The sequence below is a fragment of the Enterovibrio makurazakiensis genome (assembly GCF_050336585.1).
Lineage (GTDB): Bacteria > Pseudomonadota > Gammaproteobacteria > Enterobacterales > Vibrionaceae > Enterovibrio > Enterovibrio gelatinilyticus.
Map to the genome: position 1 here is coordinate 1 of NZ_JAKJSE010000035.1, position 57,671 is coordinate 57,671.

51 protein-coding genes and 1 pseudogene (1 of these 52 running past the window's edge) are annotated in these 57,671 nt (G+C 48.2%); 29 read left to right on the plus strand and 23 right to left on the minus strand.

What is annotated here, in order from left to right:
- A partial coding sequence (locus L4D06_RS22545; protein ID WP_429741485.1) for a TRAP transporter large permease occupies positions 1–1,029 on the plus strand: 1,029 nt, incomplete at its 5' end.
- 210 nt (positions 1,030–1,239) lie between these two features.
- Here the strand turns inward: L4D06_RS22545 and L4D06_RS22550 are convergent.
- The 3 genes from L4D06_RS22550 to L4D06_RS22560 form a co-directional block, all read right to left on the minus strand.
- Positions 1,240–2,043 carry an IclR family transcriptional regulator gene (locus tag L4D06_RS22550; RefSeq protein WP_429741583.1) on the minus strand — a complete coding sequence of 268 codons (804 nt, stop codon included), beginning with the start codon at positions 2,041–2,043 and terminating at the stop codon, positions 1,240–1,242.
- A 124-nt stretch (positions 2,044–2,167) separates the two neighbouring features.
- Positions 2,168–3,925 (minus strand): cobaltochelatase CobT-related protein, encoded by a 1,758-nt coding sequence (locus L4D06_RS22555; RefSeq protein ID WP_429741487.1) that lies wholly within the window; start codon positions 3,923–3,925, stop codon positions 2,168–2,170.
- Positions 3,922–4,905 (minus strand): AAA family ATPase, encoded by a 984-nt coding sequence (locus tag L4D06_RS22560; RefSeq protein ID WP_429741489.1) that lies wholly within the window; start codon positions 4,903–4,905, stop codon positions 3,922–3,924. The genes L4D06_RS22555 and L4D06_RS22560 overlap by 4 nt, the downstream gene beginning before the upstream one ends.
- A 209-nt stretch (positions 4,906–5,114) precedes the next feature.
- Between L4D06_RS22560 and xsc the strand changes: the two genes are divergently transcribed.
- From xsc to L4D06_RS22600, 8 genes are all read left to right on the plus strand, one after another.
- On the plus strand, positions 5,115–6,926 hold the full coding sequence (gene xsc / locus L4D06_RS22565) for a sulfoacetaldehyde acetyltransferase (RefSeq protein WP_429741491.1): 1,812 nt from the start codon (positions 5,115–5,117) through the stop codon (positions 6,924–6,926).
- Positions 6,927–7,109: 183 nt separating this feature from the next.
- On the plus strand, positions 7,110–7,511 hold the full coding sequence (locus tag L4D06_RS22570) for a nuclear transport factor 2 family protein (RefSeq protein WP_429741585.1): 402 nt from the start codon (positions 7,110–7,112) through the stop codon (positions 7,509–7,511).
- Positions 7,512–7,552: 41 nt separating this feature from the next.
- Entirely contained in the window at positions 7,553–9,004 is a 1,452-nt protein-coding gene (locus L4D06_RS22575) for an NAD(P)/FAD-dependent oxidoreductase (protein WP_429741493.1), read from the plus strand.
- A gap of 219 nt (positions 9,005–9,223) precedes the next feature.
- On the plus strand, positions 9,224–10,222 hold the full coding sequence (locus L4D06_RS22580) for a TRAP transporter substrate-binding protein (protein WP_274164290.1): 999 nt from the start codon (positions 9,224–9,226) through the stop codon (positions 10,220–10,222).
- A gap of 84 nt (positions 10,223–10,306) precedes the next feature.
- A complete protein-coding gene (locus L4D06_RS22585; RefSeq protein ID WP_429741495.1) occupies positions 10,307–10,852 on the plus strand; it encodes a TRAP transporter small permease in 546 nt (181 codons plus the stop codon).
- Positions 10,853–10,897: 45 nt separating this feature from the next.
- Positions 10,898–12,238 carry a TRAP transporter large permease gene (locus L4D06_RS22590; protein ID WP_429741497.1) on the plus strand — a complete coding sequence of 447 codons (1,341 nt, stop codon included), beginning with the start codon at positions 10,898–10,900 and terminating at the stop codon, positions 12,236–12,238.
- A 91-nt stretch (positions 12,239–12,329) separates the two neighbouring features.
- Positions 12,330–13,361, plus strand: a complete 1,032-nt coding sequence (pta, locus tag L4D06_RS22595) for a phosphate acetyltransferase (protein ID WP_429741499.1) — start codon at positions 12,330–12,332, stop codon at positions 13,359–13,361.
- Positions 13,358–14,155 (plus strand): FRG domain-containing protein, encoded by a 798-nt coding sequence (locus tag L4D06_RS22600; protein ID WP_429741500.1) that lies wholly within the window; start codon positions 13,358–13,360, stop codon positions 14,153–14,155. The genes pta and L4D06_RS22600 overlap by 4 nt, the downstream gene beginning before the upstream one ends.
- Positions 14,156–14,394: 239 nt before the next feature.
- Here the strand turns inward: L4D06_RS22600 and ompV are convergent, their stop codons facing one another.
- The 4 genes from ompV to L4D06_RS22620 all read right to left on the minus strand — a co-directional run bounded on the left by ompV (position 14,395) and on the right by L4D06_RS22620 (position 18,496).
- Positions 14,395–15,171 (minus strand): outer membrane protein OmpV, encoded by a 777-nt coding sequence (ompV, locus tag L4D06_RS22605; RefSeq protein ID WP_274164285.1) that lies wholly within the window; start codon positions 15,169–15,171, stop codon positions 14,395–14,397.
- A 104-nt stretch (positions 15,172–15,275) separates the two neighbouring features.
- The gene (locus tag L4D06_RS22610) at positions 15,276–16,580 is read right to left on the minus strand and encodes an ATP-binding protein (protein ID WP_274164284.1); all 1,305 of its coding nucleotides are present in this window, start codon (positions 16,578–16,580) and stop codon (positions 15,276–15,278) included.
- A gap of 2 nt (positions 16,581–16,582) precedes the next feature.
- On the minus strand, positions 16,583–17,323 hold the full coding sequence (locus tag L4D06_RS22615; RefSeq protein ID WP_429741503.1) for a response regulator: 741 nt from the start codon (positions 17,321–17,323) through the stop codon (positions 16,583–16,585).
- A gap of 201 nt (positions 17,324–17,524) precedes the next feature.
- A complete protein-coding gene (locus L4D06_RS22620; RefSeq protein ID WP_429741505.1) occupies positions 17,525–18,496 on the minus strand; it encodes an AraC-like ligand-binding domain-containing protein in 972 nt (323 codons plus the stop codon).
- 255 nt (positions 18,497–18,751) lie between these two features.
- On the opposite strand from L4D06_RS22620, the gene L4D06_RS22625 reads away from it, so the two are divergent.
- From L4D06_RS22625 to L4D06_RS22635, 3 genes are all read left to right on the plus strand, one after another.
- Entirely contained in the window at positions 18,752–19,816 is a 1,065-nt protein-coding gene (locus tag L4D06_RS22625) for a carbon-nitrogen hydrolase family protein (protein ID WP_429741507.1), read from the plus strand.
- Between the two features lie 165 nt (positions 19,817–19,981).
- Positions 19,982–20,998, plus strand: coding sequence for a phenylacetaldoxime dehydratase family protein (locus L4D06_RS22630; protein ID WP_429741509.1), 1,017 nt, complete (start codon positions 19,982–19,984; stop codon positions 20,996–20,998).
- A gap of 222 nt (positions 20,999–21,220) precedes the next feature.
- The gene (locus tag L4D06_RS22635; protein WP_429741511.1) at positions 21,221–22,549 is read left to right on the plus strand and encodes an outer membrane beta-barrel protein; all 1,329 of its coding nucleotides are present in this window, start codon (positions 21,221–21,223) and stop codon (positions 22,547–22,549) included.
- A 169-nt stretch (positions 22,550–22,718) separates the two neighbouring features.
- On the opposite strand, the gene L4D06_RS22640 is transcribed toward L4D06_RS22635, so the two are convergent.
- From L4D06_RS22640 to paaZ, 10 genes are all read right to left on the minus strand, one after another.
- The gene (locus tag L4D06_RS22640) at positions 22,719–24,803 is read right to left on the minus strand and encodes a 3-hydroxyacyl-CoA dehydrogenase NAD-binding domain-containing protein (protein WP_429741513.1); all 2,085 of its coding nucleotides are present in this window, start codon (positions 24,801–24,803) and stop codon (positions 22,719–22,721) included.
- A gap of 181 nt (positions 24,804–24,984) precedes the next feature.
- The gene (paaE, locus tag L4D06_RS22645; protein WP_429741515.1) at positions 24,985–26,082 is read right to left on the minus strand and encodes a 1,2-phenylacetyl-CoA epoxidase subunit PaaE; all 1,098 of its coding nucleotides are present in this window, start codon (positions 26,080–26,082) and stop codon (positions 24,985–24,987) included.
- 15 nt (positions 26,083–26,097) lie between these two features.
- Positions 26,098–26,637: a 1,2-phenylacetyl-CoA epoxidase subunit PaaD gene (paaD, locus tag L4D06_RS22650; RefSeq protein ID WP_429741517.1), complete on the minus strand. Its 540-nt coding sequence runs from the start codon at positions 26,635–26,637 to the stop codon at positions 26,098–26,100.
- A 3-nt stretch (positions 26,638–26,640) separates the two neighbouring features.
- Positions 26,641–27,402 carry a 1,2-phenylacetyl-CoA epoxidase subunit PaaC gene (gene paaC, locus L4D06_RS22655; protein WP_429741519.1) on the minus strand — a complete coding sequence of 254 codons (762 nt, stop codon included), beginning with the start codon at positions 27,400–27,402 and terminating at the stop codon, positions 26,641–26,643.
- 12 nt (positions 27,403–27,414) lie between these two features.
- Positions 27,415–27,702: a 1,2-phenylacetyl-CoA epoxidase subunit PaaB gene (gene paaB / locus L4D06_RS22660; protein WP_429741521.1), complete on the minus strand. Its 288-nt coding sequence runs from the start codon at positions 27,700–27,702 to the stop codon at positions 27,415–27,417.
- Positions 27,703–27,713: 11 nt separating this feature from the next.
- A complete protein-coding gene (paaA, locus tag L4D06_RS22665; protein ID WP_429741523.1) occupies positions 27,714–28,682 on the minus strand; it encodes a 1,2-phenylacetyl-CoA epoxidase subunit PaaA in 969 nt (322 codons plus the stop codon).
- Between the two features lie 30 nt (positions 28,683–28,712).
- Positions 28,713–29,915 (minus strand): 3-oxoadipyl-CoA thiolase, encoded by a 1,203-nt coding sequence (gene pcaF / locus L4D06_RS22670; protein ID WP_429741525.1) that lies wholly within the window; start codon positions 29,913–29,915, stop codon positions 28,713–28,715.
- A complete protein-coding gene (paaI, locus tag L4D06_RS22675; protein WP_429741527.1) occupies positions 29,912–30,355 on the minus strand; it encodes a hydroxyphenylacetyl-CoA thioesterase PaaI in 444 nt (147 codons plus the stop codon). The genes pcaF and paaI overlap by 4 nt, the downstream gene beginning before the upstream one ends.
- Positions 30,356–30,357: 2 nt before the next feature.
- Complete coding sequence (gene paaG / locus L4D06_RS22680; RefSeq protein WP_429741529.1) at positions 30,358–31,161, minus strand: 2-(1,2-epoxy-1,2-dihydrophenyl)acetyl-CoA isomerase PaaG; 804 nt, start codon at positions 31,159–31,161, stop codon at positions 30,358–30,360.
- 3 nt (positions 31,162–31,164) lie between these two features.
- Complete coding sequence (paaZ, locus tag L4D06_RS22685) at positions 31,165–33,213, minus strand: phenylacetic acid degradation bifunctional protein PaaZ (protein WP_429741531.1); 2,049 nt, start codon at positions 33,211–33,213, stop codon at positions 31,165–31,167.
- Positions 33,214–33,456: 243 nt separating this feature from the next.
- On the opposite strand from paaZ, the gene paaK reads away from it, so the two are divergent.
- The 4 genes from paaK (at position 33,457) to L4D06_RS22705 (ending at position 37,973) form a co-directional block, all read left to right on the plus strand.
- Entirely contained in the window at positions 33,457–34,743 is a 1,287-nt protein-coding gene (paaK, locus tag L4D06_RS22690) for a phenylacetate--CoA ligase PaaK (RefSeq protein WP_429741533.1), read from the plus strand.
- 221 nt (positions 34,744–34,964) lie between these two features.
- Complete coding sequence (gene paaX, locus L4D06_RS22695; RefSeq protein WP_429741535.1) at positions 34,965–35,894, plus strand: phenylacetic acid degradation operon negative regulatory protein PaaX; 930 nt, start codon at positions 34,965–34,967, stop codon at positions 35,892–35,894.
- Positions 35,895–35,917: 23 nt separating this feature from the next.
- Positions 35,918–36,514, plus strand: coding sequence for a phenylacetic acid degradation protein PaaY (locus L4D06_RS22700; RefSeq protein WP_429741537.1), 597 nt, complete (start codon positions 35,918–35,920; stop codon positions 36,512–36,514).
- 337 nt (positions 36,515–36,851) lie between these two features.
- Positions 36,852–37,973 (plus strand): hypothetical protein, encoded by a 1,122-nt coding sequence (locus L4D06_RS22705; RefSeq protein WP_429741539.1) that lies wholly within the window; start codon positions 36,852–36,854, stop codon positions 37,971–37,973.
- A gap of 259 nt (positions 37,974–38,232) precedes the next feature.
- On the opposite strand, the pseudogene L4D06_RS22710 reads toward L4D06_RS22705, so the two are convergent.
- Positions 38,233–38,414 (minus strand): annotated as a pseudogene (locus L4D06_RS22710) (IS110 family transposase); the annotation flags it as partial.
- 115 nt (positions 38,415–38,529) lie between these two features.
- Here L4D06_RS22710 and L4D06_RS22715 point away from each other — a divergent pair.
- The gene (locus L4D06_RS22715; RefSeq protein ID WP_429741541.1) at positions 38,530–39,576 is read left to right on the plus strand and encodes a hypothetical protein; all 1,047 of its coding nucleotides are present in this window, start codon (positions 38,530–38,532) and stop codon (positions 39,574–39,576) included.
- Between the two features lie 226 nt (positions 39,577–39,802).
- Positions 39,803–40,138: a DUF3088 family protein gene (locus tag L4D06_RS22720; RefSeq protein ID WP_429741542.1), complete on the plus strand. Its 336-nt coding sequence runs from the start codon at positions 39,803–39,805 to the stop codon at positions 40,136–40,138.
- A 45-nt stretch (positions 40,139–40,183) separates the two neighbouring features.
- Here the strand turns inward: L4D06_RS22720 and L4D06_RS22725 are convergent, their stop codons facing one another.
- The 3 genes from L4D06_RS22725 to L4D06_RS22735 form a co-directional block, all read right to left on the minus strand.
- Positions 40,184–40,606 (minus strand): hypothetical protein, encoded by a 423-nt coding sequence (locus tag L4D06_RS22725; RefSeq protein WP_429741544.1) that lies wholly within the window; start codon positions 40,604–40,606, stop codon positions 40,184–40,186.
- Positions 40,607–40,937: 331 nt separating this feature from the next.
- The gene (locus L4D06_RS22730; protein ID WP_429741546.1) at positions 40,938–42,371 is read right to left on the minus strand and encodes an aldehyde dehydrogenase family protein; all 1,434 of its coding nucleotides are present in this window, start codon (positions 42,369–42,371) and stop codon (positions 40,938–40,940) included.
- Between the two features lie 87 nt (positions 42,372–42,458).
- Entirely contained in the window at positions 42,459–43,412 is a 954-nt protein-coding gene (locus L4D06_RS22735) for a helix-turn-helix domain-containing protein (RefSeq protein ID WP_429741548.1), read from the minus strand.
- A 388-nt stretch (positions 43,413–43,800) separates the two neighbouring features.
- On the opposite strand from L4D06_RS22735, the gene L4D06_RS22740 reads away from it, so the two are divergent.
- Genes L4D06_RS22740 through L4D06_RS22755 form a run of 4 tightly spaced genes read left to right on the plus strand, consistent with a single transcriptional unit; the run spans position 43,801 to position 47,469 of the window.
- A complete protein-coding gene (locus L4D06_RS22740) occupies positions 43,801–44,823 on the plus strand; it encodes a TRAP transporter substrate-binding protein (RefSeq protein WP_429741550.1) in 1,023 nt (340 codons plus the stop codon).
- The gene (locus L4D06_RS22745; RefSeq protein WP_429741552.1) at positions 44,810–45,364 is read left to right on the plus strand and encodes a TRAP transporter small permease; all 555 of its coding nucleotides are present in this window, start codon (positions 44,810–44,812) and stop codon (positions 45,362–45,364) included. The genes L4D06_RS22740 and L4D06_RS22745 overlap by 14 nt, the downstream gene beginning before the upstream one ends.
- Complete coding sequence (locus L4D06_RS22750; RefSeq protein ID WP_429741554.1) at positions 45,357–46,658, plus strand: TRAP transporter large permease; 1,302 nt, start codon at positions 45,357–45,359, stop codon at positions 46,656–46,658. The genes L4D06_RS22745 and L4D06_RS22750 overlap by 8 nt, the downstream gene beginning before the upstream one ends.
- Before the next feature lie 22 nt (positions 46,659–46,680).
- The gene (locus tag L4D06_RS22755) at positions 46,681–47,469 is read left to right on the plus strand and encodes a response regulator transcription factor (RefSeq protein ID WP_429741556.1); all 789 of its coding nucleotides are present in this window, start codon (positions 46,681–46,683) and stop codon (positions 47,467–47,469) included.
- Positions 47,470–47,496: 27 nt separating this feature from the next.
- On the opposite strand, the gene L4D06_RS22760 is transcribed toward L4D06_RS22755, so the two are convergent.
- Together L4D06_RS22760 and L4D06_RS22765 are read right to left on the minus strand one after the other, a co-directional pair.
- Positions 47,497–47,682 carry a DUF2783 domain-containing protein gene (locus L4D06_RS22760; protein ID WP_429741558.1) on the minus strand — a complete coding sequence of 62 codons (186 nt, stop codon included), beginning with the start codon at positions 47,680–47,682 and terminating at the stop codon, positions 47,497–47,499.
- Positions 47,679–49,367 carry an FAD-dependent oxidoreductase gene (locus L4D06_RS22765; RefSeq protein WP_429741560.1) on the minus strand — a complete coding sequence of 563 codons (1,689 nt, stop codon included), beginning with the start codon at positions 49,365–49,367 and terminating at the stop codon, positions 47,679–47,681. The genes L4D06_RS22760 and L4D06_RS22765 overlap by 4 nt, the downstream gene beginning before the upstream one ends.
- A 299-nt stretch (positions 49,368–49,666) precedes the next feature.
- Here L4D06_RS22765 and L4D06_RS22770 point away from each other — a divergent pair, with 299 nt between their 5' ends.
- From L4D06_RS22770 to L4D06_RS22800, 7 genes are all read left to right on the plus strand, one after another.
- The gene (locus L4D06_RS22770; RefSeq protein ID WP_429741562.1) at positions 49,667–50,629 is read left to right on the plus strand and encodes an MBL fold metallo-hydrolase; all 963 of its coding nucleotides are present in this window, start codon (positions 49,667–49,669) and stop codon (positions 50,627–50,629) included.
- A 2-nt stretch (positions 50,630–50,631) separates the two neighbouring features.
- Entirely contained in the window at positions 50,632–51,090 is a 459-nt protein-coding gene (locus L4D06_RS22775) for a MarR family winged helix-turn-helix transcriptional regulator (RefSeq protein WP_429741564.1), read from the plus strand.
- Between the two features lie 113 nt (positions 51,091–51,203).
- On the plus strand, positions 51,204–52,223 hold the full coding sequence (locus L4D06_RS22780) for a response regulator transcription factor (protein WP_429741566.1): 1,020 nt from the start codon (positions 51,204–51,206) through the stop codon (positions 52,221–52,223).
- Between the two features lie 126 nt (positions 52,224–52,349).
- Positions 52,350–53,456: a class II histone deacetylase gene (locus L4D06_RS22785; RefSeq protein WP_429741567.1), complete on the plus strand. Its 1,107-nt coding sequence runs from the start codon at positions 52,350–52,352 to the stop codon at positions 53,454–53,456.
- A gap of 142 nt (positions 53,457–53,598) precedes the next feature.
- Positions 53,599–55,599 carry a copper amine oxidase gene (locus L4D06_RS22790; RefSeq protein ID WP_429741569.1) on the plus strand — a complete coding sequence of 667 codons (2,001 nt, stop codon included), beginning with the start codon at positions 53,599–53,601 and terminating at the stop codon, positions 55,597–55,599.
- 104 nt (positions 55,600–55,703) lie between these two features.
- Positions 55,704–57,110 carry an indoleacetamide hydrolase gene (gene iaaH, locus L4D06_RS22795; RefSeq protein ID WP_429741571.1) on the plus strand — a complete coding sequence of 469 codons (1,407 nt, stop codon included), beginning with the start codon at positions 55,704–55,706 and terminating at the stop codon, positions 57,108–57,110.
- Between the two features lie 31 nt (positions 57,111–57,141).
- On the plus strand, positions 57,142–57,671 hold the start of the coding sequence (locus L4D06_RS22800; RefSeq protein WP_429741573.1) for a substrate-binding domain-containing protein. Its footprint extends 637 nt past the window's final position; 530 of the gene's 1,167 nt are visible here — the first part of the coding sequence; its start codon is at positions 57,142–57,144; the stop codon falls past the right edge of the window.

Genomic DNA, 57,671 nt, shown 5'->3' on the forward strand with positions numbered 1-57,671 from the left:
ATATTAGGGTGGGTGAGAGGGGGCTTGGGCATGGCAACCATTGGTGCGTGTGGCATGTTCGCGGCCATTTCAGGCTCCAACGCGGGTACAACGGCAACGATCGGCTCCATCATGCAACCCGAAATGGCAAAGAACAATTACGATGAACGCTTCGCAGCTGCTACTGCAGCGGCAGGGGGAACGGTGGGGATCATTATCCCGCCGAGTATCATCTTTATCGTTTATGGCTTCTTATTGGATCTCTCCATCAGTGACTTGTTCGTCGGTGGCATGCTGCCGGGATTACTCATGGTGATCGCCATGCAGTTAGCGTGTTACGTGGTCTGTAAGAAAAACGGTTGGGGGAATTTAATCAAATTTGAACCCAAGCGTATTCTGAAAACTGGCTTGAAAGCCTACCTTGGCATCATTGCTATCGGTATCGTGATATACGGCATTTATTCGGGTGCGTTTTCTCCTACAGAAGCCGCAGGTGTAACTGTCGGGTTTTGTTTGATAGCCGGTGTGCTTATCACGCGCCAAATTAAGCTGCGTGAACTGCCGAACATCTTACTTCGCTCCGGGCAAATCACAGGCATGCTAGCGCCTTTGATTGCGGTGTCGGTGGTGATGCAGCAGTTGCTGTCATTGCTGGGGGCGGGCGAAGTGGTGCGAGGGTGGATGTCAGCGATTGGCGATCCCACTTTTGTGTTGATTGCCTGCATGATGTTGGTGCTGTTGGCGGGAACCGTGTTAGAAAGCCTGCCAAATACCATCATTCTTGCGCCCATCCTTGCGCCAATTGCTTACAGCGTGGGTGTCGATCCTATTCACTTTGCGGTGATCTTCTTGGTCGGTGATGCCATTGGCTTTATCACGCCGCCTTATGGGTTGAACCTGTACGTTGCCAGCGGAATAACAGGAATACCCTATTTCACCATTGTGAAATATGTACTGCCGTATCTGTTTGCACTCATGGTCGCGTGGATGATCATTGCCTTCTGGCCGCCACTTTCTACCTACTTGGTGCAGTTTTCGGCGGTAGGTTAGGTAACTTCGATAGGTGATTTGGCTTCCTGCATCATTGAGTATCACCACAATGAAAAACGGCGCTGTATGACAGCGCCGTTTTAGCTTTGAGGCTTAGCTTTGAGGTTTAGCTTCGAAGTGTTTCTCAAAGCGTTGCTGGAACCCTTGTTCGAAGCGATTTCTGCATTTTGCTTTTTCTTCTTTCTTCTTCTTTCTTCTGTCCCATGAGTGTTACCTGTCATCGCCCCAGCTTTCGTCTTCAATCTTTGCAAATGCGAGAGAAGCCCTTTGCAGTGCTGGCAAGAAATGTAATGCCTGATCGGCCTTGAGGCGCATGATAGGGGCCTGAATAGCAACAGCGAGGTTTGACCTTCCGCGTTTAGACGGCACCAGAACGGCTACACACAATAATCCAGGCAAGAATTCTTCATTGTCGATTCCATAGCCGCACGCTTTGACGTTTTCTAATTCTTTCTCCAGAGATGACATATCAATGATTGTTTTCTCGGTGAAAGCTGTCAGTTCTGCGTTACTAAGCAGTCTACGGCGCTGGGAAGGGGCCATATTTGCTAGAAACAATTTACCTGTTGCCGAACAGTGAACTGGTACCTTAGAGCCTGGATGCAAATGGAAACGCAAAGGTGCTTCTGTTTCTACACGGTCGACGTAAATGACTTCACCACCAGACAAAGAGGTGAGGTTGCAGCTTTCGCCAACCTCATCCCGCAATTGGCTTAACACTTGGTGTCTGGCGCTGTGAGTTGTTGAATTTAACAACACATCTTCAGCCAGATGACGTAATCTCGCGCCGCTTCCATAGTGGCGCTCGTCGCCGTCACGTTGAATGATACCTGCGCTTTCAAGCTGCTGAAGCATTCTATGCAGTGAAGGTTTGGGAATATTGGTTTCTTCGGTGAGATCTTGCAATGAGAAGAATTCGTCTTTTTTTGCAATAATTTCCAGCAAAGAGAATAATCGTAATGTTGGTGTATCACCGTCTAAAACGGCCAAATCGGATTTTTTACTGTTTGTCATGGTTATCCCTTCCTCCATACCCGCCATGTATATCAGAGTTTCGGAAAATGACAATAAATCATCTTGGAAAATGAAATCTGTTGCCATTTTTGCCATGTATTCACGTAGATATTCGCTGGTTAGCTTACTTTTGCGAATTCCGCCGTTTTACTCGTGTCTCCCTAACTGACGCCGTAATGTGCGTGATGACGTCGTTAAACGTTGCACTATCRGGCTCGAAATCAACATTTAAGGTTAAGTTTTTAGAGTAGAAGCGGCTAAGGTCTGTACCAACACCGATTGCAGCAATGATGTCACCCTGTTTTTCCCTTTGTGCGATGACCTGCCTGAGGTGGTTGTCTAAATAGAAATCATCATTGGTCAGGTTAGTCGCCGTATCCATGGGGCTGCCATCAGATATCACCAGCAATACATGTCTTGAGGCATCTATTTGATTCGACCTTGCCGATGCCCATTCAATCGCTTCGCCATCAATTCCTTCACGGAAAATGTCTCTCTTCATCAGTGCGGCAAGGTTTTTAGAGCCCTGACGCCAATGTGTTTTGGCATCTTTAAAGATCAAATGGCAAACTTCGTTCATTCTGCCTGGCATCGCCTGCCTGCTGGTCATTAACCATTGTTTGTAAGGTCGCCCACCATTCCATGCGTGGGTTGTGTATCCAAGAACCTCAGTAGCCACGCCAGCAATGCCAAGCGCCCTGACCAGCCCATCAACGAGATGGATAATATTTTCCATGTGCTGTTTCATGGAGCCTGAGCAGTCAATGAGTATGGTGACAGCGCTATCAGGACGTTCAACGAAGTGTTCTTTAATAAATACGCGCTTTTCCATAGGGGATGAGACAACCTGTGGAAGGCGACTGCCATCGATGTATCCTTCTTCTTCCTCGAATTGCCAACCGTCCCGTGTTTGTTGGTTTAAACAAAGCAGCAGTCTTCTAGCAATTTCCCGAAGGTTAAGTCCCAAATGAGCAAAACGTTTATCAAGGCGTGATCGAAATTCTGCAAGCTGTACTTTTCTCACCAAACTGCATGCTTCAACCTCGGAATCAAACTCGCGGCTAAATATTTGATATTGATGACGATGTGCCACAAAGGACTTGCTGTTTCCTCCTGTGGCTGAAGAGCAGGTGTTTTCAGTATCAATGTCTGCGTTGAGTAATAGCGGAAATGCGCTGAGTATTTGATGTGTTTTATTTTCGTCGTCCTCATCTCGCAGGCATTCGTTCACCATGTCGGACACTTTTTCGGCCAGTGATAATGCATGCCGCCCAAAGTCTCTTTGGTTGTATTTGTTGCGACGAAGACCGGATAATTCTGTACCTAGGCTGGTCACAATACCGGCGCGGGTCGCTTCAATTAAGTCTTCAATCTCTGGGTCGATAGGCATTGAAAAAAGGCGTGACCGAACAATTTGAATCACGGTGAATAGTAAGATACCGAGCTTTGACTCCATGAGGCTTGCATGCAATGCCAGTCTGCTCCATGTATCAAAACGATGGCGAATATTTTGTTGGGTACCCAACTGGCTGCCGTCGCTGAACAAAGCCTCGGTGCGAAATTGCTCCAGTAGGTCGAATAACATTCGCGCCAAAGATTCGGCTGGCATTGTTGATTGATAAAGATCTGCATCACTGAACAAAAGGCGTGATGAAATAGCGTCGGCCCGCCCGCGCTGTGCTTGCGCATCATGGGAAAGATCATCAGCCTGTAAGTGAGCGGCTGAGATCGGCATATACACCGCACCATTGTAAAACTGCTCACCACGAAGCTTGAGCTCCGAGTTGCCCGTTTCTGAGCGGATGGTCGCTAGCGTGAGCTCCCGTCTACGCTGTTGGGCGCGGGTAAAAGGTGCGGGTTCGGAGTGGTGAGCGCGACTCATCTTTCAGTGCCCGTTAAAGCAGAGTCTTCCTCTAAGATTTCCTCATTGAAACAACGTTGATAAAGCTCGTTGATGATTGGCCATTCGGCTTCATCACATTTGTTTAGGAAGGTAAGACGAAAGGCAACTTTCGGGTCTGTGAAGATTTCGCAATTCTCCGCCCATGTAATCACTGTTCGTGGCGACATTAACGTTGATGTATCACCGGTTGAAAACGCTTGGCGCGTGAGGTTCGCAAGTTCAACCATTTGTGCCACCAGCTTTCGTCCGCGCTCAGTATTGTTGGACGGAACACGAGCTAAAACTATTTTGGCTTCTGCTTTCGGTTTGAGGTAATTGAGTGTCACGACGAGGTTCCATCGGTCGATTTGCGCTTGATTTAATACCTGAGTGCCATGATAAAGGCCCTGCAAATTACCTAAACCGACAGTGTTGGCTGTGGCAAAAAGACGAAATGAAGGATGCGGCTCTATCACTCTGTTTTTATCTGTCATGACGAGCTTTCCATCTTTTTCAAGCAAGCGCTGAATGACAAACATCACGTCAGGCCTTCCGGCATCATACTCGTCGAGGATCAGCGCGATAGGTCGGCTCGCTGACCAAGGTAGAATGCCATCTTGGAATTCAGTGACCTGCTTTTCATCTCGAATAACCAAAGTATCTTTTCCTACCAAGTCCAATCGGCTGATATGCCCGTCAAGGTTGATTCTCATGCAAGGCCAGTTAAGCCGGGCTGCAATTTGCTCAATGTGGGTGGATTTACCCGTGCCATGTAGCCCTTGAATCAGTGTTCTTCGGTTGTGAGCGAAGCCCGCGAGAATAGCCGTGGTCACTTCTGGATTGAACACATAGTCAGGGTCAATTTTGGGTACCAATTCACTGGTATTAGAAAACGCGGGTACAAGTAAATGCGTATCGATACCGAATACTTCTTTGGCAGACACCAGAATATCGGGCCCTTGTAACATTGTGGTCTCCATTGCTCCTCCTTCAATAATCCTTTCAGCAAGCGTTTGTGCCTCCTGCTTTACCAACGACACCATTTCTCGGTGGTGAGACTTACGAAATAAAACATTCCGCTATTAAATTTATTTATTGACCAATCCCAAAACATGGCATTAACTGGATGTTAAATTCCGTATAACGAAACATTTAATTCCATTTTATGAAATTTGGCAAGGAGAACATAATGAGTGAATCATCAGGGCGTACTGTTGTTGAAGGTCCAACTAAGATGACGCCATCAGAAGCATTTGTGGAAACACTGGTCGCAAACAACGTCACAACGATGTTTGGCATCATGGGATCTGCGTTCATGGATGCGATGGATATCTTTGCGCCTGCTGGGATTCAGATGATCCCAGTGGTGCATGAGCAAGGTGCAGCACATATGGCAGATGGCTACTCACGTGTGTCTGGAAATCATGGGGTGGTGATTGGTCAGAATGGCCCAGGGATCAGTAACTGTGTTACCGCGATTGCGGCGGCTTACTGGGCGCACAGCCCTGTGGTGGTGATCACACCAGAAACAGGAACCACGACCATGGGGTTGGGAGGATTCCAAGAGTGTAACCAACTCCCGATGTTTCAGGAATTCACTAAATACCAAGGACATGTCACTCACCCAGCAAGAATGGCGGAGTACACAGGGCGTTGTTTTGATAGAGCCATGAGCGAAATGGGCCCTACGCAGTTGAATATTCCACGCGACTACTTTTATGGCGAAATTACCTGTGAAATTCCGAAACCAGCCCGCTTAGATCGGGGCGCTGGTGGCGAGAGTAGTTTGAATGAAGCAGCAGATATCCTTGCTGAAGCCAAGTTCCCTTTGATCATTTCTGGTGGCGGCGTCGTGATGGCAGATGCTGTTGAAGAATGTAAAGCACTGGCTGAGCGTTTGGGTGCACCAGTGGTAAATAGCTACCTGCACAATGATTCATTCCCCGCTTCACATCCGCAGTGGTGTGGCCCGTTGGGTTACCAAGGTTCAAAAGCAGCAATGAAATTGATCGCTCAAGCGGATGTTGTGATTGCGCTGGGCTCACGCCTTGGGCCATTTGGGACCTTGCCACAACACGGCCTTGATTACTGGCCGCAGAACGCCAAAATCATCCAGATTGATGCTGACAACAAAATGCTGGGATTGGTGAAGAAAATTTCAGTCGGTATCTGTGGTGATGCGAAAGCGGCTGCGGTGGCACTGACCGAGCGCTTAAGTAGCCGAGATCTGGCATGTGATAGCAATAAAGAAGAGCGACTTGGCATCATGAAACAGGAAAAAGATGCTTGGGAAAAAGAGCTGGACGAGTGGACGCATGAAAAAGACGCTTTCAGCCTCGACATGATTGAGCATAACGCAAATGAAACGCCATTTTCCGGTGGCGAATATCTCCACCCCCGCCAAGTTCTGCGTGAGCTAGAAAAAGCCATGCCTGAAGATGTCATGGTTTCTACAGATATTGGCAACATTAACTCCATTGCCAATAGCTACTTAAGATTCGAGAAGCCCCGCAGTTTCTTCGCGGCAATGAGTTTCGGTAATTGTGGGTACGCGTTCCCAACCATCATTGGCGCCAAAATGGCGGCGCCAGACAGACCTGCTATTTCTTACGCTGGTGATGGCGCTTGGGGAATGAGTCTGATTGAAACCATGACCTGTGTGCGACACCACATTCCCGTAACGGCAGTGGTTTTCCATAACCGTCAGTGGGGCGCAGAGAAAAAGAACCAAGTTGATTTCTACAACCGTCGCTTTGTTGCGGGTGAGTTGGATAACGAAAGCTTCGCAGAAATTGCACGCGCTATGGGGGCGGAAGGTGTCACTGTAGATCGTTTGGAAGATGTTGGCCCAGCACTTAAAACCGCGATCGACAAACAGATGAACGAAGGGAAAACCACCGTGATTGAGATCATGTGTACACAGGAGTTGGGAGACCCATTCCGTCGCGATGCGCTCTCTACCCCTGTTCGCTTCCTCGAAAAGTATCAGGATTACGTTTAACCGGATGTCGCGAAGTCGACAGCACCGAGAGAGAAAACTCATTAAATAGAGAGTGAATGTTTGGCCGAGTGCGCTCGGCCAGAGCTCTCTTAAAAATTAACCCGAGACAGATTTCAAATATAACAAGGTTCAGCTTAAAGCGCTGACCGCGGATGAAAAAGGAGTTTTAACGTGAACAATTCTATGACTCAGGGAAACCCTGATTCCATCACCACCGACTTTTTGGACGCATTTTCGAAAGCGTGGAATGACCATGATGTTGAAGCACTAATGACATTTATGACGGATGACTGTGTTTTTCTTACGGCCGCCGGTAGTGAACTGCAAGGCACCACTATTTCGGGGTTTGATGCCGTCCGCGATGCATTCGAACAAGTGTGGAAAACCTTTCCTGATGTGTGTTGGAAAGATGCAGAGCACACGATTTTATCCGGGGACAAAGCCATCACTGAGTCTACTTTTTGCGCGACAAAACCAGATGGCAGCCGGATAGAAGCGCGTATGGTGGATGTGTTTACTCTCCATGGCGGCAAGATTGCAGTAAAAAATGCCTTCCGCAAAGACAGACCTGCCTTAGTGGTTTGATTGTTGTTGGGATTCTTTAGCAATTGATATCGGAGCAAGCAATGGAATCAGCCACTCAAGAGATATCTGGTGTCGAAAATGAGCTCTCCCGTTCCCCGACTCCAGCAACTGATGCTTATGACCCAGCCTACGATCCCCTTGTGGATACGACGCCGGGCAAGGGTAGGGATTATTCTCCTTCATATTGGATTGGTACTGCCGGTGCGCCGCCGGAAGACGATGGCCCGCTCCCCGGTGATACTGATGCCGATGTGGTGATCGTCGGTTCGGGGTTTACCGGACTGACCGCAGCTATTTTTCTGGCAGAAAACTATGGCATTAAAGCGACTGTTTTAGAGGCGAACCGCACCAGTTGGGGATGTAGCACCAGAAATGGCGGACAGGCTCAATGCGCTTCTGGCCGGTTAAAGCGCTCACAGTGGATTGAGCGATGGGGGTTAGATACGGCGCTTCGCATGCATCAAGAGTGTGTAGATGGCATGGAAACGTTCAAATCGCTGATCAAAGACATCGATTGTGATCCCCAGCCGGGCGGACATCTCTATATTGCCCACCGTGCGAAGGTGATGCCAAGGCTAGTAAAAGAGGCTCAACTGCTTCGAAAAACGTTTAATTATGATGCTCAAATCTTTGATGCCCAGACGGTCAAAGAGCAATACGTCAACGATGTGGAAGCTGCAGGGGCGTTGCATGAACCTGAGGGGATTGGCATACATGCGGGAAAACTGGCCTTTGGTTATTTGAAAAAGGCACGTGCGTTAGGCGTGAAAGTGCACCCCGCCAGTCCAGTTACCGGGTGGGAGACACGAAAAGGCATCCACTACCTGCAAACACCGCATGGCACGGTAAAAGCGCAAAGCGTAGGGATTGCAACGGGGGGCTATACCTCTCAATCCCTGCACCCTCAGCTGAAAAACCGTCTGTTGCCCATACTGTCGAATTCCATGGTCACCCGGCCTTTAACACCGTCAGAAATAGAGGCGTGCAATTTCAGAACAACGCAGATCATCACAGACACTCGTATCCTTCGGCATTACTACCGGTTACTTCCGGATAACCGACTACAGATTGGCTCGCGTAGCGCCATTACCGGTTTCGAAGCGCCCAAGCAGAAGTACGAGAACAAGTTGTACGCGGATATGGTTCGAAAATTCCCCGCCTTGAAGGGTATCAGTATCGACTACTCATGGTGGGGCTGGGTTGATGTGAGCCATGACATGATGCCAAGAATCTTCCAGCCAAACGAATCCGAGACCCTCTATTACGCATTGGGTTATGGCGGCAATGGCGTGATGTACTCCGCGCAGGCGGGCAAGCGGCTAGCGCAGTGGATTGCGGGTGATACCAAAGATCTCAATCTTCCTATTTTCCAGTCAAAGTTACCTTATCCAAATGTGAGGGAGCTTGTTGAATCAGAACACTTCGCGCCGTTTCGACGGCTTGGGCAGCGATTCTTATACCGTTGGTATCACTTAAAAGACGAAGTGCTTTAGTGACATACGCAAATGCATTCGAATCGCAACTTGATAAGCGCTCGCTGCAGCGCACCTGCTTGATGGAGCCAAGCATGAAGCCAAACCCGCTGTAAACGGAGAATTCAGTTGGTTTGGGACAATAACACCGAAATCTAGCGCAACGTTTTGCCGCCTGCATTGGGTGGCTGGCACCCGAGGAAAGTCAGAACCAATACATTAATTAAAGAGGTTAAGAGCATGAAATTAATTCGTAGTAACGTCCTCGCTATTGTCACAGCTTTCAGCTTGGCGCTGACAGCCCCGCAGTTATACGCTCAAACATTTAAAATGGCGCTGGGTGATGGTGCTGGTGGTACACAGTGGGAATTGGGTAAAACGTTTGCTGAAAAACTTAGTGATAAAACGAATGGTAAAGCGAAGGTTGATCTTTTTCCCAATGGCCAATTAGGTACCGAGCAAGACACAGTTAACAATGCAGCTATCGGCTTGCTTGATTTCTCTGTATTAGCCATCAACAACGTGACGCCTTTTTCTCCAACCGTTGGCTTGTTGACGATGCCTTATGTGATTCAGTCAGCCGAAGAGGCGAGACTGCTGACACAAGGCGATATCGGCAAAGAGCTTGTGGAGAACACAATACGTGATGCAGGCGTCAGAATTATTGGTTGGGCTTATTCGGGTTTCCGCGTTCTCACTAACTCTAAACGGCCTGTCAAAACGCCTGAAGATCTAAAAGGTCTGGTGATCCGTGTTCCCCGCAATGAAATCATGATTGCTTCCTATCAGGCGCTGGGTATTAACCCTACACCCATGGCGTGGTCAGAAACCTTTACCGGCCTTCAACAAGGTGTGGTCGACGGTCAGGATAACCCTTACATCACTATTTCTGCTATGAAATTCAATGAAGTACAGAAGTATGTGACCAATATCCGTTATATCTTCTCGATGGAGCCTCTTATCATCAGTGAGTCGGTCTTCCAGGACCAATCACCTGAAATGCAAAAGGCGATTTTGGAAGCTGGTCAGGAATCCACGGTGCATAGCTTTGAGTTTCTTCAAAATACGGAAGATCGTATCAAGAATGAGTTGGTAGCAAAAGGCATGGAAATCGTCGAGCCGGCTAATAACGAAAAGGAATGGATTGAGAGCGTAACAACCGTTGTTTGGCCTAAGTTCTACAGCAGCATTGGTGGTAAAGAAAAACTGGATAACGCACTGAAACAGCTCGGTCGATAATGGAAATATCCGTCGGGCACGGAATGTGTCCGATGGGTTAACGATTGAACTCACCTTTGAAGCCTGAACGTTGAGAATAAGAGCATGTCGATATTGTTAACAGTGCGTCGTCACCTAAACAGAATTGAAGAATACATCTGCTGCTTGTTTCTAGCGGTGTTTGTCACGCTGTTGTTTACGCAGATTCTAGTACGACAGTTTTTTCAATACTCCATCCCTTGGGGAGATGAAGTCGCGACCTATTTGTTTGTTTGGTTTACCTATTTAGGTGCTGTTGTTGCAGCGAAAATGTCTGCTCATAACCGAGTCTCTTTTCACTTTAGCTACTTTCCACCCATTGTGAAAACCGTCTGCGAGACGATCGCCGATCTGCTCTGGATTGCCTTCAATCTGTATTTTGTTTACCTGAGTTATGACTTTGTTTTCAACAAGATGAACTTATTTTGGAAGTCTCAAACCACCGGTATCCCAATGAAGTATATCTACATGATTCTACCCATCGCGTTTTTACTGATGTCGATACGGATTCTATGGAATGTTATCGATCGTTTGAAAGGTATTGAACATGATGACCCAGAGGCAGAAGAGATCCGCAAGCTCAGCGAAGAAAAGATGGATAGTCCCAAGTAGCCATAGGCTCGGCAGTAACAAGATAGTGATAAGGGATTTGAACTTATGGAAGCTTATTTAACACTCATCTTATTTGGTGGTTTTTTAGTTCTGCTGGTGCTTGGTGCACCCATCACCGTTTCATTAGCCGGCGCGTCGATGGCAGCCTACCTGATTTTGGACAAAAACCCTATCGCACTGGTGCAAATCGCATTCACGTCTGTAGGGAACTTTCCACTGATGGCTCTGCCATCTTTTGTCTTGGCGGGAGCCTTGATGGAAGCGTCCGGTATATCACGCCGATTGGTCGATATTGCAGAAAACATGGCAGGCCCAGTGACTGGCGGGCTGGGAGCAGCAACGGTTTTTGCCTGTCTTTTCTTCGGCGCTATTTCCGGCTCAGGGCCAGCGACCACGGCAGCAGTGGGGATGCTGATGATACCTGCAATGGTAAAACGCGAATATGAAGCGAGCTACGCGTCAGCGGTGACAGCCGCAAGCGGCGGCTTGGGGATAATCATTCCTCCGTCCATTCCTATTGTCATTTTCGGTATCTCCGCGATGGGGCTGATGGCACCGCCAGAAGCGATATCCCTGCATGGCGAGTTCGATACTGTCTCCATTCCTAAGTTGTTTATTGCAGGTGTTATTCCCGGACTAATTATGGCAACAACCCTGATATTGACTAACTACTACATATCAAAACGTCGAGGCTACAAAGGGTTGATGGAATCCTGGTCTCTTCCTGATATCAACCAGTCGTTGCGTCGAGGTGTATGGTCCATCCTCGCGCCATTTCTGATATTGGGTGGCATCTATAGTGGTATTTTTACGCCAACTGAGTCGGCTGTGGTCGCGATTTTCTACTCGTTGTTTGTGGGGTTCTTTTTACATAAAGAACTGGAATTTAAGAATGTGCTTAAGTCTTTGACCACCACAACATGGATAACTGGCCGTGTTCTGTTGATTCTCTTCGCCGCCACGGTTTTTGGGCGTCTTCTTATCGAACAGCGAATTCCGGTTCATGTGGCTGATTCGCTATTGAGTGTGACTGACAACATGTACTTGGTTTGGGCCTTGACCATCATGCTACTGCTTTTTATTGGCATGTTTATGGAAACCCTGGCGGCCATCATGATCATTGTGCCCGTTCTACTGCCCATCATGTACATGCTGGGTGCAGATCCCACGCACGTTGGCATCGTAGTGATATGTACTTTGTCGATAGGATTTGCGACGCCGCCACTGGGAGAGAACATTTTTGTTGCGTCCGGTATCGGGGGAGCGAGTGTCGAGCAAATTACCTCAAAAATTCATCCCTTCGTTCTTGCCTCGGTGCTTGGTGTGTTTGTTATTGCCTTCTTCCCACAACTCACCCTATGGCTTCCTTCGCTAGTGGGGCCATAAAGAAGGGGCACATTGACATAAGCATTGTATAGAGATGTCTGGGCGTATGGATATTGGGGTTTGAAAAGTGATGTTAAGAGAGCTGTAAGCGATGAAAGCTTTAAACAATATTATTGAGAAAGCGAAGACGTTGGATTCAAAAATTGTGTTGTGTGAAGGCGATGATAAACGGATTCTCATCGCCGCCGCTCAGGCTCAACAAGGTGGAATTGCAAAGGTCGTTCTGGTCGGTGAAAGAGAGAAACTACAACTGGCCGCTGACGAGGCTAACGTTCAACTTGACGACTTTGAAGTCATTGACCCCCATTCTAGCCCACTCACCGCTTCGTTGTCTGAGCTGTATCTTACCCTTCGGGCAAAGAAAGGTGTGACGCCACAGCAAGCGTTGCAGGAAACGCTTAAGCCACTCAATTTTGCCAACCTCATGGTAGCCAAAGGGCTCGCTGACGGCTCAGTCGCTGGGGCAGTGCACACGACGAAAGATGTCGTTCGCAGCGCAATACAAATCATTGGATTGGATGGAACCAGCACGATTGTGTCGAGCTTCTTTCTCATGATGCTGTGCCAACCATTCCATACCATGAAAGGAGGATTGATTTTTTCAGACTGTGGGCTGGTGATTGACCCCTCTGATGAAGAACTGGCGAGCATTGCTATTGCAGCAGCGAAGAATGCAGAAACCTTACTTATGGAAAAACCGAAAGTCGCCATGYTGTCTTTTTCAACCAGCGGCAGTGCGCAGCACGAATCGGTCAGCAAGGTCGTCAGGGCTTCTCAACGGGTAAAGCAGCAGTTGCCGGACATTGCTATCGATGAGGATATCCAATTGGATGCGGCGATTGTCGCGGATATCGCGAAGAAGAAACTGCCTAACTCCAACGTGAAAGGGAAATCTAACGTCCTCATTTTCCCAAATCTAGAGGCGGGCAATATTTGCTACAAGCTGGCAGAGCGTGTCGGAGGAGCGGTTGCAATCGGCCCTTTGTTGCAAGGCTTGGCAAAACCAGCGAACGACTTATCAAGGGGCTGCAGCGTGGATGACATTGTTAACGTTATCGCGGTGACGGTCGTGCAAAAAGAGCTAAACAACTCAGTTGGCTACTCCAATGCGAGGGAATTATGAATCAGTTTAACTATATAGACTCACTATCTGCTTTTACGGCAGCGATTGAAGAGACTTCCGGCTCAAACGAAACAACGCTATTCAGAGGGCAGCCAAATATCCGCTGCAAATTGCTCCCCCAAGTGGCGCGCGGTCACACTAAAACCGCCGAAACAGAGGCCAAGATGCTCGCACATATCGCCAAGTATGGTTGCGACTATATCGATGTTGATAACCCTTCTACATGCCACCTGCTTATGAAAGCGCATAACGCGGGCTTGGAAACCCGTTTGTTGGACTGGACGATTAACCCTTATGAAGCGCTATGGTACGCCTGCCATAGCTCAGGCTCTCAGCCTCTTGTCTATGTGTTGAACACAGAAGATATTCCCCAGTTGGATATGGACGATGACCCCTTTGCGATTACACAAACACACATCATGCCTGTATACGGGAAAGCAGCAGACAAAAACAAAAGGCTAACTGTGCACGCCTCCACGCTTGTTCAGGGGCGCCCTCAATTCACTGCATTGGAGGAGGAAGAAGGAATGGCTGTCGCGTTGACTAAGCTCCCGATCATGCCAGACCTCAAAGTTAAGATTATTCAAGAGCTTAATGAGTTCGGTATCAATGAACATTCGATATACAACAACCTGTTCGGGCTTTGTCGCCATGTGAACTTAATGTACGACAATAATCCATTCGGTTGGATGCCGATGGATAACCGTTCTGCTGGCGCTGAGATGCAGGGCGAGGCAGCTGAGGATTTGCAGCAATTTGAGCAAAAGTACGTGTCCGATTTCGACTTTGATTGATGGGCAATACTGAGCCTTCTAAATGAGTTCCATACGAGTAGAAGCCCAACCAATGAAGAGTTTGTGATTGGTTCGCCAGCAGGAGAGTTTGCTAAGTAAGACGCGAACACCGATTTGAACTAGAAAAAGCCGCCGATGGAAGTCAGCGGCTTTTTTGTGCAAGTTGCCCCGTCCTAAATGAGGTCGGCATTTTTGCAACCAGAAACAGGAACTATGTTGCCGTCAGGCTTTTCCAAATTTTAGAAGTGATAGGCGATGGTTGCTCCAACCAGCCACTGGTTAGCGCTGTCAACAATAGGAGAGTCAGCAACGTCGCTGCCTAAACGTGTGTATAGCGTTGACTGTGTTAGGTTCCAGTTTTCACTGAGAGGGTAAATGAGCTTGTACCCTAACTCATAAGCCACACTGCTATCGCCTGTGTAGGCTGGGCGATTGGCTCGTGCTTCGTTTGGATTGACACCAAAGTAGTAGTCGACAAAATCTTTACTTTGCAGCATCACGCCGGCGAATGAGACCAAATCAGCATTACCGATGGTGACAATGTCAAAGTATCTTGCGCCGGCTATATATCCTTTATAGGCGCCCGACACATCGTGTTGGAAGTAGGTCGAAATCACGCCTGTCCCGAGTCTAAAGTCGACGTTTAAGCCGAGGTCGACACTTAAGTCTCGGTCATCCATGCCTTTTAGAAAGTCAGAGGTGTCATGGTCATATGCTATCCCGGGGCTGGTCAATAGGACTCCAACGTTTACCCGATCACTGTCTGTACCGTATACGCGATAGTTCGCGCCACTAAAGTCGACGTTAAAGTCTTCACCGTGGTAGCCAAAATTCAACACAGGAACAACTGAATCATCCTGTTCCTTGTAGAGGTCGCTGATGCCACCAATGCCTGCCTCCGCTATCCATGTGTTTTGTTTGGTGTATATATTGCCGTTCAATATATACGTGTCGCCCGCAGCCTGAACAGCAGAGGCTGCGGCAAGCGTTGAGAATAAAACTGCAATGTTTTTCATGATTCTGTCCTTGTTTGTGCGTCTAATGAACACCGTACAAAATCAATCAGACTGACAAAAGGATCAGTGTGTCATCAGTTGGTGATTACTTTGTGCTTACTTTGTCACTGATTGTCAGTGTCATGGTTTGGAATGGTAAGAACGAGTTTGGCACCGCCCGTGGAACCCTCTTCGAAGGTCGCCTTACCGTCATGTTTCTCAATGATCAGTTTAACGATTGCCAGCCCCAATCCGTGTCCCATGTTTGATTTGTTTCTTGAGGGGTCAATGCTAAAAAAGGGTTCAAAAAGGCGTTCTCGAAATTGTTCTGGAATACCGGGGCCATCGTCTTCGATGGTGATCTTAATGATTTGGGCATGCTGAGAACAACGCACTATCACGCTTGATACTGAGTAGCGCAGGGCATTGACTAGCACGTTTTCAATTGCTCGCTTTAGCAAGGTTTTGTCAGCCCAAAACGAGATGTCATGGTCAATCTTTGCGTCTATTTGGCGATTTTGAGGGTTAGGTAGGCGCTCAACCAAATGCGCTATAAATGGCTGGGCCGGAATATCCTCTTTGTTGATTGGTACGTCCTGACGACCCACTTTCGCGAAATATAGCAGTGCGTCGACCAACTGCTCCATCTCTTCTGTGTCTTCGATAATGCTCGCGAGTTTTTGTTTTAGCGCGGGTGACGTGGCCTCTTCATGAAGAATTTCTGCTTGCCACTGAATGCGAAAAATCGGTGTTCGAAGGTCATGGGCGACGGCCTGGGTGAGAGAGCGATTGCTGGTAATGAGTTGGGATATTTTTTCCGCCATTTCATTAAAGCTTTCGTTCATTTTTCCCACTCTGCTACCGCTGTTGGTGGGTGCTCGAACGTTTAAGTTACCCTTGGCGAATTCTGCGGTTACGTGTTGCAGGGCGCGTGTTCTGCGACCGATAAACCAGATAAGCCAGCTTGAGTAAATTAAGAAACCGAACGCAGTGAAAACAAAAAACAGTGAATCACTAAATTCAATTTTTTGTCTGACTAGGTTTGTGTCATCGGGGGCAATATGAAAGAAAGTGTCCGAGTGAGCAAAGGTGAGCCAAAGTGCCCGATTGTCGTCATAAAAGGAATAAGGGTGAGGCGGTGGATCCTGTGCGAAGTAGTTTTGTACCTCTTTAGGCGCAACATCTGTAGCCACAATATTCAAAGTACTGGCGGTGGATTCGGCATAGTTGGCAAGCAGTTGCGCAGTAAACTCGCTGCCCTGCGGTTCAGACAAGGTACTGAGGACATGGTGAAGTGCTGCAGCCTGCATGTCCTCCAATATATAGTCATAATCCGGATTGAGCTGGTATACAAAGTAGTCAAAAGCAAACAGACTGACAATAAAGAGAAAAAACAGTCCGATAAATGATTCAATATAAATTCGCCACATAGTTAAACGTTGTCTTGAAAGTCGTGCCAAGCATCAGGCACAAAAAGGTAGCCTTTTCCCCTCACGGTAATGATGCGACACGGAGAGGAGGGGTTGTCTCCGAGTTTTTTGCGCAAACTGACCACTTTGTTGTCAACGGTGCGATCCAGTCCATCGTATTCAATGCCTCTCACCGCAAGGGTGAGAGTGTCTCTGGATAACACCTTATCCGCTGATTCAGCAAGCAACCATAAAAGGTCAAACTCACTGTCTGATAAGGGGATATGCTTCTCTGCCAAGGCACATCGTTTACGAGATTTATTCAGTGTTAAGCTGCCATAAACCAAAGTGTTGAGTGCGATTGATGGCGAGTGTTCTGCTGTTTGGGTTTGCGTGTCTGTTCGACGTATCAACGCGCGCAACCGAGCCAGTAACACTCTCGGCTTTATCGGCTTGGTAACAAAGTCATCCGCGCCGATTTCGAGTGCAGCCACATGGTCAAAATCATCATCACTGGCTGTTAACATGAGTACTTTGCCAGAAAAGTGCGGCCGGATCTGTCGGCAGATTGTCAGACCATCGATATCAGGCAACATGAGGTCCAACATCACGATGTCGGGTTGCTCCGATAAAATAGCTGCAATTGCTGTTTCTCCTTGATCAAATGCCTGAACCTCGAAGTCTTGTTCCCTGAAATAAGAGGACAGGAGCTGACGAAGCTTATCATCATCTTCAACAATAAAAAGACGGGGAGTAGGTGTCATTTGACGTCCTTAATGCGCATGTAAACAATATGATCTATAAACTGTTTTAGCACAGCCTCAGCCATAAAGGGGTTATGAATTTTGAATGAGTAGACTGAAAGTGTCAGCAGGCCTGCGGGAGCTTTGGGCTAGTTCACTGTATTGCTCAGTCGATTTCCGAGCTTTATTATCGAAGCGATTTTGTAAGTTTCAAAATGCCCATCATTGACTGCCAAGCATTGCTTTCCTGTAATCTCTGGGTGAGCAACCAAACTGGTCACGAAAGGTGCGTGAGAAGTGCTGGAGGTTATTCTGACCCCACTTAAATGCAATTTCACTGATTCCTACTTTGGAGAAACGTTCATCCAAAAGATCGCTGGCGATTTTTTGCATTCGGCTCTCCCGGATAAACCCACACACGGTTTCTTCATTTCTTGCAAATACCTCACTAAGGCGACGTACTGACAACCCAAGGCTTTTCGCGATGTCTTCGCGGTTAAGGCTGGCATCTTGCAGGTTTGCAAGAATAAAGGATTTGGCGCGAATAAGGAGTTGTTGCTCTGGGTGGGACAATTCAACGCGCGAACCTCGAAGAGGCGCCAATGAAGTGGCAACGAGGTCTATCAATGTCTCTTGTAACAAGCGTTTACAGTCAGTGGTTTGGCTGTCGATAAGGGATGATATATTCAATGCAGTATTGGCGACCAAACGACCTAACTCAGACGTGCCATTAACAGGGATTGCCGTTAGCATGTTGGCATCGGGCAATCGGCTTAACAGTGCCTTCTTGGGAAACTTAATGACCAGCTGTTTGAAGTCTTCTTCCAGATCAATCGAGTAAATTTCTGTACTGCTATATAAGGTGAAATCGTAGCGGGAAAGTGGGGCAGTGCGTCCACATTGTTCAATAACAGAACGGTTGTTAAGTTGGATGCTTAATAGAAACTCTGCGTCCGTCGCACGTCCAATATCTTCAGTGCGTCTGATAACTTTGTGCTTTGACCCAGACACAAAAGAGAGGTCAATAATATCATGGCGAGAGAGCTCAATTCGGCCTTTAAAGTGTTTTTGATAAAGGGTTTCGCAGCCTAAATTGACATAAGCATCACACACTGACTCTCGCCAAAAAGCGAATTTTTCACTTTGGTGACAAGCGTTTGTGTCATATGTAAACCTCTTGACGATACTACTCATCCATCATCTCTCTTTCTATCCCTACCTTTACGTTGTAACACTAAAATCAAAACTGACACTGTCTCAAATTTGAGCCAATTTGCTCGCTGCCCTTTACGACAAATAAGGCCGCCTTCCTGAGCAAGCAATCCTTATGTACGCCGTTTAGTGTTTAAAAGCCCCATCGTAAGGCTCTGGTTTTCACCACTCGCCAGATACCCCTTATTGATTTGATGGCGAAAAAACATCACTACACGCGAAGAAGGAGAATGCGCGATGTCGGAAGTATTTAAAGTTGCTGCAGTGCAGGCAGCACCGTCTTTTTTGAACCTTGCAGAGGGGATACAGCGAGCTGAAGCTTATATCGCATCAGCTGCATCCAAAGGATGCAAACTGGTCGTGTTCCCTGAGACTTGGCTTCCTGGATATCCCAATCATATCTGGTTAGGTCCAGTGGCGTGGCAGATGCAGTTTGTGGGTCGTTATTTTGACAGCAGCATTGAGGAGGGCAGTGAGGAAGACAAGGCAATTGCTGAAGCTGCACGCCAAAACAACATACAGGTTTCAATCGGTGTGAGTGAGCGCGACGGTGGCAGCCTTTATATTTCGCAATGGCACTATGGCGAAGACGGCGAAATTATCAGTCGTAGAAGAAAGCTGAAGCCAACCCATGTTGAACGCACAGTGTTTGGCGAAGGTGATGGCAGTGACCTATCGGTAAAGGAAACCTCGATTGGCCGAGTTGGACAACTTTCCTGTTGGGAGCACCTTCAGCCTCTCTCTAAGTATGCGATGTACGCACAGAACGAACAGATTCATTGCGCGGCGTGGCCAAATTTCTCCCTTTATCGCGGAATGGCCTATGCCCTTGGGGATGTGGTGAACAATGCAGCCAGTATGTTGTATGCCGTTGAAGGTGGTTGTTATGTTATCGCGCCTTGCGCCACCGTGAGTAGAGCGCAACAGGAGATGCTTTGTCAGGGGGATGCCGAGAAAGAAGCCATGTGTCAGGTCGGTGGTGGTCATACCAAAATTTATGCTCCAGATGGTCAGTCGATTGGTTCAGAGATTGGAGAAACGGAAGAAGGTTTGGTGCTCGCAGACATTGACCTCAGCATGATCCCTTATGCCAAAGCCGTCGCTGATCCTGCAGGTCACTATGCGAAGAAAGATGCCACTCAGTTGCTGATTGACCGTGAAAAACGAAGTGCTGTTGTGGAAGCAAAAGATTATAAGGCTTCAAAAACAACACAATCAGAGCAAGTAGATACGGGTGTTGATGGCCTCGTTGAAACGCGAAAAGAGACTTCGACGTTCCTGACCAAGCTGAAACCTTGGTAAAGCAATGACAGACAACGTTGTTTACGACACCGAAGCTTAGTGACGCAGAGGCTTAGTGATGCAGAGGCTTAGTGAAACAGAGATTTGGTGACACTGAAGTGATATGACAAAGCGGTTAGACGCCATGAAGAGTGACGTCATAACCATATAGAGGGAGTAGTGATCATGGCTATTAATACAACGGATAGAAAGCGACCACTGAAGATGCCACCGGGTTGGGAGCCGCCAGTGCCGGCTTGGAGCTCCGTATTTGCCGAAAACCATCAACAGGTAAGTATGTGTATTATCGGGTGCCAACATAGTTCGGATACCTACATCAATGAGTTTGTAGGTGCGTTGAATGGTCTAGCGAAAAATGCTGACGTGTGTGATTTCGCTACCTGCGAAGACAAAGACGGATACGACCAGACTATTGCTATTGTGTACTGGATGGACCCGCAAGCCTGTGCAAATTGGCTACAAAGTGATGCTTTTACCTTGTTCTGGGAACTGTATTCGGATGAGAAATGGGAGTTCGGCATTTTCAGAGAAGTGTTCAATGTGCCTTTTGAGCGGCTTGAGACCTTGTTCTCTGGCCCCGTTCATGACCATGGTATGAGTCAAACTCGCAAAGATATCGAAGGTCCCATTGAACACCATGGCTACTGGGGAGGCATGCGTGACCGCATTCCCCTTTCCTCTGAGAATGCATTTGAAACAGATCAGACGTTGGAAGTGATTGAGCAGCAGGGAAACCGTGTCGTGGTTCGTGCACACGAGAACCTTTGCATTATTCGTTCTGGTCAAGATTGGAGTCACACCTCGGGGACTCAACGGGAAGAGTACCTGACCCAGATCGAGCCTGTTCTAAAAGCGGGGATGAACTTTCTGCGGGATAAGGGTGACGAGGTCAATTGTTATAGCTGTCGCTACATGACGCAATTTTCACCCTTTAAAGGCAAACAAGAGTGCACGTTTGGCCTAGCATTCTTCCGCACTATGTCAGATTTGGAGGCTTGGTCCGAAAGCCACCCTACCCATGTGGCTATTTTCAATACCTTCCTTGAAATTGCCCCTAAGTATGGCCCTGACCTTCAGTTACAACTCTGGCACGAAGTGTCGGTATTACCTGCTGGTCACCAGTATGGTGAGTATATTAATTGTACTGAAGGGGCTGGTTTATTAGCAGGGGTTAAAATATAGCGAAGTATAACTTTGGGCAATTCTCCTTAATTTTGAGGATTGTCCAATTCGGCTCCTGCGTCCACTCTGTTTAAATAATAAAACAATAAATTTTTGAATCTCCGTTTTGTGCGGGGATTAATTTCGGCTATTTGTTCGTTAGGTTGGCCTGCGAGTGGATTTGAAGTTTAAGGAAAATTGTCACCGCCTGATGTGATAATTAAACCATTAAAGGAAAGCAGTATGAGATTAAAAAGGAATATATTGGGTCTATCAGTTTCTTTGGCATTAATGGTGCCAACGGTAGGAATAGCAAACGCTGAGCCAGCTGGTGGTTCCTTGTTTCGTGCAGTAACAAACAATGCTTTAGATGAGCATGAAATCACCGTCGCGGGTTGGGCAGAAGCAACGGCACTTCATGCTTCAGACACCATTGGTGATGGCAATATCAGCAACGGTGCGTTTCTAAACCAGAAAGACGGTGTTGGCCTCAATCAAATTGGCGTAATGCTCTGTAAGGGGATGGGCTGCTTGCCGACTGGCGCTTTTGCTCCGGCTCAAAACGTATTAAGCCGAGTTGGGCCGTTTCCGGGACCTGTTGGGGAGGCGCGGATCGATTTCAATGTGACAGCCATGTACGGTCAGGATGTTCAATTCTTCCGTGTGGCAGGTATTGATGATTATACCTTTGATGATGATGACGACAACAAGTTCGCTATTCCGCAGTTTTACATTGATGCTTATCTCCCGGTGTTTGACGGTATGACATTGATGGTAGGTAGCTTCTTCACTTTCATCGGCAATGAAGTCGGTGCTCCTTTTACGCCGCCTAACTGGTTTGTCACACACACTTATGCTACTCAGCACGGGCCTTCAAAACACGTTGGTGCGCTTGCCAGCATCAAAGTACCCACCGATGAAGATTTTGGACTGTTGAGCTTTGATGCGGGCTTGGTGGCAGGCTGGAATAACTGGGATGAAAAACGTCCAACCTTTATTGGTGCGGCGCGTTGGCGTAGCCCGGATTTAGCAACTTGGCTAGATTTCGAGTTTATCTATGGTGACGGTGAAGGCGATGCATTCGGCGCTGCGAAAGGTGGCTCACCCTACATTGCCGTCAGTTCTACGGGTAAGAAACTCGACCGTTTCCATTCAACCACCACGCTGACCCAAACTGTCAATCCAGACCTGCAGTTGGCTGCTGAGTTTGTATATGGTTTTCAAGAAGGTGGCGATGTGGCTGTAGCACCTGTTTTTATTACCAAAGACAGTGATTGGATGGGCCTGAACGTAGGTGCGAGATATAAACTGGACGAGAACCTCTACTTCGCAGCCCGTGCCGAGTGGTTTGATGATGAGAATGCAGCGAATGTGCTGTGGAGCTCAGTGGGTGCAACGGGTGGTGACGTATATTCCGTGACGACAAATCTCGATTGGAGTGTGAATCAGCACTTTAAGATCCGTCCTGAACTTCGCTATGACACCTATAAAGGCAGTGGTGCAGGGTTGTTTGCCGGTGGTACGTCAGATGATCAATTTATTGCACTGCTCAATGCGGTTGCTTATTTCTGACCGGAAGGAAAACGCTTTTCTTATTAATCCTTAGCGCTTGGTACTTAGCACTTGGTACGTTAATACACGTTTAGTATTTTGGCCTTAATGTTTATTAAGGTCTTTTTTTGCATAAAAAAGCCCGCAAGTTAATGCGGGAAAAATGGAGTTATTATTGCAAAGTATGATTTTAAATGGTTTCTAATTTCTCGGAAGGTTGCCACCATGCTTTATTTGTTTCGCGGTAAAGGTAATTGATGCTTTCAATGGTGTTATTTATGCCATTTGATTTGGAATAATACATTGGGCCGCCTCGAAAACGAGGGAAACCATATCCATTTAGCCAAATGGTATCTATATCTTCACTGTTTCTTGCAATGCCTTTTTCTAATAAGTGTGCCCCTTCGTTGACCAAAGCAAGCACCAGTCGGTTTTGAATTTCTTCATCAGTGATAAGTCTGGCTTCTACACCTAGGCGCTCTGCTTCAATCGCAATCAAAGCCATCGTGGTTGGGTCGTTGGTTTTCTTACCATTTTCATAACGGTAGAAACCCACGCCGGTTTTACGGCCTAGCCGTCCATGTTCGACCATGGTATCGGCAGCGAGAAAATAGGCGGGATCATCGTAAATCGGTGGGTACTCGCGGCGCGCTTTGTAGGCGATATCAATGCCAGACATGTCATTCACCGCCAATGGCCCCATCGCCATACCCCAGGATTCCATCGCCGAATCTATCTGCTCTGGGCTTGCGCCTTCAAGCAGCAACATATTCGCTTCGCGTCCGTAAGCGGCATACATTCGGTTGCCCACAAATCCAAAGCCAACCCCAACGCATACAGGTACCTTTCCTAGTCGCTTGGCGGTTTTCATGACGACGCTGACAACTTGTTCTGACGTTGAGTGGGTTTTGACCACCTCGACCAGCTTCATCACATTAGCCGGGCTGAAAAAATGCATACCAATGACTTGCTGAGGGCGGGTGGTGCACGACGCGATGTCGTCAATGTCCAGATAAGAGGTGTTTGTTGCAAAGATTGTCGATGGTTTGCATACCGCATCTAGTGAAGAAAATATCATCTTCTTCACCGACATTTTCTCGAAAGCTGCCTCAACGACTAAATCAATATCGGCAAGATTGCCATAATCACTGGTACCGGAAATCACCGAAAGGGCTTGCTCTTTTTGCGTTTCTGACACTCTGCCTTGCTCATGCATTTTCTGGTATTGGTTTCGAATGCGCTCTAGACCTGAGGCGCACAATTTTTCATTGGTTTCGACAAGAGTCACGTTGAATCCCTTGCTGGCAAAGGCAATGGCAATGCCAGTTCCCATTGTACCTGCACCAATGACAGCGACCGATTGAATGTCGATACCAGAAGACGATTTGGTGTAACCGGAAGCTGCCTGTTTTTCCGCGAAGAAGGCGTAGCGCATCGCGCTGGATTGTTCGGAATCCCGGCAGGCCAGAAACAGTGTTCTCTCCAATGCCAATGCTTCGTCAAAGGGAAGCTTAGTCGCTGCTTCAATGGCATCAATGGCGCTTTGAGGAGCGAGCTGACCTTTGGCCTTTTTGGCGAGCTTTGTACGCCAGCTTTCAAAGATATTCTCTTCGGAAGAACCCGGAATATTCCGCTTGTCCGGTGCAACAAAGACATCGTTAGCTGTTCTTTTAGCAAAGAGAATCGCGGCTTGGTTAACCAAAGGAGCATGCTCGGTTAGCGGTGAAGATTTTTGTCCTAACCTACCGTCGTCGATCTGCATGTCGATAAGATACGGTATGGAATCTGTCGAAACCATTTTGCCGGATGTGATCATGGAAAGTGCTGTTTCTACTCCTACATATCGGGGCAATAGCTGAGTGCCGCTGGCTCCGGGAATAAGACCGAGATTGACTTCGGGTAAGCCAACCTTTGTGCCTATCATGGCAACACGATAATGACATGACAATGCCAACTCAAAACCCCCACCAAGCACGGTGCCATGAAGCGCAGCCGTGACGGGTTTCGCACTGGTTCGAATGGACTGCAAAACATCGGGTAGGTAAGGCTGCTTCGGTGTTTGACCAAACTCTTTGATGTCGGCGCCGGCAATAAAAGTGTTGCCGTTACAGCCAATCACAATGGCGGAAATGTCTGGATTGGCATTGGCCTGCTCCAGCCCGGTCTGAATGCCAGATCTCACTGAATGGGAAAGGGCATTAACCGGTGAGTTGTCTACCCGGATTACGCCAATCCCATCTTCAATGACTAGGCTAACGGTGTCTGAAAGAAACATAGTACGTCCTTACGTGGTAGTTCATTCCTTTGCGCAGCGTTGGTGGCGACTTTCTTCTGCGTTGCCGGTTTCTCATGTAGGCCAGCGACACATCGAAGCCTCTGCCCTGTATAAAGCCGCCAAAAACTGCTGCGAAAACTCGAAACATAGGTCAAAAGACCCTGTTTATCTTTGGTCGAAATCATCGCTGGTCGAAATCAACAGTAACGTCATCAGAAAGCGGGTGTGCCTGACAGGTCAGGATGTAACCCGCATCAATCTCGTGTTGTTCAAGGCCGTGGCTGATATCCATCTCGACGTCTCCTTTCACCAGCTTGGCTTTACAGGTGGAACAAACACCGCCCTTGCATGAATAGGGGAGCGACATGCCATTGTCGATGCCAGCATCGAGAATGTTTTCACCTACGGTCGCCAGCTTGAAGCTGATAGAACGACCATCAGCGGTGACGGTCACTTTGCTCATTTTTTCTTCGCCATAATTGGCAACACGCTGTTTGGCTTTTTCCAGTGCAACTTGCGCATCTTCAGACGACGAAGAGAAAAGCTCATAGTGAATTTGGTCATCAGAAAGCCCCTCAATACGGAACCCTCTGGAGACTTCCGCCATCATGGACTCAGGACCACAGATAAAGGCATGGTCGGTGCTGTTGATATCGATAAGACGTTGTTTTTGCAGCGCGGCACCTTTCTTTACATCGATGTGACCAGATAACAGGTCTGAGCCCTGATCTTCTTGACTCATGATGTTTATCCAACTGAATCGCGTCATATAACGGTTTTTCAGATAACCCAACGTGTCAGCAAACATCATGGTGTTGCTTTGTCGGTTGCCGTAAATCAGGGTTATTCGGCTATTGGGCTCCTGAGAAAGTACGGTTTTGATAATCGACAAAATCGGCGTAATCCCGCTGCCAACCGCAATGCACATGTAATGATGCTGATTTGAAGAATCCAGTTCTGTAAAAAAACTGCCTTGAGGAGGCATAACATCCACCGTCAAGCCAGCCTCAAAATTGTCGTTGGCGAAGTTGGAAAACTTACCGCCTTCCACTCGCTTGATCGCAACTTGCAGCAAGCCCTCATCTGCGCCTGAGCAAATTGAGTAAGCACGACGCGCTTCTTCTCCATCAATGTTGGCGCGCAGCGTGAGAAACTGCCCCTGAACAAACCGAAATGTCTCTTTCAGCGCTTCCGGAATGTCGAAGGTTACACACAGGGCAGAATCGGTCTGGGGCTGCGTATGTTTTATTTTTAATGAATAGAAATTGGTTTCACTCATGGTCAATTCCCTTTGCTACAAGCATTTAAAGAAGTCGAAAGCCTCCAGACAGCTCTCGCAGCGGAACAGTGCTTTGCAGGCCGTTGAGCCAAACTCACTGATCCGTGTAGTGTTTGAAGAACCGCAGTGAGGACAACGCACCCCTTGTTCCGGTGTCAGGCGAAGGCAGGTACTTGGCGAATCTGAAGGCGGGGCTATGCCATATTCCCTCAGTTTTCGTTGGCCTGATTCAGACATATCGTCGGTCGACCACGGCGGAAAAAGCGATGTTTTGACTTCCACATTGGTGTAACCCGCTTGTGATAGGAGAGCAATAATGTCTTCCTTGATGGTCTCTACAGCCGGACATCCAGAATAAGTGGGGGTGATGGTGACAAGAACCTTTCCATCCTGTTCACTGACATTTCGAAGGATCCCGATGTCCCATATTGAAAGGACTGGAATTTCGGGGTCAGCGACATCGTCCAGAAGTTGCCATACTTCAGGAGCGGTCGAGTTGGCTCTTGCCTTCACTCGCTCAAATTGGGCGCGTGGTGTAACAGGAATGGTTTCCATATCTCACCACTCACAACCAGGGTATGCGCGGTGGACACTTTGCATCACGCAGAGTAAATGGCTGAGATGTTCTGTGTGATAGCCCTTTCGCCCGCCACGCACTGCCCATTCATCGGTTGGAACGTTCAGTGTGGCTTCTTCTAATACGCCACTTAACTGGGCGCGAAAGTCGGCTTCCAGTGCAAAGGTGTCAACTGCTATACCTGCAGCAATTAATCGACTTTCAGTTTCATCTGGCTCAAACAACTCTGGTATATAACCCCACAAATCGTTCATCGCCGTTTGCATGCGTTGTTGGCTTTCTTCTGTACCATCGCCGAGCTTTATGACCCAGTCTTTACTGCGCATCAGATGGTAACGGCTTTCCTTTATCGATTTGTGTGCGATGGCTGATAACACAGGATCTTTTGATTCCAATAATTGGGTCATAAACAAATGGCTGTGAATATCAACGATGAGCTGTCTTGCCATGGTGAACGCAAAGTCACTGCGGGGTAGCTCGTTGATAAGGTAATTGATGTAATCGCGCTCTCCTCTCAGGTAGGCAAAATCATCTTCGCTTTTCTCGCCGTCAGTCAGTTCAGAGGCGTAGCCATAAAACATCCGTGCGCGACCAATGTAATCCAATGCGACGTTACCTAGCGCAATGTCTTCTTCCAAGAAGGGGCCATGGCTCGCCCATTCAGACAAGCGGTGGCCCAGCGTTAATGCATCATCGCCAAGGCTCAGTGCATAGCGGAGCAAATCCTTTTTCTGTTGTTCCATTATTCTGGCTCCTTACATGTTGCCGACTTCTTTCGGAAGTGGGTAATAAGTCGCATGACGATAGGGCTTGTCGTCCGACGGGTCGAAAAAGGCTTCATTGTCGGCTTCCTGTGAAGCGGAAATGTCTGCCGAGCGCACCACCCAAATGCTTACACCTTCACTTCTACGGGTGTAGCAGTCACGAGCATATTGCAGCGCGTGGGCGGCATCCTCTGCGTGAAGGCTACCAACATGTTTATGGTCAAGGCCGCGTTTGCCGCGTACGAAGACTTCAAATAGTTCAAGATTTTCTAGCGTCATATCGCTTCTCCTTAAGCCACTGCATGTTGTTGACGTTGTTTAACTTTTTCCGCGTGCGCATTTTGCGCGTCACGTACCCAGGCGCCGTCTTCGTGAGCGTTAACGTGATGCTGAATACGTTGGCGGTTGCAGTGTCCGTTACCATTAATGACGTTGTAGAATTCTTCCCAGTCGATTTCACCGCTGTCGTAATGGCCGCGTTCTTCGTTCCATTTAATGGCTTTGTCTGGGTGTTCCAACCCCAGAAACTCAATTTGCTGCACGGTCTGGTCAATGAACTTCTGACGAAGACTGTCATTGGTTTCGCGTTTGATCTTCCATTGCATTGAACGTGCTGAGTGCGCAGATTCTGCATCATGAGGGCCGAACATCATTAGCGATGGCCAGTAAAAACGGTTGAGCGAATCCTGCGCCATCTGGCGTTGTTCTTCGCTGCCGTTGGCGAGTGCTAGCATGATTTGGTAGCCCTGACGTTGGTGGAAGCTCTCTTCCTTACAGATACGGATCATGGCGCGGGCATAAGGGCCATACGAGGTGCGCTGAAGGGAAACCTGATTACAGATAGCAGCACCATCAACCAACCAGCCAATCGCACCAATATCGCCCCAAGTTTGGGTGGGATAATTGAAGATAGAGGCGTATTTTGCTTTCCCGGTTTGCAGTGCTTCGATCATTTCTGCGCGGCTGACTCCTAGCGTCTCGGCTGAGCTATAGAGGTACAACCCGTGGCCCGCTTCATCCTGCACTTTGGCAAGCAGTACGGCTTTACGACGCAGTGAAGGTGCTCGGGTGATCCAATTGCCTTCTGGTTGTTCTCCAATCACTTCAGAATGCGCATGTTGTGAGATCTGGCGGATCAGATTTTGACGATAAGCGTCAGGCATCCAATCTTTGGGCTCTATTTTCTCTTCACAGTTAATCTTCTGCTGGAAGGCTTCCAACAGCGCTTTTTCCTGAGCTTCCTGTCTTAGTTTTTTCATAGTTATTGCTCCGTTTTCAGGTGCAGAAAATTAAACACGTTCAATCACGAGGGCGATGCCCTGGCCGACACCGATACACATGGTGCAAAGCGCATAACGACCTTGCGTACGTTCAAGTTGGTTCAGTGCGGTAAGCACAAGACGCGCACCGCTCGCACCTAAAGGGTGACCTAATGCGATAGCGCCACCGTTTGGATTTACCTTTTCAGAGTCATCCGCTAGTCCAAGGTCGCGAGTAACTGCCAAGGCTTGCGCTGCAAAGGCTTCATTGAGTTCAATGGTGTCCATTTCCCCCAGTGTTAACCCTGCGAGTTTGAGCGCTTTCTTTGCGGCTGGTGAAGGGCCAAAGCCCATGATGCGTGGCGGAACGCCAGCGGTTGCCATGGCAAGAATGCGTGCTCGGGGTTTCAGGCTGTGCTTATCAATAGCCGTTTCTGAGGCGAGCAAGAGCGCAACCGCGCCATCGTTAACGCCGGAGGCATTGCCTGCAGTAACACTGCCAAACTCACGAAAAGGTGTGGGTAATCCTGCCAGCGCTTCTGTGGTTGTCGCGCGAAGGTGTTCGTCTTTTTTAAAGCAAAGTGGCTCCTGCTTACGACGAGGAATGATCACTGGTGTTATTTCAGCGTCGAAAACCCCCGCTTCTTGTGCCTTAGCCGCCCGTTGTTGGCTTCGAAGCGCAAAGGCATCTTGATCCGTTCGGCTAACTTTAAAATCTTCTGCGACGTTTTCTGCTGTTTCAGGCATGGAATCGACGCCATATTGTTTTTTCATCTTTTCATTGATGAAGCGCCAACCGATGGTGGTATCAAACACCTCCGCCTGACGCGAAAAAGCCGTTTGTGCTTTACCCATTACAAACGGGGCGCGGGACATGGATTCCACACCACCTGCAATGGCGAGTTCCAGTTCGCCACAATCAATGGCTCTGGCTGCCGTGCCGATGGCGTCCATACCTGAACCGCACAAACGGTTAATGGTGGTCGCGGGTACAGACTCTGGCATACCCGCCAGAAGGGCACTCATGCGGCCTACATTGCGGTTATCTTCGCCGGCCTGATTGGCACAGCCGTAGAACACTTCTTCTATCTGGGACCAATCAAGCTGAGGGTTGCGCTCCATCAGGGCACGGATAGGTACAGCGCCTAGGTCATCGGCTCTCACTGCAGAGAGCGTGCCGCCATAGCGGCCAAATGCGGTGCGAATGCCATCGCAGATATATGCATGCTTCATGAATCACTCCTTTGATCCTGGGGGAGTACAGCTTGGTTCAGACGCGCTGAGTTGCCTTTGAAAATCGCAACAAGCTCTTGGTTTTGATTGGTAATGCTGACGTTATAGATGCCTGTTCTTCTGCCTTGGTGCATGACAAATGCCCGCGCCGTGAGAAGATCGTTCTCGCGCGCAGGACGCAGAAAATCGATAGAACAGGCTGAGGCCACAGCGGATTCATTTTCTGAATTGCAGGCAAAAGCGAACGCTGAATCTGCGAGACAAAAAATCTTGCCGCCATGACAGGTTTGATGACCGTTCAACATCTCAGCAGTCACGCGCATGGTGACTTCACTCTGCCGACAAGCCATGTGTTCGACATTCATACCCATGGCGCGAGAGACGTTGTCATGGCTGAACATTTGCTGGGCGCAGGCTTGCGCTAATTGGTCTGCATCCATGCTCATTCCCCCTTAAACTGCGGTGCACGCTTTTCAAGAAACGAAGCCACGCCTTCCGCATAATCCTGGGAATAGCCGAGGTTGCGCATGGTCTCTTTTTCCAGCTCAAGCTGGTGGTCGAGCGTGTTGGCGAATGAAGCGTTCAGTAGACGCTTGATATTGGCGAGAGCAAGGGTCGGCTGTTTGGCCAGTTTTTCTGCGACCGCATTGGCTTCTTCCATCAAGGCTTCATCGTCAATGCAGCGCCAAATCATGCCCCAAGCTTCGGCTTGCTCTGCCGGGAGTTTTTCACCCAGCAATGCCAAGGCTTTTGCTCTGGGCAGCCCGAGCGCGCGGGTAAGGTTCCAGGTGCCGCCGGAATCTGGGATCAGCCCGATTTTGGCGAAAGACTGAATGAAACTTGCAGAGCGGGAAGCGAAGACAATGTCACACGCCATGGCGATATTGGCGCCAGCACCAGCGGCTACGCCGTTAACGGCGCAGATAACCGGGACATTGAGTGTGCTGATGGCGCGAATCAACGGGTTGTAGTTGCGCTCGACGGATTCGCCCAAATCAACGCGGGCACTGGCGTCATTCACGGCGCGATCATTCAAATCTTGCCCGGCACAAAAACCTCGACCATTTCCCGTGATAAGCAAACAGCGGATCTCACTGTTTTCCCGCACTTCACGGATAGCGGCTTTCACTTCTTCATGCATTTGTGCATTGAAGCTGTTGAGTGAGTCCGGTCTGTTCAGCACTAAGGTCGCGACGCCATTGTTGACGGTGAAAAGCACGGTGATGAAATTCATCTTCTTCTTCATGGCTCAGTCCTCCTGACGCTCAACCAAGGTCATGATGTCGTAGACAGCGACGGTTTCGTCATTCTGGTTGCGTACCAGCACGTCCCAGACCACGACACCGGTTGCGCGTTCCTCATCCGGACGGCGGGTTTTCTTGATCTTCTGCTTCACGGTAATGTCCGCCTGAATGGTGTCGCCAATCGCGACCGGAGCGATAAAACGCAGATTCTCTAGGCCGTAGTTGGCAAGTACCGGGCCTGGTGCGGGATCGACAAACAAGCCTGCTGCCGCTGAAAGCACGAAGTAACCATGAGCCACGCGCTGACCAAACAGGGAATCTTTGGCGGCAATTTCATCAAAATGGGCATAAAAATGATCGCCAGACAGGCAACCAAAATTCACGATGTCAGCTTCAGTGACCGTGCGTCTGTGGGTGGTCAGGCTTTCGCCAATTTGCAGTTCATCAAAGTATTTACGGAAAGGGTGGACTGGTGTGCGGATTTTCTCTGCACCTGACGTGTACTCACGGGTAATGGCAGTAAGCATGGTAGGTGAACCCTGCAAAGCAGTGCGCTGCATATAGTGTTTGATGGCACGAACGCCACCCAACTCTTCACCACCACCGGCACGCCCGGGGCCACCGTGAACCAGCGGTGCGAGCGGGGAACCATGTCCAGTTGAGGATTTTGCATTGTCTCGGTTCAGGATCAGCATACGACCATGATAGGCAGCCGCTTTCAGCACAAGCGCTGACGCTTCTGATGCATCGTTAGTAACGACAGAGCCCACCAGACTGCCTTTACCCAGTGAAGCGATCGCAACCGCTTGGGAAAGGTCGTCATAAGGCAAAAGGGTACAAACCGGACCAAATGCCTCTACGTTGTGGACATAACCCTCCTCTGTTGGCGCCTTCGAAAGCAGTACCGTTGGTGGGTAGAAAGCATCTTGAGAGCAGTGGTCACCAACAAGCTCCATCGCCGCGTCGTTACCGCCCAGCAGCACCTCACTTTGCTCGCAAAGCTTGCTGACCTGAGAGGCCACATCATTCTTTTGGCCTTTACCAATCAATGGTCCCATCTTGACGCCCTCCATTGAAGGGTCGCCCAATACCACACGAGAAAGCCGCGCTTTAAGGGCATCGTTGACTGCGTCGACTTTGGCGCGGGGCACCAGTGCACGACGGATAGCAGTGCATTTCTGGCCTGCTTTGACCGTCATTTCCCTTGCGACTTCTTTGATAAAAAGATCGAATTCCGGATCGTCTTCACTGACCGTTTCGCCAAGAATGCTGCAGTTCAACGAGTCGGCTTCCATGTTGAATGGAATGCTGTGGGCGACGATGTTGGGATGGACTTTGAGCATCTGACCCGTTGAAGCCGAACCGGTAAAAGTGACGCAGTCTTGCTCGCTCAGTTGATCCAATAGATCACCGACACTCCCACAAATCAACTGCAGAGCTCCTTCTGGAAGCAGGCCACTTTCCACCATGTCTGCGACCATGGCTTGCGTCAGGTAGGCCGATTGCGTTGCGGGTTTAACAATCACAGGCACGCCCGCGATCAAGCTCGGCGCGATTTTTTCCAGCATTCCCCAGCAAGGGAAGTTAAAAGCGTTGATATGAACTGAAACGCCGGGTTTGGAAGTGAGGATATGCCGACCGACAAATGAACCGTCCGCAGAAAGTGGCTGCGCGCTGTCTTCAACGATAAAAGGTTCATTGCCTAATTCGCGGCGAGCAATGCTTGAATAGCTGAGCATGGTGCCGAGGCCACCTTCAATATCAACCCAGCTGTCCGCTTTGGTTGCCCCTGTCCATTGAGATATATCGTAAAAGCGCTTCTTGTTATCCAGCAGCTTCAAACCTAGTGCCTTTAGCATTTCTGCACGTTCATGAATGGTCATCGCGCGCAGCGCAGGGCCACCCACTTCACGGCCAAATCGCACCACTTCCGCGAAATCGATACCGTCAGAGCTGACGGTACAGATTGGCTCACCTGTGATGGCATTCTCGACGGAAACACCATTAGCTGCTCCCTCATGCCATGTCCCGTAAACATAACTTTTTGCCTTCATATCACGTGTCCTTCTACGTGTTTGCATTTCGTTTCGACCCAAATTAATACCGATGGAAACGGTTGTTTGTTGTCGACGTTTGATAAAAATGTTTATGAATGGTTAAATTTTATGATACACAATAAATAGAAATGATCAATAATGTGTAACATGAATAAATATTCGAATTGGCGACTACGCTTTAAGGGGCAAACCTTGAAAAGCGATGGAGCTGGAAGTAAAGCCTTGAAAGGAGAGAGCAAGATGAGTAGTAAGGTAGGGATGCACGCGATAGAAAATGCCAGCATTGATGAGTTACGCGGACTTCAGCTATCACGTCTTAAAAACACGTTGAACCATGTCTATGAAAACTCGCCAGTTTATCGTGAGAAGTTCAAGGCCCACGGAGTCCATCCTGACGATTTGAAAACCCTGTCAGATCTCAGCAAGTTCCCCATGACCACCAAAGCTGATCTTCGCGACAACTACCCATTTGGCATGTTCTGTACGCCAATGGAACAAGTGGTTCGCGTTCACGCATCGAGTGGAACAACGGGAAAACCCACCGTGGTGGGATACACTCAAAATGACGTGAACATGTGGGCAGATGTGGTTGCTCGCTCTATTTACGCCGCAGGTGGAAGACCGAAAGACAAAGTCCATATTTCTTACGGTTACGGCCTCTTCACTGGCGGTCTTGGTGCTCACTATGGCGCGGAGAGGTTAGGTTGTACCGTAATTCCAATGAGCGGTGGTCAGACCCAGAAGCAAGTTCAACTTATTCGGGATTTTGACCCAGACATCATCATGGTGACCCCGTCTTACATGCTTAACATTGCTGATGAAATGGCGAGACAAGGCATTGATCCAGAGAGACTAGCGTTGCGCGTCGGTATATTTGGTGCAGAACCTTGGACTGAAGCGATGCGAGAAGAGATGCAGCGTCGTCTCTCCATGGATGCTGTTGATATTTATGGACTGTCTGAAGTGATTGGCCCTGGCGTGGCGCAGGAGTGTGTGGAATCCAAAGATGGCCCGACGGTGTGGGAAGACCATTTCTACCCTGAGATTATCGACCCACTGACGGGAGAAGTATTACCAGATGGTGAAGAAGGGGAGTTGGTATTTACAAGTCTTACCAAAGAGGCGATGCCAATCATCCGCTATCGCACCCGCGATTTGACGCGCCTTCTGCCTGGTACATCTCGTACCATGCGTCGAATGGGTAAAATCACCGGACGCAGTGATGACATGCTGATAGTGCGGGGTGTGAATGTTTTCCCAACACAAATTGAAGAACAGATTTGTAATACTCGAGGATTGGCTCCGCACTACCTAATTGAACTGTTCAAACAGGGCAATATGGACTGTGTCACCATAAGGGTAGAGCAGCAGCCCGAAGTTCATAGCTCGCAACTAAACGGACTGCAGAATGAACTGGCCGGAAAGATTAAAATGTTCATTGGCATATCTTCCAAGGTTGAAATAGTGCCAGCAGGCGTGCTGCCACGCTCTGAAGGTAAAGCCAAGCGTGTGATTGATAAGCGATAGTAAAGAGCCGAATCAACAATGTGGCATTTCCTAGGGTCTGTTGACCTTTTAAGGTTGTTTTTGCTCGAACGAAATATGGCCAAGAAAGGTAAATAGACACCCAAAAATAGATTCATATTTTTGCTGTTTTGTTTTGATTGTGTAACATGAGGCTAATTGCCTTGTCAGATACAAATAACAAAGCGCTACATTTATTGATGAAAACTTATGGGTCAAGCCTTATGGAACCAAAGCTAGGGAAGTTGCTTTCAGACATACTCGCCGCTGATTCAGTCAGCGGCACCTCACTTATCATGACAGTATTCGGTGACATTCTTGCCCGTCGCGGCGGTTCAATCAGCCTTTCCAGCCTGATTGAACTTTTGAGTGTCTTCAATGTGTCTGACCGATTTGTCAGAACCTCGGTGTTTCGTTTAGTGAAAGACGGTTGGTTAGTGGCAGAGCGCAGTGGTCGCTATAGTTTCTACCACGTGACCGAAGATGCCATGGATCGCTTCACTGCAGCAGAAGAGCGCATTTACAGTGCGCACGATGCTGACTGGAATCGAAAGTGGCAGATGGTTGCATTGCCTTCATTAAGTGGCAGCGAGTTGATGGATGCCAGAAAGCTTCTGGAATCGGCAGGTTATGCGATCCTTTCTACCTCCGTCATGCTATATCCACGGGCAGACAAAGAAATAACGCGACAGTTATTGGCAAAACATGACCTGAATGAGAAAGCCCTCGTGTTCGAAGCATCGTCTTGCGACCTTGCGGAAGGGAACGAAACTAACCTGAAATCGCTGGTCGCCAAGCTTTGGCAACTGGAAGAAGTTGAAGACAGATTTGATACTTTGCTGAGCCAGTTTCGGCCAGTTCTCGCATTGCTGGATAACGGTGACCAACTGGAGCCCGCGCAGGCCTTTCAGGTGCGCACATTACTGATCCATATTTATCGTCGCGCGTTGTTGAAATATCCACCATTACCCGAAGAGTTATTACCGAGTAACTGGCCGGGTAAAGCCGCACGCACACTAACACACAATATCTACAATCTGGTGGCTTATCCGGCAGAGCGACACGTTGATGCTGTTGCCCGAGCTGCGGATGGCCAATTACCGAAAGCTGATAAACAGTTTTGTGAGCGCTTTGGAGGCATCACGCTGAACTGAAAAAAACAGACTAAGGAGTAGTCATGCCCTGTTATGCATTAGATGGTATTTCGCCCGTGGTTGAAGAGGGTGCTTACGTTCACCCAGAAGCGGTGTTAATTGGTGATGTCATTGTAGAGCGGGGCAGTTATATCGCGCCTTTTGCCAGTTTACGGGGCGATTTTGGCCGAATACACATCAAAGCCAACGCCAATGTGCAGGACAACTGCGTGATTCACGCCTTCCCCGGTATCGATGTCGTGGTTCATGAACGCGGACATATCGGACACAGCGCCATATTACACGGCTGTATTATCGAAGAAGGCGCACTAATTGGCATGAATTCGGTGGTGATGGACGGCGCGGTGGTTGGTGCCCATAGCATCGTCGCCGCTCACTCCCTTGTGGCCTCCCAACAAAACATCCCCTCAAAAATGCTCGCCCTTGGCAGCCCTGCCAAAGTCATCCGTGAACTGAGTGAAAAAGAAGTTTCTTGGAAGAGTTTAGGTACCGATGGCTATATTGAACTCACCGAACGTTGTCTTGCGACCATGCAGCAAGTAGAGCCGTTGAAAGCAATTGAAGTAGACCGAAAGCGTATGGTGATTGATGAAAGCATCAAGCCGAAGTTTGCGGATTAAAAACGGTGTAGGCGAAAAAAGCGAGATTGCACTTAGTTTCGTTAAGTACGGATTTTACAAACGGAGTTAAACTACTTTACCCCATCGCAACAAAAGGGACGATTTGTCCTTTTTTTACGTCACAGTTTTGTGATTGGCGATAAATTTCTTTTAAAACAATACTTTAGTCAGTGATAGAATCAGTGCCATTGTTATTAAAAGAGAAAGTGTCGTATTTGATTCCGACATTTTGCCTTCTAATACACTGTTAGTAGACTGGTAAATGTTGTTCTACAGCAATACCTTAGGTTGCATGATGGTGTAATATGGAGTGATATTCTGTTTTGAGTTCTTATCAATGATTACTGATTCAATTAAGAAAATTATCGAAAATCGAAGACTAATAGTACTTATCGGTCTGTTTTTTCTTGGCATTGCTGTTGCTACTTACTACTTTCCTGACTTTAGGTTATATCTAGAAAGTGTTTTTCGTACAACCTCAGATAATGATTTTGTAATTTTTACATCTTTATTGTTGGCAATAGTGTCATTTGGTTTGGCTTATCTACAGTCAGGCGGCAATGAAACGCTAGAAGATAAATCATACAATCAGTTGATGAATAAGATTAAAAAGCAGACTAGTCACTATTCCGCTATTGAAAAAGACATTTCTGAGTATAAGGAAGAAGTAAGCAATAGCTTAGAAACAACAAGGAATGATGCCGAAAAATCTAAGTTAGACATCAAAGAAATTCTACAAAGACTAAATAACTTCGAGCTTGGCGCAAACCTAACAGATGATGATAAAACTAAAGTCATTGAAGCAATTGTTGAGCGTTCGAGCGAGAAAAGTATTAAGGATATATTCAACAATGAAACTAAACTACTTCGTTCCGAAGTAAAAAAGAGTCTAGCCTACGAAAATCTTTCAAAGGAATCTCGTGTAATAGCACAACGCTTGTTTAGGGAGATTTCTGATTTAAGGTTACGTGCGAACATAAACCTGTTGATTGGTATGGCTATAACTGCAGGTGGTTTATACCTTCTATGGACAACGGTATCAATGGTTGATTCTTCTGAGCTCTTAAAGCAACTAGCTTCTGAAGGAACTGAATCAAATACTAAGTTTATCAAAAACCTTGTATTACCAATACTTCCTCGAATCATGTTGATTATCTTCATTGAAATATTTGCGTACTTTTTCCTTAGATTATACAAAAATGGACTTGACGAAATTAAGTACTTTCAAAATGAACTTACAAATGTGGAGTCAAAGTTGTTTGCAGTTAATTACGCTTTGGTAACTGGTAACGATGATGCGTTGAAGGTTTCAATTAGCTCTTTGGCAAACACGGAGCGAAACTTTGTTTTGGAGAAAGGGCAAACAACTGTTGAGTTGGAGAAAGCTAAGTCAGAATCTGAACTAACTCGAAATATTATCAAAACGGTTCCCAATCTTTTCACGCAGAGTGGAAAATAGCCTACTAACACATATGAGCCCTTCTCCGGTCAATAGGCAATAGCATTCTTTTGGCTGCGCTAGCAGCCAATGCTCTCGAACCCCAAAGGCGTCTACTTCGTTCTGTCATTTCCGCCATTAAGTCGTTACTTACGGCAAACACTTATAGAAAGACTCTCAATGCTATCTCACCGCTGCATGCCAACCGTGAAATTTACTTGGGTAAGAATCGACGTTCATCAAAGACAGTTTTGTTCCTCAACATAAAGTAAATGCATCGCCCTAGCTTGATGAACTCTTTGGCCCAATAATGCGCTCCAGAGCACGCTTCAATGCCTATGCACATAGATGGAATATTTGCTAATGTGGTCAGTGAGTTAGAGTGCAGGGCAGATTTGTGAATAATGACCTTACCTCGGTCATCAAAAGCGTGCAGAAAAAGTGGTGTTTGGCGAGGTCGATGCCTCAAAAGAATTGAGAAGACATGGTTACCTCCGGTATTAGAAGCAACACATAAGTGTGGTAAATCATCGTGAGGGGGAGTCCATGTCATTCGTTAGTTACTAGAGGATAATAAATGGCAACAGTAGCCCAAATTCGCGGTGCAATGCTGGAAGAAGCGGTTTTGTACTTACTTAAAAAAGTGGGATACAAGATTGTAAGAGAACCGCTAGATTCGGTGGATAGCTCCGATTTAGAAGTAAATAGTTCTGGTTTAGAAGTGCAAGGTAGAGGAGCATGGCACCAAATAGATGCGCTAGCTGAACAAGAGCAAACTCCGGCATTCATGTTTCCATTAAGGCTTTTGGTGGAGGCTAAGTGCTATCCTAACCAAAGAGTGGGAATTCCAGTTGTTAGAAACTCTGTAGGTGTTCTTAAAGATATCTCTGAAAATTACTTTACTAAACATCGTGATGCTTCGAAAACATCTGCAATTCGTTTCAATTATCAATCAGCGATTTTCAGTGTATCGGGCTATACAAAGCCTGCGATAGATTATGCAGTAGCACATCAGATATTTCTTATTGAATACAGAGGAATACCAGTAATTCAGCCGGTTATCGAAGCTATTGAGTCTCTTGATGAAAGTGCTTTAACAAATGTAGGCACTCGAGACCTATCAGAAGTTAGATCTAGATTTAGGAACATTCTTGAAGATCGATATCCAGATGACTATCTCAGTACTCACTTTACAGAAACTGGAATTGCCTCCATTCAAAATGTATCGGAACATTTGAACGATATTGGGGGGTCATATTTCGGTATGTTACAAGGTCGCTGGCCTTTGCATTTATTGACTGAAGACCCTTTACCTCCACATGTATTCGAAGAAGATATAGTCTATTGTCGGCTGAGAGGGGAGCGAGATGGACATTGGCGTTTTACTCCTGTCAATTATGAACCGGGTCAATCTGGATGGTTTGAGCTTCAATTCTTTTTACCTGTCGAGTTGGCTGAAAAAATGCAAACTACGTGGGGGAATAGTGAACTAATTGCCCGTACAAAGTCTCAAAATTTTTCGTTTATTTCCCTGTCAGGTTTCATAGGCGGAATTTGGCGAAATGTAAAAATTCAGCTTGATGGGCGTTGGTTAGAACGTTATTTGCGTCAAAATCGCAACTAACACACATGATCCTTTCTCCGTTTAATAAGGCATAACATTCTTTTGGCTGCGTCAGCAGCCAATCCTCTCTAACAAAGCCATTTACTTCTTTCGGTCATGTTCGCCTTTAAGCCGCAACCTAACCCTCACACCCATCGCGACTTGGTACAATTATCAGTTTTGATTCGATACTAAATGCGTGAGAAGCGTATTATGGTTTTTTATGCTGTTACCAAGGAAGGCGATCATGATTTTGTATTTGCTTAAGCGAGACTTTAACGACGGTGGAAAAAAGTACTTCTGCCCATACTGTATGCGGGTTGAAGGATTGATGGCGATGTTTCCAGAGATTCGACATAACGTAGAAGTCAGGTATGTCGATTTTCAGAAACCACGGGGTGATCTTCCCGAGCATCTGGGAGAGGCTAATCAAGTGTGTCCAAATCTTGTCTTAATTGAAGGGGATCAGTTTGGGTCGGAGAAGTTCTCGGTGTCAGCACCAACGGGTATGCGGCATATTGATAAGACGGATGACATCATTCAATACTTTATCGAACGCTTTGAACTGCCTGAAAAGCACTAATGGTTGAACAACAAGAGCCGCCTTATTTGGCGGCTCGTCGATTGTCTACTGCATCCAACCAAGTTCTTTGAGCGCCCAGCCATCATTCCAGATTTTGGTCATATGCGTGACTTTGCCTTGTTCAGATAATTGCATCACATACACATAGTGACTTGCGCACTTTTTCCCTGTGGCCGGCACTGGTCCACCTTCCCCGCTGTGGATACCGAAAAAGGTACCAAAGAAAATCGCGGTGTTTTTCTCATCGTCAAAGGCGGAGGTGGTGAGTTCATAATGGCTGCCTGCCATAGGGCCGTTGGTAATGCTGTGCATCCAATGGGTGTAGGCTTCCAGTGTTTGAATGTCAGTGAGAGCGAAAGCTTGCGAATCGAACCCAGCATTGGGCTCAGCAAAGCCTTTGCAGGCCTCCCAACCCTTGCCTGACTCACAAGCATGAAAGAACTTGGTTGCGTTTTCAAAAGCAGACATAGTTTCTCCTCTATACCCAAACAACCTGAAGATGCAGGATTCAGCGAGTTTGACGGGTGTTGTGATCGCGGCGTCCCTTTGCAGGTGTAGTCACCTCCATCAAAAAGGGGCAACAAAGAGCACGACGCCCGTCAACTCGCCCAAAGGGAGGGCTTCAATGCACCACTTCTTCGTTAAATTCCTCGGAAATAGAAAGACTATTCCACGCAAAATTTGCCTCGAATTGAGCGCATTGATGACCTCTGAATTCGAGCTTCTTCGGGTTGTTTGGGTATATACCCAAATAACCTGAAGATGCAGGATTTAGCGCGGATCTTCAGGTCGTTTGGGTTTAATTAAATACCACCTGAATATCGGTGTATTCGGCTAATCCTTCTTCGCCAAACTCCACCCCTAGACCTGAGCTTTTTACCCCACCAAACGGTGCGTTGGGCTGGATCATACCGTGTCGGTTTATCCAGACTGAGCCACATTCGAGACGCTTCGCCACATTTGCTGCGGCTTGCGTGTCTGACGACCAAACAGAACCGCCAAGGCCTGAGCTGCTGTCATTGGCTGCCTGAATGGCGTCTTCGATGTTGGTGTAGCGGATGATGGGGAGAGCGGGCCCAAATTGCTCTTCATCGACCAGTGAGTCGCCATTTTTTAATCCAGAGATAATGGTGGGTGGGAAAAACTGACCGTTTGCAGCTTTGCCTCCGAGATGCACTGTCCCTTTGATTGCCGCTTCCGAGACAAGGCGGCTGACTTTTTCAAACTGAAAAGGGGTGCACAGTGGGCCAAGAATGGAACCTTCATCCATGCCATCGCCATACGGAACCTGTTTGGCGAATTCCACCAATGCGTCGCAAACCTCGTCATGGATGCTGTCATGCACGTAAAGGCGCTTAAGTGCGGCGCAGGTTTGCCCGTTGTTGATGAAGGCTCCCCAGAAAAGCCCTTCAGCGATAGCGTTTGGATCGGCATCGGGGAGGACGATGCCCGCGTCGTTTCCGCCCAATTCGAGGGTGAGCCTTTTCATGGAGTCTGCTGCGGTGCGCATGATGGATTTGCCCGTTGCGGTTGAACCGGTAAACACCACCTTACGAACGTCAGGGTGTGATGACAGCATTTGTCCCACGCTGTTTTCTTGGTTGTCTTCGCCTGCGACGGCATTCACCACGCCAGGTGGCAATACCTGATTCATCAGCTGTACGAGTTTTAAGGTTGAAAGCGGGGTATAGGGAGAGGGCTTAATGACGACGGTATTGCCAGTGACAAGCGCGGGCATGATGTGCCAAATCGCGATCAGAACCGGGAAATTCCAAGGTGTAATGGAGGCGACAACCCCCAAAGGTTTGCGGTGAAGTTCAAGTCGGCCTTCTTCGTTATCTTGTAGCACTTTGACACCCAGATTCAGGCTAGCAGTGTATTCCGCCCACGCGCAAGCACCGCCTATTTCCCAGCGAGAACCTAGGCCGTTCAGCGGCTTGCCTTGTTCTTGGGTGATCAGTGTGGCTAACGCTTCGCTGTTTTTTTTGAGTAGGGTGACGATTTGTTGGCAGAGGGCGATTCGCTCTTCCTGTGGTGTTGATGACCAAGCAGGGAAGGCGGCGTGTGCGGCTGCAACTGCCGCGTCGACATCGTGTTGGTTTGATTGTGGAGCCAATCCAACGGTGGCCTGTGTAGAAGGGTTTAGCACCTTAAAGTAAGTGTCTGCGCTTCTGCTCTGCCCATTCACGGTCATTAAATATGGCGTTGCGGTGTCTTGTGTTTCCGTACTCATATTTCCAATCCTCGTTGATGCGTATTCTCTCTCCACCATAGGATGAGTTAACTTGAGTGACTTGGAACAAACCGCCAAACCCGTTGGCTATTGGCGACAGTTCACCATCGCACCCGGTGCCATATCAAAACGCTTATGAAACTCTTTATAGAAATAAGAGAGGTCGCTGAAGCCACAGTGATAGGCCACGTTGGTCACAGAGCTGTGAGCGTCACGTTGGGACATGCCCATCAACAATGCTTTGGCGTTATCGAGTCGGGTATTGATGAGTTTTCGTGTCGGCGATTCCCCAAGAGATTGAAACTGACGTTGGAGCGTGCGACTGGATACACCCAGCTTGACGGCAAGTTGCCCAGCATCGAAGGTTGGGTCGTTGAAGTTCCGGTCGATCAGAGAGAGTGCCCGCCCAAGTACGCCTTGTTTTTCGCGCTCGCTTTGGCTTTTCTGCTTTTCTCGGCCGTCGATGTAAATCCCTAAAAGGTCAAACGTCGAATCCATTAAGCGGGCGCAGGAGTCCGGCATGCCTTCCTCCATTGATTTTGCTACCACGGCAATAAGTGCGGTGCGCAGTGGATCATCATGCTCCACCATGACACCTCCGGTAATGGCTTTTCCGTATCGGTGGAGCATCTCTTCTCGCGGGAGGTGAATGGAGACTTGCCTTGATGCATTGCCATTAAGGATAAAGCGACTCGGCTGTGTTGAGTCGACGACAAAAATATCGCCGGGAAACAAGGTGTGTTGCTTGTCATTTTGCTCAATGACACAACGGCCTTTATCTTGAACCAGCATATACAGATGATCACCGGGGTCTTGTCTGATCATGCGCTCTGACCGTGTCACCTGACCCACATTCATGCACACACTGATGGCCTCATAGCGAGATAGCATAAAAGGCTCAATGGCACCTTGAAGTGATGGGTTGTCGGTGTGTTTAGGTTCAAGTGAATACTGGCCACATGACGCGGTTATCTGGGTTTGCAACTCGTCGAGATGCACGAGGCTTGGCTTAGTTTGGCTCAATCTAAGATGGGATAACACGACAGCCCTCCTTGTTAGCGCGCTTGCTCAGATTTTCCTGATTTAAACTGGTTCGAAATTTCGGCTTCGCGCAAAATTTCGAGTCATAAAAGCTTGAACAAAGAAAGAGGCAACACAACTCTCTCTTGCCGATGATGACAAAAAGTTTACCTCTTATCGCCAATCTGACTGTTTCAGAGCTGTGCCTATCTATACCCATTCAGCCATATACGCACCTTGTGTCGATGCATTTTATTTCTAACCTTTTGTTTTTATGAGTCTTGAGTGCAGGCTTGTTTCAAGAAAGAGAATCAACGCATTTATCTGAATGTTAGTTTGTTGTTATGACATGTTACGTTATATGTTAAATATTGTCATTATGTGTATCGTAACGGATTGTGAGGTTGTAATGAAACGAGTGTTATGGCGAGTTGCAGTAGGTCTACTTTTTGTTCCAATGAGTGTGATGGCAGAGGTTGAACTTAAAATTGCCACATGGCTTTCCCCAGCTGCCGCAATGAATAAGACGGTGTTACCAACGTGGGGGAGTTGGATTGAAGAGGCCACAGAAGGAAGGGTAAAGATCGCTTTGGTTTATGATCTTGGAAGTCCGAACAGCCTGATTGATTTGGTGGAAGACGGCGCTGTTGATGGAGCGTGGACCTACCACGGTTATTTCCCGGGTCAATTTAAGCTCACGAGTCTCGCGGAATTGCCTAACCACAATGCCGGTTCAGAGGCGGTATCGGTGGCGCATTGGCAGATTCATGAGGAGTACCTTGCCAATGCGGGAGAGCATGACGGCGTTGAGCTTGTCGGTGTATTTACCCATGGCCCCGGCCAGATCCACATGCGTGAACCTTTGGATAGCCTTGAAGATATCAAAGGCAAAAAAATCCGTGTTGGCGGCGGTATTCAGTCTGCGATTGGTGAGCGCCTTGGTGTCACCGGCGTGGCGGCTCCGGCGAATAAAATCTATGAAATGCTGACGCAAGGTGTCGTAGACGGTGTGTTTAACCCCATGTCGACCAAAACGACGCTGAAACTCCATGAAGTCGCACCTTATACCCTGAAATTGCCGCACGGCATGTATTTGGGCAGTTTCGGTATTTTCCTGAGCGAAGATGCGTTGGACGAACTGTCTGATAAAGACCGAGAAGCCATTATGGCGGTATCCGGTGAGAAGCTGTCTGCAATGGCGGCAAAAGCGTGGGCAGATGCGGATGATTATGCGGAAGGTATCGCACGTGAAAAAGGAAACCAAATCGTTGATGCATCGAGTCAGGATTTGGCGTATTTCGCTGCGGTAACGGGTGACTTGGATCAGGCGTGGGTTGAGTCAGTGGATGATCGCGATGTAGATGCCAATGCGGCGTTAAAAGCATTTCGCGATGCGGCACAGGCCTATGAGGTGACCAATGGTCAACAATAAAACAGGCATTGGCCAACATTATTGGTCATTGTTCCAACAAGGATGTTGCTACCTGTTTCCGTTGATGAAATGGACAAGTGCTGTGGCATTGATAGGCATGATGTTCTTAACCGTGTTGGATGTACTGGGTAGATATATTCTGGGTACACCCATATTAGGGGGCAGCGAATTGACCGGTTTTATGTTGTTAGTCTTGGTCATGCTGATGTTGCCGCTGCTTGTGTTTAAAGATGATCAAATCCGCGTGGATTTATTCACTGATGCCATCCGCCCAACGCTAGCCAAATGGATTGAGCGGATTTACTCCCTTGCTCTTAGTGGTGGGTGCATTTTTCTGGCGATGAGTGTTTATAAATTGGCAGCGCGCGCTGACAGAAAACGATTGGTGACAGAGTATCTCGAAATTCCTGCGTCATGGGCAATGTATGCGATTGCATTTTGTTTGCTGCTCAGTGCCTTTGCGTTTTTGTTTCGCGGGGTTTGCTCAATGGCCACGTTAGAAAACCATGTCGAGTGCATGGAGGGAGAGCGTCATGATTAGTGCCCTGATCGGACTTGCGATTGTCCTGTTGCTGTGTGTCTTACGCATGCCATTGGCGTATGCCATGACGCTGGTGGGTGTGGTGGGCTATGCCTCCTTGCTGGATTTCAACTTCACCGCCGCCTTGACCATCAGTGCCCGCCGAATTGTTGATACTTTGCAAGACCCGGCGTTGAGCGTGATTCCCTTGTTTATTTTGATGGGGAATTTGATCAGTCGCTCGGGGATGTCGGTTGAATTGTTTCGTGCTTCTAACGCCTTAGTGGGGCATCACCGTGGCGGTATGGCAATGGCAACCATCACTGCATGTGGCGGATTTTCTGCGATTTGTGGCTCCAGTCTGGCAACGGCAGCGACCATGGGGCAGGTGGCTATCCCTTCTATGCGTCGGTTTGGTTATGCCGACAGCTTGGCATCAGCGTGTATTGCCGCAGGCGGGACGCTTGGCATTCTTATCCCTCCCAGCGTCGCTTTGATCATTTATGGCATTTTGACCGAACAAAGCATCCGAGAACTCTTTGCAGCAGGTTTCGTTCCGGGTGTGTTAGGCATTTTGTTTTATCTGGCCGCGGTAAAATACGTGGTGTGGCGTTCACCAGAGGCAGGCCCTCGCGGGCATGAAATGACGACACAGCAAAAGTGCGAGGCTTATAAAGGCATCGCAGGTATTGCATCGTTGTTTACCGTGATCATGGGCGGGATTTATCTGGGTATTTTTACGCCGACAGAAGCGGCTGGTATCGGCAGTTTTGGCGCATTGGTGATTGTCTATTTGCGTGATTTGCTCACTAAAAAACTGCTAAAGGAAGTGCTTTTTGAAACGGCGGTGATGAGCGCGAAGATCTTCTTTGTCGTGCTCGGCGCGTTGATCTTTTCCAACTTCATTAACCGTGCAGGGTTACCAGAAGGCTTGGTGCATTTCCTGACCACGCAAGACTTTCAACCCATGCTCGTGTTTTTGATGATCATCGTGATTTACCTGATGCTTGGGACCGTACTTGAAAGCATGTCGATGATGCTATTAACCGTGCCTGTGTTTTATCCCGTGGTTCAGAGCATGGGTTTTGATCTGATTTGGTTTGGCATTGTGGTCGTGGTGGTCACGGAAATCAGCTTAATTACGCCGCCGGTTGGTATGAATGTGTTTGTGCTGAGCGGTATGTTCAAGGACCTAGATAATCGCACGGTATTTCGCGGTGTAATGCCATTTTGGGTGGCAGATATGGTGAGGCTTTTTGCCATTATCTTCATCCCCGCTTTGGCTCTGGGTTTACCTAATTTTCTTTATGGATAAATTAGTGTAACAGGGGGACGTTGTGAACCTGTCTATGCGAGAAACTCATGCAGTATTCCAGATTGCAGAGTGTTTGAATGCGGGCATGGAATGCTCGGAAATGCGCCAGCAAGTGGGAAAATGCTTGCTGGATCTCCTTGATGCTGATTACTTTGCTTCCTATGTATGGGACGGGCCGCGATGCGGCTTCTCCCATCGTGTGGCGATAAATATGTCTGACGACAATCTCACGCACTATGAAAGCTATTTTCAGTATCACGATCCCATTACGCCCAAGTTGCAGCAACGTAAGCAGGCGACGGCAGTGAGTCAAATCATGCCGCACCATTCGTTGAAGCAGACAGAGTTCTTTAATGATTTTCTGTCTATCGATGGGCTGACGTATGGATTGAATTTCCATGCTCACGATGGTCGCCAGAACATCGGTGATCTGCGGGTATGGCGAAGTCGCAGACGCAATGACTTCACCAAAAGAGACGTGGAAATCGTTAACGCAATGGGGACTGCTTTCACCAATGCCATGAAGCAGGCAAGACCCGATGCATTTGTGACAGAAGATGCCAGGCCCGAGGCTATCCCGGATATTCATACCCCTTCTGCGATAGATGAAGATTTTTTGGTCGAGGAGTATCACCTGACTTCGCGTGAAGTCGATGTGTGTATGGCGGTGATGCAAGGTCTCTCCGACAAAGAAATTGCCCGACGGTACAATGTTTCTTTCACCACGGTTCGCACTCACATCAAGCACCTTTTCGAGAAGCTGAATGTGAGGGGAAGAACACAGCTGATCCATAAAGTACTGACCCACTAAGGTGAGTTCGGTGAGACGAGGCAGCGGCTATTGTGTCGCTGCTGCTATGGCTTCTTCCAAAATGGCTTGATCGCCAATGTGGTTGGCGAGCAGCAGAACCAACTTGGCGTTCACTGTCATCACGTCTTCTGGCGATAATGCGTTATAGATGTTGGCGAGTGATGCGTAGAATGCATCGCCATCGGTAAAATTGGGCTCGGTGTTTAATTTCATTGTGCTTCCTTCATATGATGTCCCAGCGCGCGCTGCATGGCGTTTGTTACGTCGTTAAAGGTGGGCTGTCGCCAGCGAGCGGTGATCACCTGATCAGGACGAAAGAGATACGCAGCGCCTTCAGACAAGTCGTATCTTTGGTGGAGTAAACCCTGCATGTCGGTCAATTGAGTGATGGCCGTCTGTCGGGTGATGCCTTGGTGGCGTGCTGATCGTTGATCGCGACTGATAAGCAGCACTTCCAAATCGTCAATGTTCGACAGTTCAGCCAGAAGCTCATCCTGCTTGTCACCACCTTCTGCCACCATGAGTACGAACTGATTCCCCACCCAATCCAATAACCAGGAATCATGAGCGTGATGTTGCACTGGCGCATCTGAAACCGGACTACCTAAGTGCGGCGCATTTTCGAACGTATCCCTGTCCGGCGTGTTTAGCACCGAGTGTCGGTAAGTGCAGGGAGTGGATAATCTGCCGCTGTTAATCAACGGACGGGCAAAAGGGTAGATTTTTGCGAGGTTAAGTGTCGCATTCCTCAATACCTTGCTCATGTTGCTTTTTGGGGTAATAAAGTCGGTGGCGCGGGTCGAATTCAGAATGTTTTCTTTTGCGGCATACTGGCGTTCGTCATTGTAGGTTCGAAGCAATTTGGGCGGTGCGGTGTGGTTCAGCACGCGGCAAAGTTTCCACGCTAAATTTTCTACAGACTGAATGGCACCGTTTGCGCCACGTGCGCCGAATGGACTGACTTGGTGCGCTGCGTCACCAACAAAAAATACCCGCTTATGAATAAAGTCATCCATCTTTCGGCATTGGAAGGTATACACACTCGCCCATTCAAGGTCGAAGTGTTTGTCTTGTCCTAGCATGGCTTCGATACGCGGGCGAATGTTCTCTTCCCGTTTTTCCCATTCGGGGTCTGCATCCCACCCGAGTTGCAAGTCGATACGCCACACATTGTCAGCCTGACGATGCAACAGCGCCGATTGCTCTGGGTGAAAGGGCGGTTCGAACCAAAACCAGCGTTCGGTGGGAAAGTCGGCTTTCATGACGACGTCGGCAATCAGGAATCTGTCCTGAAAAACTTGGCCTTTACTCTCCAAACCGAGTTGGTTCCGAATAGGGCTATTTGCACCATCCGCAACGATAAGGTAATCACAGGAAATCTGGTAGCTTCCTTCGGGCGTGTCGATGGTCAGAAGGTTGATATCAGTTCGTGCATCGACAGTCTGTAACTTGTTTTTCCAGCGAAGATCAACCTCAGGTAAGGTCTCGATTACATTGACCAAATATTCTTCGAAGTAATACTGTTGAAGGTTAATAAAAGCAGGGAGTTTGTGGTGCTTCTCGGGTAACAAATCGAATTCGTAAACCTTTTCCTCCCCAAAAAAAACCTTGCCCCGTTTCCATGTGATCCCTTTTGACACCATACGTTCCGAGCAGCCATAGCGATTCATGATTTCCAGTGTTCGCTTAGCAAAGCAAATAGCACGTGAACCGATACTGACGGTGTTGTTGTCATCAATTACGACGGACTTAACGCCCTGCTTCGCAAGGTCTATGGACATGGATAAGCCAGCAGGTCCTCCTCCGACAATCACTACCTTGTGATGAGAAGGACGCTCTGAATCTTGGTCTTCATTTCTTGAATAGGGATAAACCGGATTGGTATACGTCGATAACATAAACATCCATTCAATATGTTCTCATGTGATATTAAATGTAAGGCGCGATTTGATGAGGGATCAAGCAAGTCGGTGTGTCGAATATGAGAGGAGTTGGTGGTTTGTCGTTAAGTGGCGTTGTGGATATGCATCTATATTTCTGAATATAAGAGGTAATTTATAATTATTCTCAGATGCTGATTTTTCGGTCGTGTCTCCTTGAGTCCTATTTGTAAGATAGCAGTGCATTATATAAATTCTCGTATGAGATTATTTGCTATGTTGGTTTTAGGAAGTTAATAACGTTCAAGGAGCCCACCATGGCAATAAAACCATTCGCTTCATCTGCTGACTTAGGTGACAAACAGGAAACCCTCGAGATATTGGCTGACGGTGTGTATGCATTAACGGCAGAGGGTGATCCCAATGTGGGTGCAATAGAGGCGGAAGACTTTATCATCGCCTTTGAAGCAAGGGCGACTCCCAAAGCGGCGCAGGATTGGCTGGCTTTGCTAAGAGAACATACGGATAAGCCAGTGAAGTATTTGGTTTTGTCTCATTACCATGCGGTGAGGGTGTTGGGGGCATCGGCCTTTGATGCAGAAACCATTATTGCGCACGAGAGCACGAAAATGCTGATTGAAGAGCGTGGACAGCAGGATTGGGAAAGTGAATTTGGACGTATGCCGCGCTTGTTCAGAGAACCTGAAGGCATTCCGGGGTTAACGCACCCAGACGTGGTGTTTGATAGCCGTATTGAAATCCCACTTGGCGGCGAACGCGGAAGTTTGGTGCTTGAGCATTGTGGCCGTGGGCATACGGCGGGGGACATTGTCGCTTGGTTGCCGAAACACAAAATCCTGTTTGCAGGGGATTTGGTTGAGGCGCAAGCAGCGCTCTATACCGGAGATGCATTCCACTTTGACTGGTCATCTCAAACTCTGGATAAAGTAAAGTCATATCAAGCTGATATATTAGTCGGTGGCCGTGGGGCGGTTGCGCGTGGTAACGACGCGGTCAATGCAGCGATTGAGCAAACTCGTGGCTTTTTAACGGGCATGCTGGATACCGTTGGTGCGGTGCATAAACGGGGTGGAACCCTGAAAGAAGCATTTGAGGAAACGCATAAATTACTCGCCCCCAAATTCGGTGCGTGGCCGATATTTGAGCATTGCTTACCCTTTGACGTAAAACGATTATGGGACGAATTTGAAGGTAAAGACTGGCCCGAAATCTGGACCGCAAAGAAAGACAGAGAAGTTTGGGACGCCTTACAGGATTAAGAATGGCACAGAAAAAACATCGCACATTAATGCTTAACCAGTTTCTTCCGTATCGGATGGTGAACTTGGCGGATGGGATCAGCAATGCCTGCTCGAAAATCTATCGGGAAGAGTTTGATGTTTCTATTCCCGAATGGCGCATTCTTGCGCGGTTGGCTGAGCACGAAAAGCTGAATGCAAAAGACATTGGCGACATCACGTTTATGGATAAATCCCGAGTCTCCCGCGCGGTAAAATTGTTGGAAGATAAGGGGCTTTTGCAGAAGGTGAAAGACAGCACGGATAACCGCGCCTCGTTTCTGTCGCTTAGCGAAGCCGGACATGAACTGTACGCAAAAATCGCACCCAAAGCGCTGGATTGGGAAGCCGAGCTGATTGATGTGCTTGATACCGTGGAGTATCGCGACTTTCTCCGCGTGCTTGAAAAGTTGGATGCCAAACTGGAGAAAATGAAAGACTAGCCTTCTCTTTTTTACATCTCGCCAAACGACCCAATCCTAATTGGATATCTACATAGTCGGTGATTTGGATGTAAGCTTTTATGGCAGGTTTGGTAGTCATGGAGTAGCGGCTAATGAAGGGCAAAAGCGTCTCAACAACCGAAGAAATATTGCAGTTTGTGACTCTGCTCTATCAGGCTTCTCGCCATATGCAGCCCGACGATTTTAAGCAGTGGACCATCACTCAGCTTCGTCAACTTATTCACTTCGACAGTGCATGGTGGGGACGGGCACTTTTCCCCGAGCACTCTGACACGCCGGAAGTGCATGGTAATTCACTGTTCCAACTTCCAGAGAACTACTTTGAGCAATGGCAGAAAATCGCCGATTGCGACACCATCGCTGAAAATCTCTATAACAATGCGTCAGAGCCCTTTATGGCAGAGGTTCACGTCGAATCGATGAGCGACGCACTGTGTGATTTCCTCTGGCATCATGACATTTATCATGTGCTCTCATTCATGAAGGTAGACCCCGAACTGTTGCTGGATGCAAAAGGAAACATGGGTGACAGTATGCTGGTGGATTTTCTTTCGCTATACCGAAATAAGAAAGCGGTCGCGTTCCGACCGGAAGACCAAGACTGCCTTCGCCTTGTCATGCCTCATATCGCACTTAGCCTCAATCATTGCCTCGAATTTTCGGTGTTAACGAGCCAAAACACACCAACGAACAACGCTGTCGAAGTCGCGATGTTTGACAGCGGGTTCATGTTGAATACGCCTTCTCTCGGTTTCACAGCGTTAATAAAACGTGATTACCCAGATTGGGATGGGTGTGTTCTACCGGAAGAGATTCAACAAAGTGCGCAGTGCAAAACTACCTCATGGAAAGGGCGACACTTCACGTTAACGTTTGAATCGATGGATAGTTATTGGTGTTTGCGGGCTTACCCATCGTCATTACTTTCAGAATTGACGGAGCGGGAAGCGCAGGTGGCGGAGCTGTTTGCACAGGGGAAAACCTACATGGAGATTGCGGAAGAGATCCATCGCGCGCCAGCAACAGTGCGCAATCACTTGCAATCAATCTACCTGAAACTCGGGATAAGAAACAAAGTGGAGTTGGTGGAAAAATACCGTTCCCTAATGTGATACACCATCAGAGAAAACGCGCGAAAAAATGCAGAACAATGCATTTGCATCATTCACGGATCTGCGCCTGCCTCCTAGGTTGTTTGGTATGCCAAATGGCTAATCACGTTTCCAAGGAGGTACACGATGAGAAAAACAGGATTGGTGACACATGAACTTTATTTCTGGCACAACACCGGCGAGGCCGCGGCGTTCCTTCCCCCAGGTTTGACAATTCAACCCGACAAGCATGCAGAAAACGCGGAGACTAAGCGGCGTTTTCTGAACTTACTGAACGTAGCCGGCCTTTCTGACTCTCTAACGACTATCACACCACGACTTGCTGACAATGACGACTTGCTTAGCTTCCATACCCAAGACTATATCGACAACATCCGAGCGATGAGTGACGCCAACGGCGGTGATGCCGGGGAGCTGACTCCCTTTGGTCCGGGCAGCTATGAAATCGCTTTGATGAGCTTGGGCGGCTGTCTGGAAGCCATGGACCGGATGATGGGAGGACACGTCGACAATGCATATTGCTTGGTAAGGCCGCCGGGTCATCATGCTGAGCCGGATATGGGGCGCGGGTTCTGTATTTTTGGCAATGGTGTTATCGCGGCCAATTACGCCAGAAATGTGCATGGTTTGGCACGTGTGGCCATCGTTGATTGGGATGTTCACCACGGGAACAGCCAGCAAGGTGCTTTCTATAACGATGCAGGTGTTCTGACCATTTCCATTCATCAAGATAACTTTTATCCACCCCTGTCAGGTGCGCTGGATGAGCGAGGTGAGGGCAGTGGTGAAGGCTACAACATCAATGTTCCACTGCCTCCGGGCTCTGGTGACGGGGCTTATCGCAAGGCGTTTGAAGATGTCGTGCTTCCTGCGCTGGAGGCTTTTAAACCGGAGATCATCATCGTGTCCTCTGGGTTTGATGGCAGCGCGATTGACCCCCTTGGTCGTAATATGGCAACGAGTGAAACCTACCGCTACATGACCGAGGCCTTGGTCGCTGCGGCAGAAAAACTCTGCAATGGTCACCTGCTTTGTATTCATGAAGGCGGTTATTCCACGGCCTATGTGCCGTATTGTGGTTTAGCGGTCATGGAAGCACTAAGTGGTGTAAAAACGGAGCTTGAAGACCCCTTCTTACCTATTGTTGGGGGAATGGGCGGGCAGGAATGTCAGCCTCATCAGGCCGATCTCATTGCCTCTGTCGTAGAGGCTTCTCCCTTACTGAAACAGTAGTTACTGAAGCGGGTTGGGATTCAATCCGCTGCTTTCCTGTCGTTAAGCTCCAACGGGTCTGACGTCCTGCACCAAGAAGAGAAACCTTGCGGACTATAAGGTAAAGGAGAATTGACGTGAAAAGGATGAAAGGAGATAAGCGATGATGCTTAAAAGGATATTGTTTCTAACGCTTACCTTGATGGCGTTGCTATCAACGAACTTACATGCTCACCCGCTTGATGGCTTGAGTGCCAAGGAATATGAGGATATTCAGAGTATCCTTCGTGCGTCTGAATTGGCGAATGAAAAGACGCTCTTTCCATTGATTGATTTAAAAGAGCCGCCAAAAGTGACGGTACTGGCTTGGAAAAAAGGTCAACCGCTGGATAGACATGCAACGGTTGTGATGACGGGGCCAGACGGTTTTTACGAAGCAGTGGTCAACATCACTCAGAAGAAAGTGGAGTCTAATCAACTTATCAAAGGCAGTGGGCAGCCTATGATCTTGTTTGAAGAGTTTATCGGTGCGTTGACCGGTGCGACTTCTCATCCAGACATGGAAAAAGGGTTAGCCAAGCGCGGCTTGAAACCTGATGACGTTTTTTGTCTTCCATTAACGGCAGGGAATTTCTTCACCGAGGCATTTGAAAACTCGCGCCTGATGAAAGTGCCGTGTTATGTCCTTCCTACAGGCTCAAACTATTATGCGAAACCCATAGAAGGCCTGTTTGCGACTTATGATATTGGTAAAAAGGAAGTCGTAGAAATCATTGATACTGGTGCCGTTCCGCTTCCAACGGATGACTGGGGATATACAGAGGAAGAAGTGGCTAAACGTGTCCCATTGAGACCGAAAACGAATCCGGCGGTTGTGACGCAGACTGGTGAGCCGAATTACACCATTGAGGGTAGCCACCTTGAATGGGATATCTGGCGTTTGAATTTCCGTACCGAGAAACGCGCGGGTCTCGTGGTTTCGAATATCGACGTGAACGACCAAGGCACGTGGCGTCCGATTATCTATCAAGCGCATTTGTCAGAAGTATTCGTTCCCTATATGGATCCGACGGAAGGCTGGTACTGGCGCACTTACATGGACAGCGGTGAGTACGGCTTTGGTCTTTTCATGACGCCACTTGAGGCGGGGATTGATTGCCCAGTCTACGCGACGTTTTTACCTGCAATGATTGCGGATGACCAAGGTAATCCACTTGAAATTCCCAACGCGATTTGTATTTTCGAGCGCAATATCGGCGATCCGGCTTGGCGTCATTATGAAGTGTTTGAGCAAGGGCCTGATAAGTTCGTTCCTGCTGAAGGGCGTCCTGAAACGGAATTGGTTATCCGCACCGCGTCAGAAGTGGGTAACTATGACTACCTGATTGACTATCGCCTTAAGCAAGACGGCCAACTCTATGTCAAAGTTGGGGCATCAGGTCTCGATGCGGTGAAAGGCGTGGCGTCGGTGAACACCGACAGCGAAAGCTACAAGGAAGATACCCGTTATGGCACCTTGATTGCGCCGAATTTGGTTGCCGCAAATCATGACCACTATTTCAATTTCCGGATTGATTTTGATATCGACCAACCCATGAATCATGCGGCGACCATGGACATTGTTCCCGCCACGGTTGACCCATCTGTACCACGTCGGTCAATGTGGGAAGTGAAACATACCATGCTCGATTCTGAGCTCGATGCAAGATACAAAACGTCGACAGCCAAGCCGAGGTACTTGCATATCAGCAACGCAAACCGCGATGGGTATTTAGGGCATCATCCCGGCTACATGTTACATCATGGCTCAGTAGCGTATGGTCCGTTCGACTTTGAAAATGACCCGCCAATGAAGCGTAACGCGTATATTCAATACGCGGTTTGGAACACAGCTTACGACCCCGAACAGCGATACGCCGGCGGTAAATATGCCGTGCAAAGTGATGGCTCTGACACGCTTGCTGAGTGGGTGAAAGAAGATCGCTCTTTGATGAATGCAGATATCGTCACTTGGTTTACGGCGGGTTTTCATCACATCCCGAGAATGGAGGATTGGCCTGTCATGTCAACGGAATGGAAGACGGTACACATCATGCCACACAACTTCTTTGCCCATAATCCAGCATTGACAATCCGGAATACGGAAACACCTGCTGAGAAGTAATTCTGCTCTCATTTCCACCGCTATCCTCATTGTTGAGGATGGCGGTTTTTTCTCGTTCGTCTCATGCTGAGAAGGAAAGAAAGAATAGTTCTCAGGAGTAAGAGATGGCGGAAAGGAAAGATGTACCGTTTACGTTTGAAGCACTGCAGTCAGCATTTAAATCGGGTGAATTAACCTGCGAATCATATATCGACGCCGTTATCGAACGTGCGGAAAGCCTGATACACCTTAATGCTTTCATCACGTTTGACTGGGAGATGCTGCGCAAGGCAGCCAAGGATGTTGATCTCAGTGGTAAGGCGGGTGATGGGTTGAGTGGAATCCCTCTTTGCTTCAAAGATAATATCCAGACCGGTGTACTGGCGGCATCTGCTGCGACAAAAGCGTTAGCGGGGAATATCAGCAGTGCTTCTGTTGTTGCTGAACGGCTGTTAAGCAATGGCGCGTTGGTGGGGGGCATGGGAAACATGCACGAACTGGCGTTTGGTATCACAACCAACAACGCCTATAGCAGTGCAGCGAAAAACCCGTGGAATACAACGCGGATTCCAGGGGGCTCTAGTGGCGGCGTTGCCGTTGCGATTGCTGCGGGAATTATGCCGGCAGGTATTGGGACAGACACGGGTGGCTCCGTGAGGCTGCCTTCTGCACTGTGCGGCATTGTTGGCTTCAGGCCTTCTATGAATCGTTACTCGTCGGAGGGAATAGTGCCTGTCAGCCATACTCGCGACACGGCGGGTCCGATGGCGAACACCGTTAAGGACTGCCGCATCTTGGATGCCATCATGGCGGGCAAAGAAGATTCTGCCATTGATGAAGTCGTCAGTCTTTCTACTATCAAGCTGGGGGTTCCCCGCGCCTATTTCTTTGAGAATCTAGATCCGGAAGTTGCCAGACTATCTGAAGATGCCTTAAATAAACTTTCTGATGCGGGCGTGACCTTGGTTGACGCGGATATTCCGAATGTTGGTGATCTTGATGAGGCGTGCAGTTTCCCGATAGTTCTCCATGAATTTATGCAGGATTTACCTGCTTATCTTGCAACCCATGCACCACATATCAGTATTCAGGACATCGCCGAGAATGCCTTAAGTCCCGATGTTAGCGGCTTGATGGCATCACTGTTATCTGATGGCGCGATACCTGAATCGGTTTATCGCGAAGCTGTTAATGTGGTTCGTCCGAAACTTCAACAAACCTACGCAGACTATTTCTCGGAGCAAGGCGTGGATGCCGTCATCTTTCCAACTAGCATTTTGCCCGCAGCACCGATAGGGGACGATGAAACGGTTGAGCTTAATGGCGAACGCCTACCCACCTTTCCAACCTTCATTCACAACACCGATCCGGGCAGCAATGCAGGGATACCGGGAATCAGTCTACCGATTGGCCTAACCCGTGATGGTCTGCCTGTTGGTATTGAAATTGATGGGCCTTTCGATAGCGATGAGCGGTTGTTATCGATCGCAGAAGCCTTGGAATCGGTCTTCAACTTTACGCAACGTCCCTGATCCACTCTTCATAGATGTAAGGAATACAACAATGAAAAGACGCGAATTTTTAACTTCGTCGATGAGTGCTGCGCTGCTGGCAGCGTTGGCTCCGACATTCGTTTCATCTCCAGCTTTGGCTGCAGATACAATAAAGCTGGGTGTGATGATCCCAATGTCCGGCCCTGCAGGTTTGTTTGGCCCTTCCAGCAAAAATTGCACAGAAATGGCAGTCGAAGAGATCAATAAGTCCGGTGGTATTTTAGGTAAGCAAATCGAGGTGTTTTATGCCGATGCTGGTGGCTCACCTTCTGATGCACTTAAAAACGCGGTTCGCCTCTACAAAGGTGAAAAAGTAGATGCCTTTATTGGTATGCATGACAGCGCGGTACGAGGAGCGTTGATCAACCTGTTTAAAGGAAATGTACCGTATATATATACGCCTATTTACGAAGGTGGAGAATGCGCCGAGGGAACGTATGTACTAGGTGAAACCCCCGCACAACAATTGGCTCCCGTGATTCCTTGGTTAACAAAAAACAAGAACGTCAGTAAATGGTATTTGATTGGCAATGATTATAA

Excerpts from the sequence above, each read along its gene's own strand:
- L4D06_RS22550 (WP_429741583.1), bottom strand. The coding sequence starts at position 2,043 with ATGACAAACAGTAAAAAATCCGATTTGGCCGTTTTAGACGGTGATACA.
- L4D06_RS22560 (WP_429741489.1), bottom strand. The coding sequence starts at position 4,905 with ATGGAGACCACAATGTTACAAGGGCCCGATATTCTGGTGTCTGCCAAA.
- xsc (WP_429741491.1), top strand. The coding sequence starts at position 5,115 with ATGAGTGAATCATCAGGGCGTACTGTTGTTGAAGGTCCAACTAAGATG.
- L4D06_RS22570 (WP_429741585.1), top strand. The coding sequence starts at position 7,110 with ATGACTCAGGGAAACCCTGATTCCATCACCACCGACTTTTTGGACGCA.
- L4D06_RS22575 (WP_429741493.1), top strand. The coding sequence starts at position 7,553 with ATGGAATCAGCCACTCAAGAGATATCTGGTGTCGAAAATGAGCTCTCC.
- L4D06_RS22580 (WP_274164290.1), top strand. The coding sequence starts at position 9,224 with ATGAAATTAATTCGTAGTAACGTCCTCGCTATTGTCACAGCTTTCAGC.
- L4D06_RS22585 (WP_429741495.1), top strand. The coding sequence starts at position 10,307 with ATGTCGATATTGTTAACAGTGCGTCGTCACCTAAACAGAATTGAAGAA.
- L4D06_RS22590 (WP_429741497.1), top strand. The coding sequence starts at position 10,898 with ATGGAAGCTTATTTAACACTCATCTTATTTGGTGGTTTTTTAGTTCTG.
- L4D06_RS22600 (WP_429741500.1), top strand. The coding sequence starts at position 13,358 with ATGAATCAGTTTAACTATATAGACTCACTATCTGCTTTTACGGCAGCG.
- ompV (WP_274164285.1), bottom strand. The coding sequence starts at position 15,171 with ATGAAAAACATTGCAGTTTTATTCTCAACGCTTGCCGCAGCCTCTGCT.
- L4D06_RS22610 (WP_274164284.1), bottom strand. The coding sequence starts at position 16,580 with ATGTGGCGAATTTATATTGAATCATTTATCGGACTGTTTTTTCTCTTT.
- L4D06_RS22615 (WP_429741503.1), bottom strand. The coding sequence starts at position 17,323 with ATGACACCTACTCCCCGTCTTTTTATTGTTGAAGATGATGATAAGCTT.
- L4D06_RS22620 (WP_429741505.1), bottom strand. The coding sequence starts at position 18,496 with ATGAGTAGTATCGTCAAGAGGTTTACATATGACACAAACGCTTGTCAC.
- L4D06_RS22625 (WP_429741507.1), top strand. The coding sequence starts at position 18,752 with ATGTCGGAAGTATTTAAAGTTGCTGCAGTGCAGGCAGCACCGTCTTTT.
- L4D06_RS22630 (WP_429741509.1), top strand. The coding sequence starts at position 19,982 with ATGGCTATTAATACAACGGATAGAAAGCGACCACTGAAGATGCCACCG.
- L4D06_RS22635 (WP_429741511.1), top strand. The coding sequence starts at position 21,221 with ATGAGATTAAAAAGGAATATATTGGGTCTATCAGTTTCTTTGGCATTA.
- L4D06_RS22640 (WP_429741513.1), bottom strand. The coding sequence starts at position 24,803 with ATGTTTCTTTCAGACACCGTTAGCCTAGTCATTGAAGATGGGATTGGC.
- paaE (WP_429741515.1), bottom strand. The coding sequence starts at position 26,082 with ATGAGTGAAACCAATTTCTATTCATTAAAAATAAAACATACGCAGCCC.
- paaD (WP_429741517.1), bottom strand. The coding sequence starts at position 26,637 with ATGGAAACCATTCCTGTTACACCACGCGCCCAATTTGAGCGAGTGAAG.
- paaC (WP_429741519.1), bottom strand. The coding sequence starts at position 27,402 with ATGGAACAACAGAAAAAGGATTTGCTCCGCTATGCACTGAGCCTTGGC.
- paaB (WP_429741521.1), bottom strand. The coding sequence starts at position 27,702 with ATGACGCTAGAAAATCTTGAACTATTTGAAGTCTTCGTACGCGGCAAA.
- paaA (WP_429741523.1), bottom strand. The coding sequence starts at position 28,682 with ATGAAAAAACTAAGACAGGAAGCTCAGGAAAAAGCGCTGTTGGAAGCC.
- pcaF (WP_429741525.1), bottom strand. The coding sequence starts at position 29,915 with ATGAAGCATGCATATATCTGCGATGGCATTCGCACCGCATTTGGCCGC.
- paaI (WP_429741527.1), bottom strand. The coding sequence starts at position 30,355 with ATGGATGCAGACCAATTAGCGCAAGCCTGCGCCCAGCAAATGTTCAGC.
- paaG (WP_429741529.1), bottom strand. The coding sequence starts at position 31,161 with ATGAAGAAGAAGATGAATTTCATCACCGTGCTTTTCACCGTCAACAAT.
- paaZ (WP_429741531.1), bottom strand. The coding sequence starts at position 33,213 with ATGAAGGCAAAAAGTTATGTTTACGGGACATGGCATGAGGGAGCAGCT.
- paaK (WP_429741533.1), top strand. The coding sequence starts at position 33,457 with ATGAGTAGTAAGGTAGGGATGCACGCGATAGAAAATGCCAGCATTGAT.
- paaX (WP_429741535.1), top strand. The coding sequence starts at position 34,965 with ATGGAACCAAAGCTAGGGAAGTTGCTTTCAGACATACTCGCCGCTGAT.
- L4D06_RS22700 (WP_429741537.1), top strand. The coding sequence starts at position 35,918 with ATGCCCTGTTATGCATTAGATGGTATTTCGCCCGTGGTTGAAGAGGGT.
- L4D06_RS22705 (WP_429741539.1), top strand. The coding sequence starts at position 36,852 with ATGATTACTGATTCAATTAAGAAAATTATCGAAAATCGAAGACTAATA.
- L4D06_RS22715 (WP_429741541.1), top strand. The coding sequence starts at position 38,530 with ATGGCAACAGTAGCCCAAATTCGCGGTGCAATGCTGGAAGAAGCGGTT.
- L4D06_RS22720 (WP_429741542.1), top strand. The coding sequence starts at position 39,803 with ATGATTTTGTATTTGCTTAAGCGAGACTTTAACGACGGTGGAAAAAAG.
- L4D06_RS22725 (WP_429741544.1), bottom strand. The coding sequence starts at position 40,606 with ATGTCTGCTTTTGAAAACGCAACCAAGTTCTTTCATGCTTGTGAGTCA.
- L4D06_RS22730 (WP_429741546.1), bottom strand. The coding sequence starts at position 42,371 with ATGAGTACGGAAACACAAGACACCGCAACGCCATATTTAATGACCGTG.
- L4D06_RS22740 (WP_429741550.1), top strand. The coding sequence starts at position 43,801 with ATGAAACGAGTGTTATGGCGAGTTGCAGTAGGTCTACTTTTTGTTCCA.
- L4D06_RS22745 (WP_429741552.1), top strand. The coding sequence starts at position 44,810 with ATGGTCAACAATAAAACAGGCATTGGCCAACATTATTGGTCATTGTTC.
- L4D06_RS22750 (WP_429741554.1), top strand. The coding sequence starts at position 45,357 with ATGATTAGTGCCCTGATCGGACTTGCGATTGTCCTGTTGCTGTGTGTC.
- L4D06_RS22760 (WP_429741558.1), bottom strand. The coding sequence starts at position 47,682 with ATGAAATTAAACACCGAGCCCAATTTTACCGATGGCGATGCATTCTAC.
- L4D06_RS22765 (WP_429741560.1), bottom strand. The coding sequence starts at position 49,367 with ATGTTATCGACGTATACCAATCCGGTTTATCCCTATTCAAGAAATGAA.
- L4D06_RS22770 (WP_429741562.1), top strand. The coding sequence starts at position 49,667 with ATGGCAATAAAACCATTCGCTTCATCTGCTGACTTAGGTGACAAACAG.
- L4D06_RS22775 (WP_429741564.1), top strand. The coding sequence starts at position 50,632 with ATGGCACAGAAAAAACATCGCACATTAATGCTTAACCAGTTTCTTCCG.
- L4D06_RS22780 (WP_429741566.1), top strand. The coding sequence starts at position 51,204 with ATGAAGGGCAAAAGCGTCTCAACAACCGAAGAAATATTGCAGTTTGTG.
- L4D06_RS22785 (WP_429741567.1), top strand. The coding sequence starts at position 52,350 with ATGAGAAAAACAGGATTGGTGACACATGAACTTTATTTCTGGCACAAC.
- L4D06_RS22790 (WP_429741569.1), top strand. The coding sequence starts at position 53,599 with ATGATGCTTAAAAGGATATTGTTTCTAACGCTTACCTTGATGGCGTTG.
- iaaH (WP_429741571.1), top strand. The coding sequence starts at position 55,704 with ATGGCGGAAAGGAAAGATGTACCGTTTACGTTTGAAGCACTGCAGTCA.